This window comes from Streptomonospora alba (assembly GCF_000826685.1).
In the GTDB taxonomy this organism is placed as follows: Bacteria; Actinomycetota; Actinomycetes; order Streptosporangiales; family Streptosporangiaceae; genus Streptomonospora; species Streptomonospora alba.
On sequence record NZ_JROO01000013.1, the window covers coordinates 1 to 57,671 of the forward strand.

At 73.3% G+C, this 57,671-nt stretch carries 44 protein-coding genes and 1 other RNA gene (1 of these 45 running past the window's edge); 18 read left to right on the forward strand and 27 right to left on the reverse strand.

What is annotated here, in order from left to right; translation table 11 throughout:
• Positions 1–13: 13 nt before the first annotated feature.
• Positions 14–694: a sirohydrochlorin chelatase gene (locus tag LP52_RS07855; protein WP_040272043.1), complete on the reverse strand. Its 681-nt coding sequence runs from the start codon at positions 692–694 to the stop codon at positions 14–16.
• Between the two features lie 985 nt (positions 695–1,679).
• On the opposite strand from LP52_RS07855, the gene LP52_RS07860 reads away from it, so the two are divergent.
• The 3 genes from LP52_RS07860 (at position 1,680) to LP52_RS07870 (ending at position 4,353) form a co-directional block, all read left to right on the forward strand.
• Positions 1,680–2,486, forward strand: coding sequence for a nucleotidyltransferase domain-containing protein (locus LP52_RS07860; protein WP_040272045.1), 807 nt, complete (start codon positions 1,680–1,682; stop codon positions 2,484–2,486).
• An 84-nt stretch (positions 2,487–2,570) separates the two neighbouring features.
• A complete protein-coding gene (gene def, locus LP52_RS07865) occupies positions 2,571–3,125 on the forward strand; it encodes a peptide deformylase (RefSeq protein ID WP_040272047.1) in 555 nt (184 codons plus the stop codon).
• Positions 3,126–3,357: 232 nt separating this feature from the next.
• Positions 3,358–4,353, forward strand: coding sequence for a coiled-coil domain-containing protein (locus tag LP52_RS07870; protein ID WP_040272048.1), 996 nt, complete (start codon positions 3,358–3,360; stop codon positions 4,351–4,353).
• 75 nt (positions 4,354–4,428) lie between these two features.
• Here the strand turns inward: LP52_RS07870 and LP52_RS07875 are convergent, their stop codons facing one another.
• The 3 genes from LP52_RS07875 to LP52_RS07885 all read right to left on the reverse strand — a co-directional run bounded on the left by LP52_RS07875 (position 4,429) and on the right by LP52_RS07885 (position 7,447).
• Positions 4,429–5,694: an MFS transporter gene (locus LP52_RS07875; RefSeq protein ID WP_238580784.1), complete on the reverse strand. Its 1,266-nt coding sequence runs from the start codon at positions 5,692–5,694 to the stop codon at positions 4,429–4,431.
• Positions 5,695–5,777: 83 nt separating this feature from the next.
• Complete coding sequence (locus LP52_RS07880; RefSeq protein ID WP_052809585.1) at positions 5,778–6,593, reverse strand: alpha/beta hydrolase; 816 nt, start codon at positions 6,591–6,593, stop codon at positions 5,778–5,780.
• Positions 6,594–6,682: 89 nt separating this feature from the next.
• On the reverse strand, positions 6,683–7,447 hold the full coding sequence (locus tag LP52_RS07885) for a CPBP family glutamic-type intramembrane protease (protein WP_238580785.1): 765 nt from the start codon (positions 7,445–7,447) through the stop codon (positions 6,683–6,685).
• A 335-nt stretch (positions 7,448–7,782) separates the two neighbouring features.
• Between LP52_RS07885 and LP52_RS07890 the strand changes: the two genes are divergently transcribed.
• Complete coding sequence (locus LP52_RS07890; protein WP_040272054.1) at positions 7,783–9,945, forward strand: elongation factor G-like protein EF-G2; 2,163 nt, start codon at positions 7,783–7,785, stop codon at positions 9,943–9,945.
• Between the two features lie 125 nt (positions 9,946–10,070).
• On the opposite strand, the gene LP52_RS07895 is transcribed toward LP52_RS07890, so the two are convergent.
• The 3 genes from LP52_RS07895 to LP52_RS28730 all read right to left on the reverse strand — a co-directional run bounded on the left by LP52_RS07895 (position 10,071) and on the right by LP52_RS28730 (position 14,290).
• Positions 10,071–11,009, reverse strand: a complete 939-nt coding sequence (locus tag LP52_RS07895; protein ID WP_040272056.1) for a threonine ammonia-lyase — start codon at positions 11,007–11,009, stop codon at positions 10,071–10,073.
• Between the two features lie 111 nt (positions 11,010–11,120).
• Positions 11,121–11,921: a M48 family metallopeptidase gene (locus tag LP52_RS07900; RefSeq protein ID WP_084723018.1), complete on the reverse strand. Its 801-nt coding sequence runs from the start codon at positions 11,919–11,921 to the stop codon at positions 11,121–11,123.
• Positions 11,922–12,022: 101 nt separating this feature from the next.
• Positions 12,023–14,290, reverse strand: coding sequence for an amidohydrolase (locus tag LP52_RS28730; protein ID WP_084723007.1), 2,268 nt, complete (start codon positions 14,288–14,290; stop codon positions 12,023–12,025).
• A 494-nt stretch (positions 14,291–14,784) separates the two neighbouring features.
• Here LP52_RS28730 and LP52_RS07910 point away from each other — a divergent pair, with 494 nt between their 5' ends.
• Positions 14,785–15,891, forward strand: a complete 1,107-nt coding sequence (locus LP52_RS07910) for an acyltransferase family protein (protein ID WP_238580786.1) — start codon at positions 14,785–14,787, stop codon at positions 15,889–15,891.
• Positions 15,892–15,969: 78 nt separating this feature from the next.
• On the opposite strand, the gene LP52_RS07915 is transcribed toward LP52_RS07910, so the two are convergent.
• Positions 15,970–16,977 (reverse strand): CDP-alcohol phosphatidyltransferase family protein, encoded by a 1,008-nt coding sequence (locus tag LP52_RS07915; protein ID WP_040272057.1) that lies wholly within the window; start codon positions 16,975–16,977, stop codon positions 15,970–15,972.
• A complete protein-coding gene (locus tag LP52_RS27195) occupies positions 16,974–17,141 on the reverse strand; it encodes a hypothetical protein (protein ID WP_157036259.1) in 168 nt (55 codons plus the stop codon). Before LP52_RS27195 ends, LP52_RS07915 begins: the two co-directional genes overlap by 4 nt.
• A 90-nt stretch (positions 17,142–17,231) precedes the next feature.
• Between LP52_RS27195 and LP52_RS07920 the strand changes: the two genes are divergently transcribed.
• Together LP52_RS07920 and LP52_RS07925 are read left to right on the forward strand one after the other, a co-directional pair.
• The gene (locus LP52_RS07920) at positions 17,232–18,671 is read left to right on the forward strand and encodes a GuaB1 family IMP dehydrogenase-related protein (RefSeq protein WP_040272059.1); all 1,440 of its coding nucleotides are present in this window, start codon (positions 17,232–17,234) and stop codon (positions 18,669–18,671) included.
• 406 nt (positions 18,672–19,077) lie between these two features.
• A complete protein-coding gene (locus LP52_RS07925; protein WP_040272061.1) occupies positions 19,078–19,476 on the forward strand; it encodes a DUF3592 domain-containing protein in 399 nt (132 codons plus the stop codon).
• 157 nt (positions 19,477–19,633) lie between these two features.
• Here the strand turns inward: LP52_RS07925 and LP52_RS07930 are convergent, their stop codons facing one another.
• A complete protein-coding gene (locus tag LP52_RS07930) occupies positions 19,634–20,776 on the reverse strand; it encodes a VanZ family protein (RefSeq protein ID WP_052809587.1) in 1,143 nt (380 codons plus the stop codon).
• A 555-nt stretch (positions 20,777–21,331) separates the two neighbouring features.
• Between LP52_RS07930 and LP52_RS07935 the strand changes: the two genes are divergently transcribed.
• The 4 genes from LP52_RS07935 to LP52_RS07950 are packed head-to-tail and all read left to right on the forward strand — an operon-like array spanning position 21,332 to position 25,371.
• Positions 21,332–23,977 (forward strand): sensor histidine kinase, encoded by a 2,646-nt coding sequence (locus LP52_RS07935; protein ID WP_052809588.1) that lies wholly within the window; start codon positions 21,332–21,334, stop codon positions 23,975–23,977.
• 2 nt (positions 23,978–23,979) lie between these two features.
• Complete coding sequence (locus tag LP52_RS07940) at positions 23,980–24,417, forward strand: roadblock/LC7 domain-containing protein (RefSeq protein WP_238580787.1); 438 nt, start codon at positions 23,980–23,982, stop codon at positions 24,415–24,417.
• Positions 24,418–24,428: 11 nt separating this feature from the next.
• Positions 24,429–24,803 (forward strand): DUF742 domain-containing protein, encoded by a 375-nt coding sequence (locus tag LP52_RS07945; RefSeq protein WP_040272065.1) that lies wholly within the window; start codon positions 24,429–24,431, stop codon positions 24,801–24,803.
• Complete coding sequence (locus tag LP52_RS07950; protein WP_040272067.1) at positions 24,784–25,371, forward strand: GTP-binding protein; 588 nt, start codon at positions 24,784–24,786, stop codon at positions 25,369–25,371. Before LP52_RS07945 ends, LP52_RS07950 begins: the two co-directional genes overlap by 20 nt.
• Positions 25,372–25,414: 43 nt before the next feature.
• Here LP52_RS07950 and LP52_RS07955 read toward each other — a convergent pair whose 3' ends face one another.
• The 5 genes from LP52_RS07955 to LP52_RS07975 form a co-directional block, all read right to left on the reverse strand.
• Positions 25,415–26,185, reverse strand: a complete 771-nt coding sequence (locus LP52_RS07955; RefSeq protein WP_040272068.1) for a decaprenylphospho-beta-D-erythro-pentofuranosid-2-ulose 2-reductase — start codon at positions 26,183–26,185, stop codon at positions 25,415–25,417.
• A 65-nt stretch (positions 26,186–26,250) separates the two neighbouring features.
• Positions 26,251–26,847, reverse strand: a complete 597-nt coding sequence (locus LP52_RS07960) for a DUF1707 SHOCT-like domain-containing protein (RefSeq protein WP_040272070.1) — start codon at positions 26,845–26,847, stop codon at positions 26,251–26,253.
• A 48-nt stretch (positions 26,848–26,895) separates the two neighbouring features.
• Positions 26,896–28,278 (reverse strand): FAD-binding oxidoreductase, encoded by a 1,383-nt coding sequence (locus LP52_RS07965; RefSeq protein ID WP_040272072.1) that lies wholly within the window; start codon positions 28,276–28,278, stop codon positions 26,896–26,898.
• Positions 28,279–28,347: 69 nt separating this feature from the next.
• Complete coding sequence (locus LP52_RS07970; RefSeq protein ID WP_084723008.1) at positions 28,348–29,331, reverse strand: decaprenyl-phosphate phosphoribosyltransferase; 984 nt, start codon at positions 29,329–29,331, stop codon at positions 28,348–28,350.
• A gap of 18 nt (positions 29,332–29,349) precedes the next feature.
• On the reverse strand, positions 29,350–30,276 hold the full coding sequence (locus LP52_RS07975; protein ID WP_040272073.1) for a DUF3068 domain-containing protein: 927 nt from the start codon (positions 30,274–30,276) through the stop codon (positions 29,350–29,352).
• A gap of 283 nt (positions 30,277–30,559) precedes the next feature.
• On the opposite strand from LP52_RS07975, the gene LP52_RS07980 reads away from it, so the two are divergent.
• Positions 30,560–31,945, forward strand: a complete 1,386-nt coding sequence (locus LP52_RS07980) for an acyltransferase family protein (protein ID WP_394298191.1) — start codon at positions 30,560–30,562, stop codon at positions 31,943–31,945.
• A gap of 20 nt (positions 31,946–31,965) precedes the next feature.
• Here the strand turns inward: LP52_RS07980 and LP52_RS07985 are convergent, their stop codons facing one another.
• Entirely contained in the window at positions 31,966–33,963 is a 1,998-nt protein-coding gene (locus LP52_RS07985; RefSeq protein ID WP_238580788.1) for a hypothetical protein, read from the reverse strand.
• 170 nt (positions 33,964–34,133) lie between these two features.
• On the opposite strand from LP52_RS07985, the gene LP52_RS07990 reads away from it, so the two are divergent.
• Positions 34,134–34,880, forward strand: coding sequence for a class I SAM-dependent methyltransferase (locus LP52_RS07990; protein WP_040272075.1), 747 nt, complete (start codon positions 34,134–34,136; stop codon positions 34,878–34,880).
• The gene (locus LP52_RS07995; protein WP_052809589.1) at positions 34,877–35,668 is read left to right on the forward strand and encodes a class I SAM-dependent methyltransferase; all 792 of its coding nucleotides are present in this window, start codon (positions 34,877–34,879) and stop codon (positions 35,666–35,668) included. The genes LP52_RS07990 and LP52_RS07995 overlap by 4 nt, the downstream gene beginning before the upstream one ends.
• 11 nt (positions 35,669–35,679) lie before the next feature.
• Here LP52_RS07995 and LP52_RS08000 read toward each other — a convergent pair whose 3' ends face one another.
• The 7 genes from LP52_RS08000 to LP52_RS08025 form a co-directional block, all read right to left on the reverse strand.
• On the reverse strand, positions 35,680–36,099 hold the full coding sequence (locus tag LP52_RS08000; RefSeq protein ID WP_040272077.1) for a PPOX class F420-dependent oxidoreductase: 420 nt from the start codon (positions 36,097–36,099) through the stop codon (positions 35,680–35,682).
• Between the two features lie 85 nt (positions 36,100–36,184).
• Entirely contained in the window at positions 36,185–37,240 is a 1,056-nt protein-coding gene (locus LP52_RS08005) for a DUF3068 domain-containing protein (protein ID WP_084723009.1), read from the reverse strand.
• A complete protein-coding gene (locus LP52_RS08010) occupies positions 37,237–41,853 on the reverse strand; it encodes an alpha-(1->3)-arabinofuranosyltransferase (RefSeq protein ID WP_052809590.1) in 4,617 nt (1,538 codons plus the stop codon). The genes LP52_RS08005 and LP52_RS08010 overlap by 4 nt, the downstream gene beginning before the upstream one ends.
• Positions 41,850–43,277, reverse strand: a complete 1,428-nt coding sequence (locus LP52_RS08015; RefSeq protein ID WP_084723010.1) for a glycosyltransferase family 4 protein — start codon at positions 43,275–43,277, stop codon at positions 41,850–41,852. The genes LP52_RS08010 and LP52_RS08015 overlap by 4 nt, the downstream gene beginning before the upstream one ends.
• A 258-nt stretch (positions 43,278–43,535) precedes the next feature.
• Positions 43,536–43,676 (reverse strand): DUF2613 family protein, encoded by a 141-nt coding sequence (locus LP52_RS27200; RefSeq protein WP_157036260.1) that lies wholly within the window; start codon positions 43,674–43,676, stop codon positions 43,536–43,538.
• Positions 43,673–45,748 carry a hypothetical protein gene (locus LP52_RS08020; protein ID WP_052809591.1) on the reverse strand — a complete coding sequence of 692 codons (2,076 nt, stop codon included), beginning with the start codon at positions 45,746–45,748 and terminating at the stop codon, positions 43,673–43,675. Before LP52_RS08020 ends, LP52_RS27200 begins: the two co-directional genes overlap by 4 nt.
• 61 nt (positions 45,749–45,809) lie before the next feature.
• Positions 45,810–47,804, reverse strand: coding sequence for a GDSL-type esterase/lipase family protein (locus LP52_RS08025; RefSeq protein ID WP_238580789.1), 1,995 nt, complete (start codon positions 47,802–47,804; stop codon positions 45,810–45,812).
• A gap of 603 nt (positions 47,805–48,407) precedes the next feature.
• On the opposite strand from LP52_RS08025, the gene LP52_RS08030 reads away from it, so the two are divergent.
• Positions 48,408–49,313, forward strand: a complete 906-nt coding sequence (locus tag LP52_RS08030; protein ID WP_040272079.1) for a hypothetical protein — start codon at positions 48,408–48,410, stop codon at positions 49,311–49,313.
• A 169-nt stretch (positions 49,314–49,482) separates the two neighbouring features.
• On the opposite strand, the gene LP52_RS08035 is transcribed toward LP52_RS08030, so the two are convergent.
• On the reverse strand, positions 49,483–50,046 hold the full coding sequence (locus tag LP52_RS08035) for an NADPH-dependent FMN reductase (protein ID WP_040272081.1): 564 nt from the start codon (positions 50,044–50,046) through the stop codon (positions 49,483–49,485).
• Between the two features lie 287 nt (positions 50,047–50,333).
• Positions 50,334–50,549, reverse strand: coding sequence for a putative leader peptide (locus LP52_RS28845; RefSeq protein WP_338011627.1), 216 nt, complete (start codon positions 50,547–50,549; stop codon positions 50,334–50,336).
• Between the two features lie 53 nt (positions 50,550–50,602).
• Here LP52_RS28845 and nagA point away from each other — a divergent pair, with 53 nt between their 5' ends.
• The 3 genes from nagA (at position 50,603) to LP52_RS08055 (ending at position 54,651) form a co-directional block, all read left to right on the forward strand.
• On the forward strand, positions 50,603–51,757 hold the full coding sequence (nagA, locus tag LP52_RS08045; protein WP_040272085.1) for an N-acetylglucosamine-6-phosphate deacetylase: 1,155 nt from the start codon (positions 50,603–50,605) through the stop codon (positions 51,755–51,757).
• 196 nt (positions 51,758–51,953) lie between these two features.
• Positions 51,954–54,179, forward strand: a complete 2,226-nt coding sequence (locus LP52_RS08050; RefSeq protein WP_052809592.1) for a glycosyltransferase family 2 protein — start codon at positions 51,954–51,956, stop codon at positions 54,177–54,179.
• Between the two features lie 154 nt (positions 54,180–54,333).
• Entirely contained in the window at positions 54,334–54,651 is a 318-nt protein-coding gene (locus LP52_RS08055) for a hypothetical protein (RefSeq protein WP_040272179.1), read from the forward strand.
• A 226-nt stretch (positions 54,652–54,877) separates the two neighbouring features.
• Here the strand turns inward: LP52_RS08055 and ssrA are convergent.
• Positions 54,878–55,248, reverse strand: a transfer-messenger RNA (tmRNA) gene (ssrA, locus tag LP52_RS26360).
• Between the two features lie 490 nt (positions 55,249–55,738).
• On the reverse strand, positions 55,739–57,671 hold the 3' portion of the coding sequence (locus LP52_RS08060; RefSeq protein WP_040272086.1) for a penicillin-binding transpeptidase domain-containing protein. 92 nt of this gene lie beyond the right edge of the window; 1,933 of the gene's 2,025 nt are visible here — the last part of the coding sequence; the start codon falls outside the window, past its right edge; the stop codon is at positions 55,739–55,741.

Sequence of the window (57,671 nt, forward strand, 5' to 3'; positions counted from 1 at the left end):
GCGGGCGGTGGGCTCACGCAGCAAGGCGCGCCTTGGCGGCACGGTGCTGGGCGAGCAGGCTGTCGACGACGATCTCCGAGGGCCACAGCGGGGCGGTGACCGAGGCCGCGCCCATCTCGTGCAGCCGGTCGTAGTCGCGCCCCTCGACCAGCCGCCAGGCGGCGACGGCGACGTTGTCGCGCCCGTTGCGCCGGAGCCGTTCGACGGCGTCGCCGACCGAAGGAGCCCACGAGTTCAGATAGCCCACCTGCACCGGCGATCCGAGGCGGCGGCTGAGCATCCGGGCGACGTCGGCGACGACCTGGCGCTCGTCCTGTCCGGTGCTGCCGTCCGCCGCGAGTACCACCCCGTCGCGGGAGTCCCATCCGGTGTCCACGAGTCGGCCCGCGAGGTCGCCCACGATCGAGGGGACGGCCCCCAGCGGCGGGGTGGGGCAGGCGTCGAAGCGGCCGTCGAGGTCGATACCGGAGAACGTGCGGGAACTGGCGAGGTCGCCGCCGGCGACGAAGGCGGGAACGACCACCATCGGGCCCTCGACCGAGTCGACGGCCCGGTGGACCTCGCTGCCGGAGCCGAACGCGGGAACGACAGGGGCCTCGCCCCGCTGGGCGACGGCATCGGCCAAGCCGTGCAGAGCCTCCTGTCGGCCGGCGTCCCGGGAATCGTCCGCGACGAGCACCATGGTCGGCACCATATCCATCTCCTTGAAATCGCCGAGAACGCCGATCCTGGCCACGAGCCTAGGAAGCGGCGGTTTCGCCCGAATGACCGCGTGTTACGCAGGCGAAAACTGAGTACGGGAACGCGGATGAACTGTTGAATAGGGGGTGGAGTTCGAGAACAGGGCTCCTTGCATCGACGATTCGCCGCGGGCGGGGCGCTCCGCGGTCGACCCTCGTATACGCTCGCACAACAGGAGATGTTAACCGTTCGTGAACCGCTTTTCCATAGACGGCGCAGTCGCGCGGGTCACTTTCAGGAGGCGCACCGAGGCGACTGGATCGGTGTGGAATTGCCGCAGCCCGCTGACCACGGAGCCCGCACTTCTCTGCAGAAGTCGGGCGAGGGGAATTGCAGGTGGCACGGCAAAGCCGACTTGGCGGCATACCGTACACCCATTGACCGCGCGGACACCTTTTCGCGTTGATGCAAATGCAAATGCAAACAATCAGCCACCTGGCCGGGAATCCGGGCGGATTCCCGGTCGCACCGCCGATGGGAGCGAGTGGCGGCCGCACGGACGCGGAAAGGCGGAGGAGGCGCCCCCGTCGGGCGGCGACCGAGGAGAATGTGCCGGGCGCAGGGCGCGGACGCCTTCCGAGGCGGAGCGGCGGCCCGCGGGCGAGGACGCGGCCGCGGGTGATTAGCACGGATCGCCCGGGTATACAAGGGAGGTAGCACCACCGTGCGCCCTAGCCCGCGCACCACCGTGGTCAGGGAGGCTGGGTGCGGATCCGGTGGGATGACTTGCCAGGAGCCCACGGGCCTCTCAGACTATGGAATCAGGGACGCGACCTGGTCATATGCTTCGGTCGGACCATGCGCGGCCCCGCAGGGCGGCCGCAGGGCGGCGGCCGGATCCGGTCAGCGGCGACCGTCCGGCACGCGGGCCCCGCAACCGCTCACGTGTGACCGACGGCGACGCCTCTGATCGAGTACGACCACGACTGGAGACCACAATGGCGATCCACCCGCGCGTGCAGACCCTGGCCCAGGTCTTTCTGCGCAACGTGGACAGCGAGGCGCCGGGGCTGGTCCAAGGCCTGTACCTGACCGGCTCGGTGGCGCTCGGCGACTTCCGGCCGCACGCCAGCGACGTCGACTTCGTCGTCGTCACCGCGCGCCGCGCCACCGACGCCGACACCGAAGCGCTGCGCCGCTCCCATGCGCGCACCCGCGCCGAGATCTCCCGGCCCGAATTCAACGGCATCCACGTCACCTGGGAGGACCTCACCGGCGACCCCGCCGACTGCGGCCCCGTGGCCTCGGTGCTGGGCGGCCGGTTCAAGCCGCGCGCCGCCACCGACGTCAATCCCGTGACCTGGCACGTGCTCTCCGAGCGCGGCGTCACCATGCGCGGTCCGCTGCCCGTCGAGTTGGACGTGTGGGACAACCCGGCCAGCCTGCGCGCCTGGTCCTTCGGCAATCTCGACGAGCAGTGGCGGCGCTGGCGGGCCAAGGCCGGGCGCCTCGTCAGCCCGCGCGGCCTGGCGGCGCTGGGGTCGCTGGCCCCGTCGTGGAGCGTCCTCAGCGTCAGCCGGCTGCACTTCACCCTGCGCACCGGCGAGATCACCTCCAAGTCGGCGGCGGGCATGTACTCCCTGCACGCCTTCCCGGAATGCTGGCAGCGCATCGTCAACGAATGCCTGCGCGTGCGGCGCGACACCCGGCTTCCGTCGCTGTACCAGAGCGCGCTGGACCGCCGGCGGGCGGCACTGGACTACATCGAGATGGTCCTGGACGACGCCCTGCCGCATCCGGTCTGAGTCTGAGCCCGCAGGGCGCCCGCGGAGCGGCCGCCCTGCGGGTGAGGCGCGCCGGGGCCTCCGCGTCCGGATAACCTGGAGGCCATGAGCAAGCGCCCCATCGTCCTGTTCGGCGATCCCGTTCTCGTGACCCCCACCTCCCCCGTGACCTCCTTCGGCCGGCAGACCGAGGCGCTGGTCCGCGATCTGCTCGACACCGTCGACGAGCCCGGACACGCCGGTGTCGCCGCCACCCAGATCGGGTCGGGGCTGCGGGCGTTCAGCTACAACGTCGACGAGCGGATCGGCTACGTCATCAACCCCGAGATCGCCGAGTTGTCCGAGGAGGTCCAGGAGGACGAGGAAGGCTGCCTGTCGATCCCCGATCTCGCGTTCCCCACCCGCCGGGCGGCACGCGCCGTGGTCACCGGTGTCGACCTGCGCAACGAGCCGGTCACCGTCGAGGGCGAGGGCCTGATGGCGCGCTGCCTGCAGCATGAGACCGATCACCTCGACGGCAAGCTCTACATCGACCGCTTGGACCGCGATACGCGCCGGGAGGCCATGCGCGCCGTGCGGCGCTCGGAGTGGTTCCTGGGCTCGGAACCGGCGCCGCAACCGGCTGCGTCGAAGCTGCCCAGCGGTCTGGGCGGAATCTGACGAACCCGCGGCAGCGCCCCCGGCGGCACTGAGCGCGCCGCCGCGCGAGGGCGGTCCTACCGGCGTGGAGTAAAGGCAGGGTAGGCTCAGCGGCACCCGCTAGTCAGTTGACGACACGATCTCGTATCGTCTGCGTGGCATCGCGCGGACCCCCACCTCCACCCCCACCGCGCGCACCATGCGCCCCGTGTGCCCCATCCGGCCGGTCCGCGACCGACATCAGGTGACTTCTATGCACAAATCATCCCTTCCTCGAAAACGCCGGGCGCTTCTGCTGCCCGGCCTCGCCGCCGCGGCCATCGCGCTGCTCCCGGCGACCTCGTCGTATGCCGACCCCCAGGACGACGAGCCCAGCCTCGACGAACTCAACGAGCGCGCCGACGCCCTCGAGGAGGAGTACGACACCGAGCTGGTGCAGTACGAAGACGCCCAGGAGAACGCCGAGAAGGCGCAGAAGCGGCTCGACAACGTCGAGGACGAGCTCGAGAAGTACCGCAAGAACGTCGCCGACCTGGCGGCGGCCCAGTACATGGGCAGTGGGGTCGACCCCGCCGTCGAGGTGGTGATGAGCAGCGACCCCCAGGACATGCTCGACAACGCGGCGATGGCCGGCCAGGTCTCGGCCAACAACGCCGAGCGGGTCGCCGATCTCGCCGAGATGCGGCAGAAGCGCGAGGACGCCGTCGAGGACGCCGACGCCAAGCTCGAGGACGCCGAGGAGCTCGTCGAGGACCTGGAGTCCCAGCGCGAAAACGTCCTGGACAAGATCGAGAAGTACGAGGAAGAGCAGGTCCCCGAGGCTCCCGAGGAGTCCTCCGGCGGCGGCGGTTCGGGCGACGGCAGCATCCCCTCAAGCGCCATGGGTCCCGGCTGGGACGGCGCGACGCCGCGCATGGCCGCGATCCGCGACGAGATCGTCCGCGAGTTCGGCGCGCCCTACCCGGTGGGCTGCCTGCGTCCCGGCGACTCCGGTGAGCACGGCTCCGGCCGCGCCTGCGACTTCATGATGAGCGCGGGCGGCGCTTCGCCTTCGGCGGGCGACCGGCAGCTCGGCCAGCAGATCGCCGACTACGCCCAAGCCAACGCCGACCGGCTGGGCGTCATGTACATCATCTGGGAGCAGCGCATCTGGCACTCCGCCAACCCCGGCGCCGGCTGGGAGATGATGAACGACCGCGGCAGCATCACGGCCAACCACTACGATCACGTGCACATCTCGTCGTACTAGCAGGCGGCGGGCCCCGGGCGGCTCCCGGGGTCCGCCTCCCCGCCGGGATTGGGTCCCCCCCGGCGGTCGGGGCGGTCAGCGCAGGCGGCGGGCCAGGGTGACGGCGGCCGGGAGGCAGGCGGCCAAGGCCGCCCCCATTGCGGCGAAGGCCACGCCGTAGCCGGCGGCCTGGATGGCGACACCGAGGATCAGGGAGCCCAGCCCCGTGCCGGCGTCGTAGCCGATGTTCCACACCGCGCTGGCCGTGCCGTAGGAGCGGGCGCCGGCACGGCGGAACATGATGACGATCGTGTCGTTCTGCACAGCGCCGAACCCCGCGCCGAACAGGCCGGCGCCGACGACGGCGGCCACCGCCCCCAGGGTGCCGGGACCGGACCAGCCCTCGCCGGCGGGCCACAGCGCCGCGGCGGTGAAGGCCATGCCGGCGACCGCGGCGACGCTTCCGTACACCAGCAGCACCGGGCGCCGATGGCGGTCGGTGAGGCTGCCCGCCGCCCAGCGGCCGCACACCGACATGACGCCGAAGGCCAGCAGTGCGGTGAAGACCACGGTGGAGGCCTCGGACAGCGGGATCGACAGGAACGTGACGATGGCGCTGGAGGCGATGGCCGGTGCCAGCATGGCCAGCAGCGGAACACCCAGCGCCGCGTGGAGCCGCAGTCCGGTGGGCGCGTCCGCCGCCTCGGCGTCGCCGGAGCGGCCCCCCGCCTGCGCCGTGTCGCCGACCGTGCCGTTTCCGGCCAGGAGCCAGATGCCCACCGCCGCCGCGGCACCCAGCACCGGGCCGGCTGCGGCGATCCAGAAGACCGTCGCGAAGCCGAGGTTGAGCGCCGCCCACACCCCGGTCGACAGGAAGAACACGTTGGGCAGGCCGACCGCCAGGCCGTAGTAGCCGGTGGCGCGGCCCAGCTGCTCGGACGGCACCAGTCGTGCCGCCAGCGCCGATCCGGCCACGGTGGCCATGCCGAATCCGATACCGCGCACGGCCGAGACGGCCAGCAGCGGCGCGATGTCGGTCGTCGCCAGCAGCAGCGGCGCCGGCACACCGAGCAGCAGCGCGCCCACCGGGAAGGTCCAGCGGTAACCGCCGTGGTTCAACAGCCAGGGCATGGCGAGCTGAGTCAGGACCGTGGTGAGCATGAAGACCGAGGTGGTGGCCCCGGCGCCCACTTCGCCCGCGCCGCCGCGCGAGGCCCACAGCGGGACGATCGGCAGCAGCAGTACGAAGCCGGCGAACGTCAGTGCGGTCGCCACGATGAGCAGCCGGAACGCCCACCCGTTCAGGCCCAGGTGCGACCGCCGCGCAGCCGTATTCATCCGGACATCCGAGGAATTCTCCATCACTTCTTTTTACCGCAGCCGATACGGCGCGTCGGTCCGCTCTGAGGCTTCGCCCCCGCTCCCGCACGGCCGAGCCGCGGCCCTCAGGAGCCGCTACCCGCGCTCCGGCCTCCTTTCCCTCCCCCGGTCATGCTGCGGTCGATCCACTGCGCCACGCGTTCGGCCCGCTCGGGGGTCATCGCGCGCTCAGCGTGGCCCATGCCCGGTTCGATCCACAGGTCCTTGGGGTCGGGCGCTGCGGCGTGGAGGCTCTCGGCGTGCTCGACGGGGAAGTAGGTGTCGGCGTCGCCGTGCACCACCAGCAGCGGCGCCGCGAGGTCGGAGGCCATCTCGGTGGGGTCGGGCGGGATCGGGTCCCACTGGCTGTCGATGACGCGCACGTTGCGGGCCACACGAAGGAACCACCGGCCGATAGCCCGTTCGACGCCCCAGTGCAGGAGCTGCATCCTCCGGGTGCCGCGGTAGTACCACCTACCGGGTCCGCTGACGGCGGCCACCGCGTCCACGCCGCCGAATCCCGCCGCGTGGCGCACGACAACGGCCGCGCCCATGGAGAACCCGACAGAGGCGATGCGCGTATAACCCAGTCCGCGCAGGTGCGCGCAGACGGCCTCCAGGTCGTGCACCTCCAGGTTGCCGACGGTGCACCTGCCGCCGGATTCCCGGTGGCCGCGGAAGTCGAAGGCCATCACGTCGCCGACCGGAAGCATGCGCTCGGCGATCATCCTCGTGCCGGGGCTGCGCCAGGTTCCGGTGAAGCCGTTGGCGAGCACCACGGCGGTGGTGCGCTCCGCGGCGCCCCGGATCAGGGCGGAGTCGAGTTCGATCCCGTCGGAGGTGGTGAGTCGCCGCCGTTCCGGTGCGGACAGCGGGTCGAAGCGGTCGAGTGCGCCAGTCACCCGACCATCCTGCCCGACGGCCCCGCACCGCGGCAGGGCGGCCTGCGCGAACACGCCGGGGGGTGCGAGCACCACCCGGTCCGTTTCGCCTACAGAGCGCGGGCGCGGTGGCGGCGGCCGCTTCCGCTCAGCAGCAGGGAGCGCAGCTCCAGTACGACGTGCGCGGCGATGGGAATCAGCAGACTGCCGGTGCCCAGATAGACCACCATGAACAGCGCACCGAGCAGTCCCGGCCCGACGAGCCCCCACCACCCCTGGTAGAGGTGGGCCAGCGCGAACAGCAGGCACGCTGCAGCGGCCGCCGCCCACACCGGCAGGCCCAGCGCCACCCCGAACGCCACGAGCAGCCCCCGGTAGAGCAGCTCCTCGCTCACCCCTGCCGTCACCGCGAGCGCGGCGGCGGTCGACCGCTCGCGGGAGCCGCGCGGCGCGAGCACGGTCAGCGCCTGCCCGGGGTCGGCGATCGGCGGCAGCGGCATGTTCCCCGCCGGCGCACCGGCACTCGCCCGCTCGCGGGTCATCAGCCGGAGGATGATCAGCGCCACGGCGAACCCGACCACGGCCGCCAGCAGCGGGAGCCAGGCCACGGGGGCGCGCAGGCCCAGGTGGGCGGGCTCGACGCCGGGAGCAAGCAGAACGATGAGGGCGATCACCACCGCCCAGCCCAGGTGGACGCCGATCGCCAGCCGGTAGAAGCGCAGGAGGGCGCCGGGGTCGCTCTCACGGGTGCGCCGCAGACGCGCGAAGGCGCGCCATCCCAGCAGTGGCTCACCCGCGGCGGCATATGCGACCAGCAGAAACGCCAGGGCGCCGGCGACGAGGCCGAACTGGGGAACGCTCTCGGTCCAAAGCACGGGCACACACTAGGAGATCTCAGCGTCGTTTCCACACATTCCGGACGAGCTCGGGGATCGGCCCTCGTTCCCTCCGACCGCTCGCCGCCCGCACCCGCAGGCGATCGCGCATCCCGACCGCGTTCGCGCGCCGGAACCGACCCCGGCGCACGCCGGAAACGCCTCTTGTGATATCGGCCGCAACGGGTGACGGTAGATGGTGTTCCGTGTCACACATCGGCGCGGATTCGGCGTCCCATCCGCGCGGCCGCCCTCACGGGCACCGGCACCCGAGGCCGGCCGCGTCCCGGGTCGGCGGGCACCGCGGCCCGGACGAGGAAGGAAGGTGGCAGAGCATGGCGGACAAATCCGGTCCAGCGACCACCGGCAGAGCTCCCAGGGCCGACCACCCGGCGCAGATACGCAACGTCGTGCTGGTCGGCCCGTCCGGAGCCGGAAAGACCACCCTGATCGAGGCCCTGCTGCACGCCTCCGGCGCCACATCGCGCATGGGCCGTGTCGAAGAGGGCACCACCGTCAGCGACTACGACGACGTCGAGGTGCGCCAGAAGCGGTCGGTCAACCTGTCCGTGGCACCCGTCGTCTCCGCCGGAGTCAAGGTCAACCTCCTGGACACCCCGGGCTACGCCGACTTCGTCGGCGACCTGCGCGCCGGGCTGCGCGCCGCCGACGCCGCGCTGTTCGTGGTCTCGGCGGTCGACGGCATCGACGGGCGCACCCGCCTGCTGTGGGAGGAGTGCGCCTCCATCGGCATCCCGCGCGCCGTCGCGGTCTCCAAGATCGACCACCACCGCGCCGACGTCGACGGCGTCGTCGAGCAGTGCCGCGCGGCCTTCGGCGAGAACGTGCTGCCCGCCTACGTGCCCGAGTTCGCCGGGGACGGCGAGAAGCGCACGGTACAAGGCCTGATGGGGCTCATCTCCGGCCGCTACCACGACTACTCCGACGGCACCCGTACCGAGGCCGAGCCGCCCCGGGACCTGGCCGAGCTGGCCGAGCCGATGCGCGACGCGCTGATCGAGGGGGTGATCCAGGAGAGCGAGGACGAGACCCTCATGGACCGCTACATGGAGGGCGAGGAACTCGACCCCGCCATGCTGATCACCGACCTGGAGGCCGCCGTCGCCAGGGCGGGTTTCTACCCGGTGCTCGCCGTCTCCGCGCTTCGCGGCGTCGGCGTCGCGGAACTCCTGGAGGAGCTGCCCCGCGCGACGCCCGCGCCCACCGAGCGCCCGGTGCCCGAGGTCACCGCCGCCGCGGGCGGCGGCACCGTCCCGGGGCTCTCGTGCGACCCCGACGGCGCGCTGCTGGCCGAGGTGGTCAAGACGATCAGCGACCCCTATGTGGGACGCGTCAGCCTGGTGCGGGTGTTCAGCGGCACGCTGCGCCCGGACACCGTGGTGCACGTGTGCGGGCAGGGTCTGGCCGAACGCGGGCACGAGGACCACGACGTCGACGAGCGCATCGGCGCGCTGCTGGCTCCCTCGGGCAAGCACAGCGAGCCCGTGGGCGAGATCGTGGCCGGCGACGTGTGCGCCGTCGCCAAGCTCACCCGCGCCGAGACCGGCGACACGCTCTCGGCCAAGGAACGCCCGCTGCGCATGCCGCCGTGGACGTTCCCGGACCCGTTGCTGCCGGTGGCGCTGCGCGCGGCCTCCAAGTCCGACGAGGACAAGCTCGCCCAAGCGATAAGCCGCCTGGCCTCCGAAGACGTCACGCTGCGCGTGGAGGTCAACCCCGAGACCCACCAGCTTGTGCTCTGGTGCATGGGCGAGGCCCACCTCGACCTGGCGCTGGACCGGCTCTCCTCGCGCTACGGGGTGGCGGTGGAGACCGGCGAGCTGCGGGTTCCGCTGCGCGAGACGTTCGCCGAGCCGGCCGAGGGCATGGGACGCAACGTCAAGCAGAGCGGCGGCCACGGCGAATACGGCGTCTGCCACATCCAGGTGGAACCGCTGCCCTCGGGAGCGGGTCTGGAGTTCGTCGACAAGATCGTGGGCGGCGTGGTGCCGCGCCAGTTCATCCCGTCGGTGGAGAAGGGCATCCGCTCGCAGATGGAAAGCGGGGTGCAGTCGGGATACCCGCTGGTCGACATCCGCGTCACGCTCTACGACGGCAAGGCGCATTCGGTGGACTCGTCCGACATGGCGTTCCAGAAGGCCGGGAGGCTCGCGCTGAAGAACGCCGCGGAGAAGTGCCGGCTGTCGATGCTGGAGCCGCTCGACGAGGTGGCGGTGCTGGTCGCCGACGAGTACATGGGTGCGGTGATGAGCGACCTGTCGGCGCGGCGCGGCCGGGTGATCGGCACCGAGCCGATGGCCGACGGACGCACGATGGTCCGCGCCGAGGTGCCGCAGCTGGAGATCATCCGCTACGCGGTCGACCTGCGGTCGCTGTCGCACGGGACCGGCACGTTCACCCGGTCCTACCTGCGCCACGAGCCGCTGCCCGCCCAGCTGGCCGAAAAGTACACACAGGAGATGGCGGGCTCGGCCTGAGCGGTGGCGCCGTCCGCCGACGCGGGCGGTCCGGGCCGACCGGAGAGAGGGCCGGTCCGGACCGCCCGCCGTGGCCGTACATCCGGTGCGGGTCGGCCGCGACCTCGCATGGACGCACCGGCCGACTACAGCGACTTCGCGAACTCGGGCGGGAAGTTGCTGCCGGTCAGCACGGTCCCGACGCGGGCGGCGGCCAGGTCCAGGGAGGCGATCGCCGCGATGCCCGCTGCCGCCGACGGCTCGACGACCAGGCCCAACGTGTCGCGCAGCAATCGCAGCGCGACGTAGAGGTCGCCCTCGTCGACGAGCACCACGTCGTCGACCACGGCGCCCATCCACTCGACGGCCTCGGGGACCGGCACCCGAACGGCCAGCCCGTCGGCGGCCGTCTCCACGTGCTCGGTGGAGACGGCCATGCCCGAGCGCCAGCTGTGCGCCATCGCGGGCGCGCCCGCCGCGCACACTCCGATCACCTTCGTGTGCGGCGAACGCTCCTTGAGCCAGCGGCCCACTCCCGAGATCAGGGCGCCGTTGCCCACGGGAAGCACGACGGCGTCCAGCTCCATCGGAGCCATCTCGACGCCGATGGTGCCCGCGCCCTCGGCGATCTGGGGCTGGCGGCCGTCCTCGACGTAGACGCAGTCCCCGCGGCCGTGCGCGTAGTCCGCGGCCGCCTGCTTGGCGGTGTCGAAGTCGGCGCCGCCGACCTCCACCCGCGCGCCCATCTCGCGCATGCGGGCGATCTTGAGGGGGTTGGCCGTCTCGGCCGCGAAGACGTGCACGGGCAGCCCGCGGCCGCGCGCGGCATAGGCGATTCCCTGCCCGAAGTTGCCCGCAGACGCGCACACGACCGCGCGCCGCTCGGCGGTGTCGTGCAGCAGGAAGTCGCTGCCGCGCCCTTTGAACGACCGGACCGGGTTGAGCGTCTCGATCTTGACCAGAGTCTGGCGTCCCAGCGCACGGGATAAGGAGTCGTCGAAGATCTGAGGCGTATCCCGGAAGACGGGGTCGATCACCCGGGACGCCGCTTCTATCCGCTCAAGGCGGAGGCTGTCGATCGGCATGTTGGCATGGTAAAGGCGCCGGGTTCCGGCCAGGCGGGCGGAGCTCCGGGCGAAGCGCCGTGTTCACGGGCCCGGGCGGGGCCCCTGCCCCCGATCCGGCCGGCGCGCCCCTCACAGCAGCCGGCCGGGCTGGGACCGGTCGATGAGCGCGTGGAACCGCCAGGTGTTGACGGGGTGGCTCGACAGCAGGTTCACCAGCATCACGAACAGCCCCTGGTCGGTGTGGGCCCGCGCAGCGATCGCGCCGAAGTCGACGTCGCGGTAGAGGTACTTGCCGGCGGCGAGCACGCGCAGGCCCTCTTTTCCTTCGGGGCAGAACTCCAAGGCGTGGTTGTCGGCGGTGTACTCCTGGGCCCGGCTCAGCGTGGCGCCGATTCCGGGGATGATGTCGGCGATCGAGATTCCGAACTGCCGCCAGTAGGACACGTGCCCGGCGGCGATGTGGCCGATCTCGTGGCCGATGACGAACCGCAGTGCCTCGGGGTCGGCCAGGCGGCCCCCGACCTCGAACAGGTCGCTGTGTATCGCGACGAAGCGGCGGGAGCCGTGCCCGGATGCGAAGGCGTTGATGTGGCCGTGGCCCGGCACGACGTAGGCGTCGGGCACCTGCGGCAGCTCGAACGCCCGCGCCGCATCGACGACCATCCGATGCGCCTCGGGAAACTGGGCCTCGGAGATCCGCACCCCGTTGACCCGCTGGCGCGCGTACAGCTGCCCGCGTACGAAGAACACAAGCAGGGGGATGGCCAGCACGAACAGCGGCTGCCCGGAGGACTCGCCGTCCAAAGCACGATTGAGCGCCCCCGTGACCGCGAGCGCGGTGACCGCCAGGCACACCAGCAGCGCGGTGTTCTCCTTCGGATGGCGCAACGCACGCGTCCGCCGGGGATCACCCCAGCGCACCAGCAGCATGCGCCGGTGCTGCGGCCACATCGTCCGCTTCTGTGGTGTCAACCCCATGCGACAACGCACCGCCCAGACGCCGACGCCCCTATGTATCCTCGCGCCTTACGTTACAGGCGGTAGGGCGGATCCTGCGGCGCATCGGGGTCCGGGTCACCGGATCGGCCGTGCGGATCGGACCGGTCCGCCTGCTGCGGATCGTAGCCCTCGCCCGGATAGCCGCCGGAAGGGTGCTCGCCGGCAGGCGGATAGCCCTCGCCCGGATAGCCGCCGGAAGGGTGCTCGCCGGCAGGCGGATAGCCCTCGCCGGGGTAGCCGCCGTTCGGATAACCGCCGGACGGAGGGGACTCCGCCGGGTAGCCCTCGCTCGGGTAATCGCCCGAGGGACGGCTCTCCGCCGGGTAGCCCTCGCTCGGGTAGCCGCCGGAGGGATAGCTCGCGGACGGATACGCCCCCGAGGCGTGGTCCTCCGAACCGTAGCCGCCCGGCGGGTAGCCCTCCGGCGGTGGGCCGCCGGAGTCGGGGCCGCCCTCGGTGGAGTAGGGCACCGATCCCGGAGGGGGCGGCGGGGCCGCGACGGGCGGACCCTGCGGCGGCGGGGCCGAGATGGGCGGGCCCTGCGGCGGCGGAGCCGACGGCGGCGGCATCGGCGCGCCCACGCGCGGCGGCTCGGGCGGGCCGTAGTCCGCCGGCGGCGGTGCGCCGTCCCCGTCGTCCAGGTGGCGGTCGATGTCGGTGTAGGCGGCGGACTCGCGCTCGTCGTGGTTCCAGCCTCCGGGCTCCCCGCCTTCGGGCGCGGCGGCGGCCGGCGCGGGCTCGCCCGGGTAGGGCGCGGTGGGCGGAACCGGTCCCGGAGGAGGCGGCGGAGCGTCGCCGACCGGCCCCGGAACGGCGGCGCCGTCGTATCCCTCGGCGACCGCCCCGGGGAATCCGCCTTCGACCGGGCCCCCGACGGCGGGTGCCGGCGGGGCCTCGGCGCGGTGGGCGGGCTCGGCGGTTCGGCCGGACCCGTCATAGGCGCTCATGGACGCCTGCCCGCCGGTGGCCGCGCCGCCGGGTGTCTCGGGCGTGCCCAGGTAGGTCAGCGCGCCCAGCGACAGCGCGGCCAGTCCGGCCCGCAGTGTGGGCTCGCGATCGGGGGCGAAGAACGCCGAGTGGGTGGCGGGCACCGCCATCATCTTCTCGTAGGGGGTCTCACCCGGCGCGGCCTCCCACACGTCGTGCGGCGTGGAGCCCAGGAACCAGTAGACGTAGGGGACCGGCTGCGGGTCGCCGGGCAGCCCGTAGTTGGAGAAGTCCTCGCTGCCGGTGATCGGCTCGGGCAACTCGACCACGCGGTCCTCGCCGAAGTAGGCGCGGTGGGCCGAGACCACCTCGGCCGTGGCGCCGGGGTCGTTGGTCGTCACCCCGGTATCGCGTGCCACGGTGATCTCGGGGTCGCGTTGCGCGCCGGAGGCGGCCGCCTCGGCGCGGACGATCCTGTCGATGGCCCGGTGCAGGCGCTCGGACACGGCCGGGTTCAGCGCGCGGGTGTCGATCTCCAGGTAGGCGTCGTCGGGGATGACGTTGGTCTTGGTGCCGGCCCGAAGCACGCCCACCGTCACCACCGCCATCTCGCTGGGACTGATCTCGCGCGCCACGATCGTCTGCAGCCGGTTGACGATGTTGGCGGCGATCAGCACGGGGTCGACGGTGCTCTCCGGGCGCGCGGCGTGCCCGCCGGAGCCGAACACCCGCACGCGCAGGTTGGTGGTGGCGGCCATGATCGTGCCGGCGCGGTGGGCCACCATGCCCGCGGGTTGGGGGCCCAGGTGCTGGGCGAGGACGATGTCGGGGCGGCCGAAGCGGGTGTAGAGGCCGTCGCGCAGCATGGCCGTGGCGCCGTCGAGGGTCTCCTCGCCGGGCTGGGCCGCGACCATGAGCGTGCCGCGCCATTCCTCACGGGCCTCGGCGAGCAGGTCGGCGGTCCCCACCAGGCACGCCGTGTGGGCGTCGTGACCGCAGGCGTGCATGATCGGCACGTCCTGGCCGTCGTCGTCGCGGCCGCGGGCGGTGCTGGCGTAGGGCAGGCCCGTCCGCTCCTGTACCGGCAGCGCGTCCATGTCGCCCCGCAGCATGACCGTGGGGCCGTCGCCGTTGCGGAGAACGCCCACGACGCCGGTGCCGCCGACGCCGGTCTCGACCTCGAAGCCCGTGCGGGTCAGCCACTCGGCGACGGCTCCCGCCGTGCGGTACTCCTGGTTGGAGAGTTCGGGATTCTTGTGCAGGTCGACGTAGAACCCCTCGACCAGGGGGAAGATCTCGTCGACGAGCCGCATCGCCGCGCCTCCGTGCTCAGCGACACGCTGGGGATCGACCGCGTGCGGCACCGCTTCCACCGCCTTCTCGTGATGATGGACTGGGAGCGATCTCCCATCCGGCCTTGCCACCGGCGTGCGACCGCAGCGCCGATTGTCCCGCCCGCCCATACGAATCTCAAACCTCGCTCGGCGGCGGGCGCCTGCCCCGAGCCTATCCGCGCCGGTGTGCAGGCCCGCGGCCGGCGATGCGTCGGCATCCGGCCCGCGCCGCGCCCGCGCGCCCTGCGCGACCGGCCAAAGGGGCCTTGAACTCCCAGAATTCTCAGCTTACGCACAGCTTACCCCCGAGGAGTGTTACCGTTCCGAGATCGAGGGAGGCCGATGCTTCCTGGGATTGTGACCCATCACATCCGGACGACCACTCCCCGGCCGGATCGTGCGCGCCGGCAGCGGACGTTACGTTCCCAGGATTCTCAGCGTATTCCCAGATTCATGCCGGTGCGCGCCGCCCCGGCCCTCGGGGCGGGTCCGGCCGCGCCGGGAGACCCGCGAAACGGTGACACGGAGACCCTGTGGCCACGACCATCGAACGCCCGCACGACGTCCGCGGAGCAGACGCGCCCGGCCGCGGACGCGACGCGCTGCTGGACAACGCCAAGTTCCTGCTCATCGCACTCGTCGTCGTCGGCCATGCCATCGAGCCGCTCACCGACAGCACTCGCCTGGCCGACGCCCTCTACTACTGGGTCTACCTGTTCCACATGCCGGCGTTCGTGCTGATCAGCGGTTACCTGTCGAAGTCCTTCGACGGGTCCGGACGGCGCATCGACAAGCTGCTCGCCACCGTCGCCGCCCCGTACCTGGTCTTCTGGGGCGTCTACGCGCTGGTGTCGCTGGCGACGGGTCGCGACCTGCCCGCCGGCCCGCTGGAGCCGCTGTGGCTGACCTGGTTTCTGGCGGCGCTGTTCGTGTGGCGGCTCTCGGTTCCGGTGTGGAACCGCATCCGCTGGCCGTTCGCGGTCTCGATCGCGGTCTCGATGCTCGGCGGCGCGGTGAGCACCGGAGACGTGCTCGACGTCTCGCGCATCGTCAGCCTGCTGCCGTTCTTCGTCGGCGGACTCGTGTTGCAGCCCCAGCACCTGGAACTGCTCAAGCAGACCTGGGTGCGGGTATGGAGCGCCGGGGTCGTGCTGGTCACCGCCGCGATGTGCTACCTCTACCTGGAACAGCTCAGCCGCGAGTGGATCTACTGGCGCGAAAGCATCGTCGACCGCGACATGGAATTCCTGCCCGTGGGCATCCCGGGCCGGCTGATGTTCATGCTGCTGGCCTTCGCGCTGACCGCGGCCGTCCTCTCGCTGACCCCGCGCCGCACCACCCACGTGACCCGGCTGGGCGCGCTGACCATGTACGTCTACCTGCTGCACGGCCTGTTCGTGCGCAGCGCCGAGGCGCTGGGCTGGTACGACTTCGCCGGCTCCGCGCTGGACGCCCACCTGGCCCTGGGCGCCACCGTGCTGGGGGCGGTGGGCGTGACCTACCTGCTGTGCACCCCGTGGGTGCGCCGCGCTACGCGCTGGGCGGTGGAGCCGCGCGTCGATCGGGTACTGAGCGATCACCGCCGCGCCGACACCGACGCCGCCCCCGCCGACCGCGTGCCGGAGCCCGCGTCGCGGTAGGCGGGGGCGTCCGCCGCCGCCCGTTCGCGGCTGGAAGACACCCGGACCGGGTGCCCCGCCGCGCTGCAAGTCCGGCGATCAGCCCTCGCGCAGCCGGGCCATCTCCGCGGCGAAGTCGCGGGTGGCCAGCCACAGCTTGTAGACGATGAGGGCCTCGAACGCCGCCAGGGCCGCGCAGGAGAGCACGATCACCGGAACGACCAGGTCGGTGCCCGGCACCAAGAGGGAGGCCAGAGCCGTCAGCGGCGCGACGACGCACACGAACATCTCGAACTCGATGCCGCTGAACAGGTGCGGGCGCACCCGGCTGCGCAGCAGGGTCGAACGCAGCCGGCCGTACCAACCGAACTTGCGGGCGAACCCCTGGTGCACGTCGATCACGCGGGCGCCGGACTCCGCCGAGCGCGCGTGCGCCTGCTCGTGGTCCAGCGCCGGGTTCTCACGCAGCACCTCCTCCACGAACACCACGGGAGCACCCGCGTCGGGGGCGGCGCCGCCGGGGTCCTGCTCGGCGTCGGGCCGGTCCTCGGTCTCGGTGTTCTCCGGGTCCTCCGCGGCCGGCTCGGCGCGTCCCTCGGCGGCGGCGCGCAGCTGGGTGCGCATGGTCTGGCGGGTCTTGCCCACCTGGGAGCCGTTGAGGTAGCGCAGCAGGTCCAGGAAGGTCACCACCGGCGCCAGCAGCAGGAACAGCGCCTCGCCGGTGAGCACCCACTGGCCGATCAGCAGGGCGAGCATGCAGCCGAAGAAGCGGATGCGGTCGAAGACGAAGTCCACCCACGAGCCGAAGACCGAGCCGTTGCCCTTGAGCCGCGCGATCTTGCCGTCCATGCAGTCCAGCACGAAGCTCAGGTGGAACAGCAGAGCGCCGGCGACGAGCCAGGGCCACGTGCCCAGGGCGAAGCACACCGCCGAACCCGCGCCCAGCACTCCCGCTCCGAAAGTGATCTGGTTGGGCGTGATGGAGGTGCGGTTCGCCGTCCACACCACGAGCCGCGCCGCCAGCGGGTCGACGAGGAAGACCGTCCACCAGGCGTCGCGGCGTTTGTACGTGCGCTCGCGGACGTCCGCGAGGGTGAAGCTCGTCATCTCAACTCCTGCAGGGCTTCCCGCCGGCGCTGCGGAACGCGCTCGGCGCGCGGCTTCTCGCGCGGTGTCATCGCGCGGCCGGGCGGGAAGGGAGAGTGGGTCAGCCGCAGAATAATGGCAGACGGGTCCTCACCCGGGCCAATCGGCACGGTGCCGGCGGTCATAATTGTCGAGTAAGGGGGGTTGCGATCGGCCCGGCCGGTTGCGGTCGGAGCCGCGCGCCGCCCCCGCAATGCCCCGACCGAGGTAGAGGCGTGCGTTTTCTCAACGACCAGGTCCCCGCCCACGATCTGACCTACAGCGACGTGTTCATGGTTCCGCGGCACTCGGCCGTGGGGTCGCGGCTGGACGTCGATCTGCGGACCCACGACCGGACGGGAACGACGATTCCCATCGTAGTCGCGAACATGACCGCGGTCGCCGGGCGCCGGATGGCCGAGACCATCGCGCGGCGCGGCGGGATCGCCGTGCTTCCCCAGGACATCCCTCTCGACGTCGTCGCCGAGGTCGTCTCGTGGGTCAAGCGCCGCGACCTGCTCTATGACACCGCCATCACGCTGAGTCCCGAAAGCACGGTCGGCGAGGCGCTGAACCTGCTGCCCAAGCGCGCCCACGACGCCGTGATCGTGGTCGACGGCGAGTGGCGGCCCGTCGGCGTGGTCACCGAGGCCGACTGCGCCGGCGTGGACCGCTTCTCCCAGGTCCACGAGGTCATGTCGCGCGACCTGCTGACCATCCCGGCCGGTACCGACCCCAAGGAGGCCTTCGGGTCGCTGCACGACTTCCGTCACCGGCTGGCGCCTGTCGTCGACGGCCAGGGCGCCCTGGTCGGCGTACTGACACGGACCGGCGCACTGCGGGCCACGCTGTACGACCCCGCGACCGACGACACGGGGCGGTTGCGCGTGGGCGCAGCGGTGGGCGTCAACGGCGACGTGGCCGCCAAGGCCGCCGGGCTGATCGAAGCCGGCGCCGACGTCCTCGTCGTCGACACCGCCCACGGCCATCAGGACAAGATGCTGGCCGCCCTGAAGAAGGTGCGCGCGCTGGATCCGGGCGTGCCGGTGGTGGCGGGCAACGTCGTCTCCGCCGAGGGCACCCGCGATCTGATCGAGGCCGGCGCCGACATCGTGAAGGTGGGCGTGGGCCCGGGCGCGATGTGCACCACCCGGATGATGACCGCTGTAGGCCGCCCGCAGTTCTCCGCGGTGCTGGAGTGCGCCGCGACGGCCCGCGAGCTGGGCGCTTCGGTGTGGGCCGACGGCGGGGTGCGCCACCCGCGCGATGTGGCGCTGGCGCTGGCCGCCGGCGCCTCCAACGTGATGATCGGCTCCTGGTTCGCCGGAACGTACGAGTCCCCCGGCGACGTGGTGCGCGACGCCCACGGGCGGATGTACAAGGAGAGCTTCGGCATGGCCTCGGCGCGCGCGGTGCGGCTGCGGACCTCCGAGGACTCCCCGTTCGAGCGGGCGCGCAAGGCGCTGTTCGAGGAGGGCATCTCCACCGCGCGGATGTACCTGGACGACGAGCGTCCCGGCGTCGAGGACCTCGTCGACGAGATCGTGGCCGGTGTGCGCAGCTCCATGACGTATGCGGGGGCGACCACGCTGGAGGAGTTCCACGAGCGGGCCGCCGTGGGAGTGCAGAGTTCGGCGGGCTACAACGAGGGCAGGCCGGTGTCCACGAGCTGGTAGCCGGCACCTGCGCGAACGCGGGTCGGGGGGCTGGAGCGCGCCCTGCCCAGCCCCCCGGTCACTGCCCGGCCCAAGCGGCATCCCCGTACGCATCCCGCTTGAACCGTGCTCCAGACAGTAGGGGCGCGGCGGGCCGGCGGTCATCGGCCCGCGGAGGTATCCGCCCATCCCCCGGAAGAGGGTGCCGGCGTCCTCCTCTGGTCGTAGCCGCCCTCGCGCATCCCTGCGTCCACGCGCGCAGCCCGGGCGCGTCAGGTGCCGCCGGCGCCGCTGAGCACCGGTATCGCCCGGCGGGCGGGTCCGATACCGTGTCGCCAGCGCCACGGGGGCGGGTCGCGGACCCGTGCACCGACGCGTGCGTTCCTCCGGCGGCGCGGGCCCCGCGGAACTGGGATTGGAACCGACAGTGGTTTACGTCTACCCCCTGCTGCCTATCGCCGCCGGAGCGGCCATGCTCTGGTTCCTCTTCCGCCATGTGCGCTTCTCGGCGTTCCTGGCCGTCTACGGCGAACGGACCGAGGGCGAGGTCGTGGGCTACCGCGAGACCAAGACCTCGGCGGCGATGATCGTCCGCTTCAGCACTGCCGAGGGCCGCGAGGTGCACGCCGCCCATGAGAACACGGGATGGACCGCCTCGCGCAGCGGCGACGTCGTCACCGTCTCCTACGACCCGGGCGACCCCGAGCGCGCCCGCATCGTGGCGGCGCCGTGGCTGAGCAGCTGGGTGCTGGTCATGGTCGGCGTGCTGGGCTTCCTGCTGGTGGTCATCGGGCTGGTACTGGGCTGGCTGGCCTGGCTGGCTTAGGCCGTCGGCCCGCGCAGCCCCGCCCGCCCGCACTCCGCACCGGGAACCTTCGCGACTTCCGCGGCCCCCTCCCCCGGCGTTCCCGAAGGGTCCCCGGGTTCGGATCCGCGCCTCGGCGCGACGCTCCCCTTCGACGGGCGTGCCGGGGCCCCGTGCCTCAGCGCTGGACGGGAACCGCGCCGGCGGGCACCGGCTGCCCGGGGTCCGGGGGCGGTGTGAAACGCACGAGGTCGTCCGGAATCCCGCCGACGGTCGCCGAGCGGGTGGACACGCGGGTGCGGGCGATCACGTCGAACAGTGCGGCTCGGTCTCTGCGCATGAGCGCGTACGAGGCGTGCAGGGCGGCGACCGCGAGCGCCCACCAGGCGGGGCCGATAATCAGCAGCGCGGTCACCGGCGCATACAGCAGCGCGTTGCGCAGTAGGGCCCGCGGGCGCGGCGCGGGGCCCGACCGCTCGGCGGACGCGAGGGCGAGATAGGAGGCGGCCTGGCCCGGGGTGGCCCGGTCGCGGCGCAGCAGCGGCACCGCAGCGCCCCACGCAAGGGTCAGCGCGATCAGGGCGGCGGCGCGCAGCCGCTCCTCGACGTCGCCGACGCCGAGGCCGGCGCCCCAGGCCGTCCGCTGGAGGAAGGGCGCGGCGACCGCAGCGGCTACGCAGGCGCCGTACCAGCACACCGCGACGTCCAGGAGCCGGGCCGAGAGCCGCCGCACGGCGCCGGGCGGCATGAGATCGACGACAGCGCCCGGCCAGGCGCGGGGCAGTCGCCGCTTGGCGGCGGACCCGAGCAGCCAGCCGAGGAGGCCGCCCGCGGCCCCCAGCAGCACGTCGTCGGCGGCGGACACCCGGTAGGAGCAAGGGTAGGCGCCCAGCAGGGCGGTGAACTGCAGCGCCTCGATCCCCGCGGCGATCAGGGCGCACAGCGCGACCGAGGCGAGCGCGCCGCGGCGGTAGCGGTAGGCCAGCAGCAGTCCTACGGGCAGCAGGACTCCCGCGGCCGCGGCGGCGTGCTGCCACGCGCCGGGGCGGCCGAGGGCGCCGAGTGTCTCCAGCGGCGGCCGCCAAGCGACCGCGCCGCCCGTACAGGCCTGGGCGGCGCCGGTCGGCAGCGGATACACCGCGAAGGCCAGCACGCCGATCCCGGCGGCCAGTACGCTCCAGGCGACCCGGCCGGGCAGGCCGGCCATGCGGCCGAAGCGCCGGTGGTGGCGGCGCAGGAATCCCATGACGCCCACGGTCGCGGCGAGCGCGACGGCGAATGCCGCGCTTGAGCCTGCGGCGTCGGCGTATACCCCTCCCATAGCTCCGCAACGCTAGCGGGGCGCCGCGCCCCGGCGCAGCCGAACGCCGGGATCGGCGCCCGGCGGAACCGGTCGTCGCCGAAGTGGCCGCGGTGGGAGGCCGGTCCCGGATCGGGTGACGGCAGAACAACCAACCAGTAAACGGACATTCGACATAAAAAGCCACAAATAACCACAGTTCAGCCTTCCGCCCCAGGGAAACAGCCGGAGGCGGATCGCCGAGCAGGGGGACGGCGCGCTATCGTGTTCGGGCAATTGCCACGTAGCGCTTGCCTGTGCGCAAAGCAGTACTGTGATCGCATTCTGCGTCTTAACGGGGAAGTGGCCCGTGAACCCTGCCTGAGCATGCGGAAGGCCCGAGAACCCCCTCCGTGCTTGGATTCACGGCTCCCTCCAGACGCCGACCAGCGAAGGGCTGCGGACGCCCCGCCCGGCACTCCCGCCGTCCTGCGCGGCTCGCACCGCCGCCCCACCCCCTGATTCGCCACTAGGAGTACCGTGCAGTCAGCGAAGAGTAAGCGGACGACCAGCATTCGCCGGCGTTCGCGTAGGGCGGTGCTGCTGCCGAGTGCCGCCTTCATCGCGCTGTGGCTCGCCATCAGCGGATACCTCAGCTGGGAAGCGTTCGCGGCTTCGGCGCAGGCCCAAGCGGCCGACGAGCTGTCCCGACCCGCAGCCGTCTCGCTGACGGCAGTGATGGACGAGCGCTCGCAGACGGTGGCCTACCTGGAACGCCCCGACGAGACCCGCCAAGAGCTGACGGAAGCGCGGCAGGCTTCCGACGAGCAGACCGGCACGGTCTTCGACCGGTTCGAAAAGTACCGCGACTACGCCTCCGGCTCCATCCAGGACCGCATGGCCGAATTCGAGGCCCAGTACCGCTCCATCGACGACATCCGCGCGAAGGTCGACGAGGGCTCCGCCTCGCGCTCGGAGGTCCTGCAGGACTACAACCGGGTGATGACCGCGGCCGCCGACCTCTTCGACGCGCAGTCCCGCGACAGCGCCGCGCCCGAATCGATCAGCTCGGGCATCGTCGCCACCGACACCTTCCGCGTCGTCGACCTGCTCTCCCGGAGCGACGCCCAGCTGACCCGCAGCTTCACCAACGGCAGGCTCACCCACGACGACAAGCAGGAGTTCACGCGGCTGACGAGCTCCTACCACAGCACGCTGGAAGACGTGCGCGGCTTCCTCAGTCCTGAGCAGCAGCGCGATCTCAACCAGCTGATGAACGGCGACGATTACAAGCGGCTGGTCGAGATGGAGAACCGCATCGTCGACCACGAAGCGCACATCGTCATGGACCCGGTCACGGGCGAGCACAGCCACGACACCAGCGTGCCGATGGAGCAGGAGGAGTGGGAAGCGGCCTACGCGCCGGTCAAGGACAAGCTGACCGAGATCGGCGCCGCGGAGGCCAGCTACTCCGCCACAGTCCAGGCCGAGACCGCGACCCGCTCGCTGATGATCGCCGCCGCGGGCACGGTCGGCGTCGCGCTGATCGGCTTCCTGGCGATCTCCACGGCGGTCGGCACCACCCAGCGGATCGTGAGCAGGCTGGCCCGGCTGCGCGACGAGACCGACCACCGCGCCAACGATCTACTGCCCGACCTGGTCGAACGGCTGCGCCGGAACGAGCCCGTGAACAGCGCCGAGGCGATCCCCCAGCTCACCACCGGCCGCGACGAGATCGGCGACGTCGCCGAGTCCTTCGACAAGGCCCAACGCTTCGCCGTGGACGCCGCCGTGCGCCAGTCCGAGCTGGCCCACGGCATCAACCGGGTGTTCCTCAGCATCGCCCACCGCAGCCAGACCCTGATCCACCGCCAGCTGCGGCTGCTGGACCGCATGGAGCGCGAGCAGGAGGACCCCGAGCAGCTCACCGACCTGTTCAAGCTCGACCACCTGGCCACGCGCTCCCGCCGCAACGCCGAGAACCTGCTCATCCTCGGCGGCGAGACGCCGGGGCGCACCTTCCACAAGCCCATGCCGCTGGTGGACGTGCTGCGGGGCGCCATCTCGGAGTCGGGTGACTACACCCGCGTCGAACGGCACCAGCTCGCCCGAGTGGCGCTGAAGGGCCCGGCGATCGCCGACGTCATCCACCTGGTCGCCGAGCTGGTCGACAACGCCACGACCTTCTCGCCGCCGCAGAGCAAGGTGCGGCTGAGCAGCGAGCAGGTGCCCAACGGTGTGGTCGTCGAGATCGAGGACCGCGGCTTGGGCATGCAGGACGACGAACTGGCCGCCGCCAACGAGATCCTGGCCAACCCGCCCGAGTTCGACGTGATGCGGCTCAACGAGAAGATGCGCCTGGGCCTGTTCGTCGTCTCGCGGCTGGCCAAGCGGCACGAGATCGGCGTGCGGCTGCGCCCCTCCCCCTACGGGGGCGTGCAGGCGATCGTGCTGCTGCCCTCGGTGCTGATCCACGAGGGGTCGCTGCCCGACTCGGCCTTCGAGTCCACAGGGGAGCGGCCGCGTGTGGTGGCCCCCGCGCCGTCCCGCGGGAACGACTCCGCCGCCGGCGGCGCGCAGGGCGACGAGGAGGCCGAGGACGACACGAACGCCGTCCCCGCGGGCGACGTGCTCTCTCCGGAGGCTTCCTCGGAGCCCGCACCGGATCCTTCCGCGGCCGCGCCCGCCGACTCCGAGAGCGCATCCGCCGACGAGGTGGACCGGACCCCCTCCGGCCTGCCCCGCCGCGGCCGGTCCCGCGTCCCCGCGGAGACCACCGCGGTCGGCGGCGACGGCGCCGACGCGCCGACCGGTCCGCTCGGCCCGGAGAGCAACGGCGCAGACCCGTCGGCGGCGCCCGTCGCCGACCCGCCCACCGCTCAGCAGCCCGCCGAGCCGTCCCCCACCGCCGACAACGCCCCCGGCACGCAGCCCGACCCCGAGCCCGCGCCGTCCCCGAACGGAGGCGCGGCCGATCCCGCAGAAGCCGAGCGGGCGACGACCCCGGCACTCGACGCCGACGGGCGCCCCCCGTTGCCCAAGCGCACTCCACAGACGAACCTGGCACCGCAGCTGTACGAAACATCCTCGGCCCCTGGCACAGGCGCCGCTTCGCAGCAGGCGGAGGACGGCGAGGACCGCTCGGCTCGGCTGCGCCACAACATGTCGGCGTTCCAGCAGGGCACCCGCCGCGGACGCCACGAGGGGCAGCAGCGCCAGAACGATACGGATAAGGATTCGTGACCGTGACGAACAACGCCGCAAAGGATCTGAACTGGCTGCTGGACGGGCTCGTCGAACGAGCCGTCGGCGCCAAGTACGCCATCGTGCTCTCCGCCGACGGGCTGCTCATGGGCCGTTCCGAGGAGCTGGGCACCGACGACGCCGAACACCTCTCCGCCGTCGCCTCCGCCTTCCAGAGCCTGGCCCGGGGCACCGGCCGCCAGTTCAACGGGGGCGAGGTGCTGCAGACTGTCGTGGAAATGGAGCACGCATACCTGTTCGTCAGCGGCTCGGGAAGCGGCGCCTGCCTCGCGGTCGTGGCCGAGGAGAGCTCGGATGTGGGCCTCATCGCCTACGAGATGAACGTGCTCGTCGAGCAGGTCGGCCGGTTCCTCGAGGCCTCGCCCCGCGCGGAGGCGGCCGCGGGTCCGGGCGAGCCCACCCCCGGCACCTCCGCCTGAGGAGAGAGGCCATGGCAGAGCACCAGGAACCGGCAAACGACGCCGACGACGCGGACTCGCTGGTCCGGCCCTACGTCATCACCCAGGGGCGGCAGCACTCCGACTCCGTGCAGTTGGACCTGATCAGCGTCGTCATCGCGGCACGGGCCGATGTGGACGAGATGACGCTGGAACCCGAGCAGTTGCGCATCCTCGAACTGTGCCTGCGGCCCCTGTCCGTGGCCGAGGTAGCGGCCCACCTGGACATGCCCGTCGCCGTTGTCAAGGTCCTGCTCGGCGACCTCATCGGCCGGGGCTATGTCCTGGCCCGCGCCCCCTACACCCAGCAGAGCCCGGTACACCGGGACGTACTCCAGGCGGTACTCGATGGCATCCAACGACTCTGATCGATCCGACGACCCGATCCCCTCGGCGATCAAGATCCTCGTCGCGGGCGGTTTCGGCGCCGGCAAGACGACCCTCGTCGGCGCGGTCAGCGAGATCGTCCCGCTGAGCACCGAGGAGGTGATGACCGAGGCCAGTGTGGGCGTCGACGACCTCGCCGGGGTCGAGCGCAAGCAGACCACGACCGTCGCGCTGGACTTCGGCCGTATCACGATCACCGACGAACTCGTGCTCTACCTGTTCGGCACGCCCGGCCAGCAGCGCTTCTGGTTCATGTGGGAGGAACTGGCCCAGGGCGCCCTCGGCGCGGTGGTGCTGGCCGACACCCGGCGGCTGGACAACTGCTTCCCGTCGGTGGACTTCTTCGAGCGCCACGGTGTCCCGTTCGTGGTGGCGGTGAACTGCTTCGAGGACGCCCACTACTACACCGAGCAGGAGGTCACCGAGGCGCTCACGCTGGACGAGCGGGTTCCCGTGCTGCTGTGCGACGCGCGCAGCCGCGCCTCGGCCAAGGAGGTGCTGGAGACCCTCGTCCGGCACGTGGCCGCGACGGCGGCAACCCCCGTCTGACCGATCCGCCGGTGCCCTGCCCGCCCCGCGCGCGCCCGAGCCGTCACCGCGGCAGGCGGCGCCACAGCGGGCGGGGCAGCGCCCGCATGGCCGCGAACACCAGGCGCAGCCGGCGCGGGACCCACACGGTCTCGGCGCCGGTGCGCAGGCCCTCGGCCACGGCGCCGGCGACCTGCTCGGCCGTAGCGGGGAACGGCGCCGCGGGAACGTGGGCCGACATCCGCGTCGGCACGTAGCCGGGCCGAACGATCAGCACCCGCGCGCCGGTGCCGTGCAGCGCGTCGCCCAGCCCTTGGGCGAAGCCGTCCAGGCCCGCTTTGGCGGAGCCGTAGACGAAGTTGGCGCGGCGCACCCGCACTCCGGCGACCGAGGACAGCACCACCAGCGTTCCGTGCCCCTGCTCACGCAGCCGCCGGGCGACGGCCAGGCCGACGGAGACGTGGCCGGTGTAGGTGGCGGCGGCGGCCTCGGCGGCGTACGCCGGGTCGTCCTCGAACGCCTCCTGGTCGCCGAGGACGCCGAACGCGTCGATCACCGCGTCCAGGTCGCCGACCAGCTCCGCGGCCGTGGCGACCACGGCTGTGTGGCTTTCGGGCCGCGCCGCGTCGAAGTCGAGGGGGTGCACGTGCTCGGCGCCCGCCGCGCGCAGCCGCTCGGCGGCGTCGCCGATCGCGGCGGATCCGCCGGCGCCGCGGGCGGCCAGCACCACCCGGCGAGCGCCGTCGCGCACCAGGCGCTCGGCGGCGGCCAGGCCGATCTCGCTGCGCCCGCCCAGCAGCAGCACCGTTCCCACGGCGCCCACAGCGTCGCGCATGACTCCTCCACTCAGCTTGCGCGCGGGCCGGCTCCCCTGCCCGTGTGACCGGCCGGACTGCGGCCCTACCGCTTGCGCCCGCGCCCGTAGCGGATGCGCACGGCGCCGGAGTAGGTCTCGCCGCGCACGACGAAGTGCACGGCGCCGGGCCGCGGCGCGGCCGCGACCTTCGAGTACACGTTGGAGTACTTGGTCCGCAGGTTGTCCACGTTGGCCGTGGCGCCCTCGGGCAGGGTGAGGACGGTGCCGGCCGCGTGCACCGCCAACTCGATCTCCACGACCGGGTGCGGGATGGTCGCCTCGCTCATGTCCAGCCGCACGGCGCCGTAGCGCGAGGAGACGCGCAGCTTGCGGGGCACCGCCCAGTCGCCCCGGCGGCGGAGCGTGGCCATCTCCGTGGTCAGCTCCACCGCCTCGGCCGGACGCCCGTCCGGCGGCACACTGTGCGCCGTCACCGCACCCTCGCCCGGCGCGGGCAGGTCGGCCAGCAAGTCGGCAAGCTCGTCGTTGAAGACGGCCTCGTGGGCGGCCGAATTGCGGCGCTCGAACTCCTCCAGGTCGAGGCGTCCTTCGGCGTAGGCATCACCGAGGTGCTTGGCGACCTGGTCGCGTTCGGCGTCGGAGACGCGCTTGCGCGGAGCGGGGGGCGGTGTCGGCTCCATGGCCCGGATCCTACTCTGCGCCCCGCGGCACTGGCGGGCCGAGGCCGCTCACAGCTCCAGGCGGCGCGCCAGGTCCGATGTGAGCACGCCCTGGGGGTCGACGCGCTCGCGTACCGCGCGCCATTCGCCCAGCCGCGGGTACATCGCGTGCACAGCCGCGGGCCGGGCCCGGCTGTCCTTGGCGAGGTAGATCCGCCCGCCCGCGGCCAGCACCCGCTCGTCCGTCCGCAGCAGGAGTCGCGCCAGGCCCGGCAGGTCGGCCGGCACGTCCAGCGCCAGGGTCCACCCGGGCACGGGGAAGGACAGGGGCGCGGGCGTGCCCGGGCCGAAACGCTTGAGCACGGTGAGGAAGGACGGCGCGCCGGCCGCGGCGAGGCCGGCGACGATGCGGCGCAGCTCGTCCTCGGCGCCGAAGGGCACGGCGAGCTGGTACTGGACGAGCCCGCGCGGCCCGTAGAGCCGGTTCCAATCGCGCACGGCGTCCAGCGGGTGGAAGAAGGACGAGAGCGGCCGGATCGCGCCCCGGCCGCGCCGCGGCGCCCGCGCGTAATAGGCGGCGTTGAACGCGCGCACGCTGAGCGCGTTGAGCAGCCGCGGCGGCGTGCAGGGCGGCGCGGCCGCCACAGTGCGGGGTGCGTAGGCCAGCGGAGCGTGCCTGCGGTCGGAGGGCAGTTCGCCGACGCGGGCGTGGCGGGCGCGGGTGACGACGCCGCGCCCCAGCGCCGCGCCGCCGGCCAGCAGGTCGATCCAGCACACCGAGTAGGGGTAGTCGGTGTCGTGGGCGCTCATCAGCGCCATGGCGGAGTCGAGGTCGGGCACGCGGTCGGTGTCCACGCGCATGGCCGAGGTCTCCACGGGCGCCGCGGAGAACGTCGCCTCCGTGACGATCCCGGTCAGGCCCATTCCCCCCACGGTGGCCCAGAACAGCGCCGGGTCGCGGGCGGGTGAGACCTCGCGGTGCGCTCCGTCGGGGGTGACGATCCGCAGTGAGTGCACGTGGGCGCCGAAGGACGAATCGGCGTGGTGGTTCTTGCCGTGGATGTCGGCTCCGATCGCGCCGCCCACGGTGACGTGGCGGGTGCCGGGCACCACGGGCGGGAAGCGGCCGCGCGGCAGCAGTTCGGCCATCAGCTCGGCCAGGCTCGTGCCGGCGGAGGCGGTGACCACCGCCCGGTCGGCGTCGAGCCGGAACCCCGGCGCAAGGTCGGCGCAGTCCAGCACGGTGCCGCCCGCGCATTGTGCGGCGTCGCCGTAGGAGCGGCCCAGGCCGCGCGCGATCGCGCCGCGCCGCCGGCCGGCGGGCTCCTGGGCGGAGGCGCGCAGCAGCGCCGCGGCCTCCTCGGGAGTGCGCGGGCGCCGCACGGTGGCGGCGGTGGGAGCTGTGCGCCCCCAGCCGGTCAGCAGTGTGCTGCGCCGGGCCGTGGCCGCCATCGCGGTATCCTCTCAGCTCGTTTCCGCACCGCTGCCGACTCGCCCGCTCGCGGCGGGCACCGGTGTACGTCATTCCAGGTATACGCCGAGCCCGACGAGGAGCAGGAGGACGACGCCGCCCACCTGCAGCGGGCGGTCGCGCAGCGCGATCTCCTCGGGCTCCTCGCCCACTCCGCGGTCGACCAGAAGGTGGTACCGCAGCACGAGCAGGATGAAGGGCACGATGCTGGCGCCGTGGATCACCGAGGACACCGTGCCGACGACGTCCTCCAGCGCCCACAGGCAGTAGGTGACGATCATCGCCGCCGAGGCCATGGTGCGCACCTGCGCGAGGTAGCCCAGACTGTAGCCGCCCAGCGTGCCACGGGCACGGGCGGCGCCGGGGGTGCGCCGCAGCTCGGTCTCGCGCTTGCCCGCCACCACCAGCAGCGCGCCCAGGCAGACCACGATCAGGAACCACCGGGTCAGCGGGACGCCGACGGCGGCGCCGCCGGCGACGGCGCGCAGCACGTGGCATCCGGCCACCGCCACCAGGTCCAGCACCGTGATGTTGCGCAGAACCAGCGTGTAGGCACTCGTCAGCACCAGATAGCCGACGAGGACGGCAAGCAGCGCCCAGTTGCCGGTGGGGACGACGGCGGCCGGAGCGGCCAGCAGCAGCACGACTCCCACGCCCGCGGCCAGGTAGGCGGAGAGCCGCCCGGAGGCCACCGGGCGGGCGCGCTTGCGCTCGTGCAGCCGGTCGCGAGCGGCGTCGCGGACGTCGTTGAGCAGGTAGGTGCCGCTGGCGGCCGCGCAGAACAGCACGAAGACGGCGGCGCTCCACGCGAGGGGGCCGGGGTCGTCCAACAGGCCCGCTGTTCCCGGCGCGGCGAAGACCAGCAGGTTCTTCAGCCACTGCTTGGGGCGGGCGGCGCGCAGCAGCGCCCCGGCCGCTCCGAATCGGCGCCCGTCTTCGGGCGCGGCGCCCCGGCCGGGCTCCCGGGTGCGCGGGGGCCCGGCCGGGGCGGTCTCCGATGCCCCGCCGGGGGCGGCGGGGCTCGCGTCGCTCATCCGACGGCCGCCACGGACTCAGTACGCGGTCTTCCGCACGCCGGTGCCGAGCATCATCAGGCCGCCGGCGATGACGAACACCGCGCCGAGGGCCAGGCAGACGAGGGGGATGACGGTGCGCACCAGCGGCAGCATGGTCATGCCCTGCTCGGCGCTGTCGATCTGGGCCTCGATGGTCTCGTCGTCCCAGACCAGGGTGCCGTCGAAGAGCACCAGCTGCTCCTCCCCGTCGACGGAGAAGCCGCGGTGCTGTTCCTCGCTGAGGCCGATCGGCACACCCGTGGTGGGCTCGATCCAGTAGGTGCGGGTGACGCTGTACATCTCGTCGCCGGTGACGTCGCCTTCCTCGTCCTCCATGTCCAGCAGGCTCACCGGCAGGGTGCGCTCGCCGATCTTCTCCGATTCGATGACCTGCTCGAATCTGTAGACGTCGACGCCGTTGTAGGTCTCCTCGCCCTCGAAGGTGATGGGACGGGTGAGCCGGCTGGTGGTGTCGAAGAACCGGTGGTCGCGCTTCTCGGTGAGGAAGGGGAACTTGAAGATCTGTCCGTTCTGCTCGACCTCCTCGTCGTCGACCGAGGCGTCGCAGCAGTCCACGCCCTTACCGTCGTAGCGGTCGTGGCCGGCGCGGCGGTAGGTCGAGGAGATCGCGAAGTCGCGCTCGACGTCCTTGACCCAGGTGAACTGGTCCCACACCGCCGTGTCCTCGTCGCTGGCGGCGACGTCGCCGCGCACCGTCGTGTAGGCCTCCACAGTGGCGCCCTCGATGAGCTCCGTCTCCTCGGCGCTGAAGTAGGTGATGTCCTCGCCGCGGTTGACGGTCTGGTTGTAGTAGTCCAGTGGAGCCTTCATCAGGCTCTCGGCCATCCAGTACCGCAGCATGGGGGCGAGGACCAGCAGGCAGACTCCCAACGCGATGAAGACGACCGCGACAGTTCGGCGCATTTGCCCTCCTGGGCGAAAAACGGGCGGGGGCGGGCGGGGCGGTGGTCCGACATACGGGGGACGCCGCAGCTGGAACCCGGTTCATTTTCGGGTAGAGTACTGCTCCACAGCGGGCAGCGTCACCAAGGCGTGGCTGAATATTTATAACCGGTTCTAGTATGACGGCAAGGGGATACGGCGCCGCACTGCATCCCGTTCATCCGACCGCACAGGCCGCGTCCGCCGACCCCCGGCGCCGGCGTCCCGCTGCGGACCCGAGCACACGACACGGGAGGGTCGGCCAGTGAGCGGTGCATCCGACGGCTCCGCCGTGCCCGCGTCCCACCCCCCGTCCGGTGGCGGCACGGACGGCACCGCACCCCCGGACTTCCCCCGGACCGCGGCGGACCCGCCCGACACTCGGCGGGGGCTGCCCCAGGTCCGCGGGCACATCGAAGGGCTCGACGGCATCCGCGCCATGGCCGCGTTCATGGTGCTCGTCTTCCACGTGGGCATCGAGACCGGCGACGCCCTGGCCCCGGGGCTCTTCGGCGCCCTGCTGGCCGGCGGCGAGATGGCCGTCCCCCTCTTCTTCGCGCTCTCGGGACTGCTGCTCTTCCGCCCCTGGGCGCGCGCCGCGCTCGACGGGACAGCGGTCCCGCCGGCTCGGCCCTACCTGTGGCGGCGGGCGCTGCGGGTCATGCCGGCCTACTGGATCGTGGCTCTGGCGGCCCTGCTGCTGTGGTCGCGCGACCAGCTCGACTCGGTGCGGACCTGGGTCGAGGTCGCGACGCTCACCTTCGTGTTCGACATCGACCCCTGGTGGGTGGGCACCGGCCCGGCCGGCCTCGGGCAGATGTGGAGCCTGTCGGTGGAGGTGTGCTTCTACGTCCTGCTGCCCGTGATCGGGCTGCTGACGGTCCGCGCGGTCGGCCGCGCCGGCGGCGACACCGGGGCCCGCGGCCGCCGGATGCTGGTGTGCCTGGCGGGCCTGACCGCGCTGGGGGTGCTGGCACTGCTGCCGCAGTACTATCCCGAGCCGCGGCCCTACATGTACGCCTGGCTGCCCCGTTGCCTCGGCCTGTTCGCCGTGGGCATGGCCCTGGCCGTGATCAGCGAATGGGCCTGGCGCGAACCCGGCTCCGACGGGCCCGTGCGGCGGCTGTGCCGCACGCTCTCGCGCAACGCGACACTGTGCTGGGCGCTGGCCGGCTGCTTCTACCTCATCGCCGCCACCCCGGCCGCGGGAGCCCGGTTCGTCGGCGCCGTCGACCTGTGGCTGTCGCTGGTGAGCATGGCGGTGTCGATGGCGTTCTCGTTCTTCGTCATCGCGCCTGTGGCGCTGCGCCCCGAACGCCCCGGCGGCCCGCCTCCGGCCCGGGCCGGGGACGGCGCGTGGCTGGAGGCCTTCCTGGCCCATCGGGTCATGCGCTACCTGGGCCGCATCTCCTATGGGATCTTCCTGTGGCAGTTCGTCGTGCTCTACCTGTGGCGCGACTTCACCGGCGTGGACATGTTCACCGGCTCGTTCTGGATGGACCTGACCGCGGTGGCCCTGGGCACCGTGCTGCTGGCCGACCTCACCCACCGCTTCGTCGAGCGGCCCGTCGCACGCTGGTACCGCGCCACCGACAAGCGGCGCCGAACCCGCACCCGCCCGGACGCCGCGCGCCGCCTTCCGATCAACTGAGGGCGTCCGCCGGACCGGCCCTAACCGCCGTCGTCACCCTCGTCGCCGTCGCCGTCGTCGCCCTGCTCCTGCTGCCAGGGGTCCCCGTCGGTGATCGGCTGCAACTCGCCGAAGGTCACCCACTCCATGCACAGCTCGTCGGCGTTGGTGTGCACGGTGACCTCGGCACCGGCGCCGTCCACCGGCAGGTACCACATACCGCCGTCGGGAGCGGCGGGCATGCGGGTGGTCACCCAGGCGTCGCCCAGCACGGCGCCCAGTTCGGTCTCCTCCTCGGAGTTGTAGGCGACCGTCAGCACCTGCGTCGGTCCGCCCATCGCCTCCACCGGCCAGCGCACCTGGCCCTCGACCGTCGCCGCGCACTCCTCGTCCTCAGGCGGCCCGAAGAACGCGCTGCCCTCGACCGGTTCGGCGGGCACCAGGAACCCGGCGTCGTTGAACACCAGGGCCGAGCCGGCCGGCTCCGGGTTGCGGATGCGCTCCTCGACGCCCGGGTCGGCAAGCGGGCTGAGCAGGTGGGAGGTCAGCCGCCGCGGGCCGTTCCACGGAAGCACGATGTCCTGGGGCACCGGCCTCGGGTAGATCCCCGCCTCGGCCGGAACCTCGCTCACCGACCGGCGCACCGTGTCCAGATACCAGCGGACGCGGTCGCCGTGGAGGGTGTCGGCGAAGGCGTAGGTCGAGAACGCGCCCGCGGCCGTCATCGCCGCGGTGGCGGTGACGGCCGCCGCGCGCGCCGCCCTCAGGGGTGGACGCCGGCGCCGCTCGGTGTCCTCCTCGTTGCGCACCGGCAGGTAGGCCAGGGCGAGGCAGAGCGCGAAGACCAGTGCGGCGTCGGCCACGTAGCGGGGGTCGAAGCCCACCATGGGCTCGTAGCGCCCGCGGGCGACGATCGTAGGCACGGCGTCGACGAGCAGCAGGTAGCCGACCAGCAGCGCCCAGGCGCGCCAGGAGCGGCGGCGCACCAGCAGGCTCGCCAGCACGATCAGCAGCAGCCCGGCCCACGCCGCGGCCACCGCGGCCGCCGGCGGGTTCAGCAGCCCGCCGCTCGCGGTGACCGGCGTCCACTCGCCCGGCCCGCCGACCGCACCCACCGGGAAGGTCTCGCCCAGCATGCGCCGCAGCATGCCGCCGGCGACGCCGAGTTCGGGCAGTCCGGCGCCCTCCCCTCCGGCGGTCTCCTGCCGGGACAGGTACAGCAGGCCGTAGCCCACCGAGAGCGCCCCCATGCCCACCCAGAAGGGAAGGTCGCGGTCCACCGTGCGCCAGAGCACCCCCGGTAGGCGCCCGGGCACCAGGAACAGCACCGCCACGGCCAGCAGCAGCACCGGCAGGAACACGGCCTTGACCGAGAACGCCATGCCCAGCAGCACAGCCCCGGCCGCCAGCCACCCATAGCGGTCCTCGCCCGTGCGCAGGTACCGCACGGTCCACAGCAGGGACAGGGCGATCGCCAACTGGAAGGGCACCGCGTTCAGCGCCGCCGACCACCAGGCCAGGACCGGGATGGTCAGCGGAGCCGCGGCGTAGACGGCCAGCGGGGCGATGAGGGCCCACCGCCGCCCCAAGAGCTCCCACAGCAGGGCGAACACGGCGGTGGTGGCACCGGCCTGCAGGACGATCATGATTCCCGAGGCGGCGGCCCAGTTGTAGGGCGCGACACCGGCCAGGATGTAGGCCAGCAGCTTGGCCCCCGGCATCAGGTGGCCCTTGTGCAGGTCGGTGAGATAGGCGAGCGTCAGGTCGGTGGCGGCGGCGTCGCCGAAGAACAGGAAGTCGTCCTCGATGAAGTAGGCCGACCGCAGCACGTGGATCTTCAGCGCGATGGAGGCGACTATGAGCGCCGCGCCCGCAAGCACGACGGGGTCGCGCATCGCTCGGCCCGCCAGGGCGGCGGCGCGGGCCGCAGAACGCCGAGGCTCCTCGTGGGCCTCGCCTCGGGCAGCCGTCGCCTCGGGTGCGGGCTCGCGCCCGGCGGGTGCGGAGGAGGCGGCTGCGGGGGGATCGGCGTCGTTCATGGCGCTCCAATTTGCCATACGTGTCCGGTTGACGCCCCCCGCTGAGGGGGTGTCAGAATACAACACGTTCCACCTTGACCGGCGATCGTCGCCAGGCGCCCGCCAGAGCAGCGAAAAGAAACGAGAACCAGGTTCACTCCGGTTCTCCGGCAGCGCCGAGGAGTGGCACCGTGGGACTCGACGAGGTACGCGCGGACTGGACCCGCCTGGGTTCGGTCGAACCGCTGTGGGCGGTGTGCGTCGATCCGGACAAGCGCGGCGGGCGGTGGGACGACGACGAGTTCCTCTCCTCGGGCGCCGCGGAGATCGACGGCGCTCTGCGCCACCTGGAGGAGCTGGGCCTGCGCCCCGGCCGGGAGCGCGCGCTGGACTTCGGGTGCGGCGCCGGGCGGCTCTCCAACGCTCTGGCCGCCCATTTCTCGGCCGTCGTGGGCGTGGACATCGCCGAGCCGATGCTGGCCCAGGCGCGCCGCCTCGACCGCAGCGGCGGGCGGATCGACTTCCGGCTCAACGACGGCCCGGACCTGGCCGCGTTCGGCGACGACTCCTTCGACCTGGTCTATACCGACCTCGTGCTGCAGCACCTGCCGCCCGACCTGGCCGAGGGCTATCTGCGCGAGTTCGTGCGCGTCCTGCGGCCGGGCGGGGCGATGGTGATCGGCGTCCCCGACCGGGAGCGGGCCACGTTCAAGGGGCTGGTCTTCCGGTTCGCGCCGTGGCCGCTGATCCGGCTGGCCCAGCGGCATCTGCTGGGCTACCCGGCGCCGATGCGCATGCACCCGCTGCCCCGCGCCAGATTGGCCGCCGTGCTGGCCGAGGGCGGCGCCCGCATCGCCGACTCCGTCGAGTACTGGGGCGGCGACCACTGGCGCCATCTGCGCCACTACGCACGGCTGCCCGGCCGGGAGGCGCGGTGAGCGAGGGGACCCCGCAGAAGGGCTCCGGCGCCGCGGCCGTGCCGTTCCGGGCCACGCTCGCGCGCTCGGTCGCGCTCTTCGCGGCGTTTCGCGCGGAGCAGACCGCGCCCGACCGCTTCTACGGCACGCTCGCCCGCGACACCGTCGCGCAACTGCGGTCCTACACCCCGCTGGAAGGGGCGGTGGTGGCCGACGTCGGCGGCGGCCCCGGTTACTTCTCCGACGAGCTGCGCGCGGCCGGCGCCCGCTGCGTGTGCGTCGACCCCGATCCCGCGGAGCTGCGGCTGCGCGACGGCCGGGTGCCGGACACCGCCGTACTGGGCAGTGCTCTGCGACTGCCGGTGCGCACCGGATCGGTGGACGTGTGCTTCTCCTCCAACGTTTTGGAGCACGTGCCCGACCCGGCCGCGATGGCCGCGGAGATGGTACGGGCGACCCGGCCCGGCGGCCTGGTCTACCTCTCCTACACCCTGTGGCTGTCCCCGTGGGGCGGCCACGAGACCTCTCCCTGGCACTACCTGGGCGGACGCTACGCCGCCGAGCGGTTCGCCCGCCGCACCGGGCGGCGGCCAAAGAACGACTTCGGCCGCACCATGTTCGCGGTCTCGGCGGCGGAGATGCTCCGCTGGGCGCGTGCCCGCTCCGACGTCGAGGCGGTCGACGTGCTGCCCCGCTACCTGCCGCGCTGGATGAAGCCCGTGGTGCGTGTTCCGCTGCTGCGCGAGATCGTCACCTGGAACCTGCTGCTGGTCCTGCGCAAGCGCCCCGCCGCCCCGTCCGCCGGGTAGCTCCGCATTCCTCAGGCGGGCCGTCCGTGCAGCTCGGGGGCGCCGGGGTCCACGTGCCAGCTGATGATGCGGCGCGGATGGATGCGGATCACCTCGCGGCTGAAAGCGCCGGGGGCGATGGGCGGGTCGGTGTCGGTGCGGAGTTCGGCGCGGCCGCGGATCTCCACTCCCCTGCCCCATCCGGGCGCGATGGCGCCGGGACCTTCGGGCTCCAGGTCGTCGACCAGGAAGGACACCTCCGTCTCCGGGCGCTCCTGGATGTTGCGGTACTTGCGGGTGGCCGACAGCGTGATCCCGCCGATGTCGACGGTGCCGTCGGCGTTGAGCACGAAGCCCACCGGCCGGGTCTGCGGGCCGCGGGAGCCGGTGGTCGACAGCCGTCCGATGTGCTGGGCGTCCAGATAGGCGCGCTCGTGTTCGCTGAAGGGCATGTGAACGGCTCCTCGCTGCTCTCGGGCACCCCGCCCGGGGCGGGATCTGATACCCGCGAACCTAGAGCCTCAACCAAGCTTGAGGTCAATTCCGCTGCGCGCCCGTGGCCGCCGCGGTCGCGCGGCGGTCGCGCAGTTCCCCGGCGAGAGCGAACACCGACAGTGCGCCGCCCGCGGCGCCCAAACCGATCGGGAGCCAGGACCGCACCGCCTGCAGCAGCGTGCGCTGCTGGTCGGCCAGACGGACCTCGCCCGCGACCAGTTCTTCGGCCATCCGCAGGTCGGCGTCGAGCAGCAGGCGCTCGCCGTCGCCGGTCTCCGGGCGCAGCGTCTCCCGGCGCACCTCGCGGGCGTCGACGACCCGGCCGGTGACCGGCTCGACCCACAAGGTCCGCTCCAGCTCAAGCCAGCGGTTGGCCTGGACGGTGCCGGGGCGGTCCCTGCCCAGGACCCGCGCCGGCACGGGCCGGGCCGAGTCGGGGACCTGGGTCGTGTCGACGGTCTGCACGTAGCGGCGCACGAACAGCCCGCCGACGGTGTCGGCGCCGTCGAAGACCATGGGCGGCGCCGCGCGGATGTCGGCGTCGTAGAAGGGGTACTCCTCCCAGGTGCCGCCGGCGGGCCAGTGCAGCACCAGTCCGGCCTGGCGCACCGCCTTGTCGCCGTCGACGTGCTCGCCGCAGCAGTTGACCGCGGTGCCGGTCTCACGGTCGACGACGACGCGGCGCTCACTGTGGGCCAGCGGCGTGTCGCGGGAGGAGACCGAGGTGGACATCCGCCATGTGGTCCAGTCGGCGTCGCCCGGTGCGAAGGTGCCGCTGACCTCGGTGCGCCTCTCGACCGGGACGTCGCGCACCACCTTCCACGTGCCGGTGTCGAGATAGGCGGCCGAGTCGTCGGTCAGCCGCATGATCAGCTCGGTCCGGGCCGGGATCTTCTCCAGTTCGTCGGCGACATAGGAGCGCAGCATCAGCGCGAGGGTGAGCAGGAACGCCGCCGCGGCCAGGGCGATCAGGCGCGCGTTGCGGGCCAGTGCCGCCGAGGCCGTCCGCCTCCCGAGCCGACGCGAGCCGCCGGCACCCCCTTCCGCGGCGCCCGCGGCGGCGCCGGTGCCGGTTTCGGTGTCGGTGCGGGCGGTCACGTGCGCACCTCCTCGACCGGATCCCGGTCCCCGTCGGCCGTCCGGGCGCCGGCGGGCTCCGGCAGCGCCTCCCTGCCGCCGTCAGCACCGGCCGGCGCGGTTGCGGCCGCCTGTGCGGGCGGGAGCGCGGCCGCGGGCGTGCGCGTGGGGCCGATGAGCTCGCCCAGCGCGAGCACCAGCCGCGCCAGCGCGGGCAGGCACAGCGTCTGGGGCGCCCATTCCCGCAGCGGCCCGCTGAGCAGGTCGCTGACCTCGTGGAAGGGCATCTGGTGCGCCATGTAGGTGCCGATGCCCAGGCAGGCGCCGGCGGCGGCCAGGCAGGCCACCACCGGCCACGGCCCCGCCAGGATCCGCAGCGTCCTGCCGCCCAGCGCCGGACGCCCGGGCCTGGCGTGGCGCAGCCCGCGCGACGGAGACCGCCCCAGCCACCACACCAGCAGCAGCGCTCCGCCCACGGCCGCGGCTCCGGCGACGCCGCCGATCCACAGGCCGTACAGCACCCCAAGCGGCACCAGGACGGGGCGCGGTATACGACCGGGTTCCGCTGCCGGCAGCGCAGCGGAGCGGTCGGGGGGCGCGGGCTCGGCGGCCGGCGCGGCAGCGGTGCCCGCGCCCTCGCGCCGGGCCCTGCGGCGGGTGCGGAGCGGCGTGCGGTCGGAAGCGGGCCGCCGGAGCGCCAGCACCGCTACGACCAGGGCGAAGGCGGCGCCCACCGCCAGCGCCGCGTGGTAGGCGCCGTCGGGTGTGTAGCGCAGGGTGACCTGCCCGGCGGTACCCCCCGGAAGCCGCCACGCCTGCTTCCAGCCGTCCAGGCGCACCGGCTCCAGGGGTGCGTCGCGCCCCTCGACGGAGGCCTCCCAGCCCTCGTTGAAGTTCTCGTTGACGACGAGGAAGCTGTCCTCCTCGACGTCGACGGTGAACCGGCGCTCGCTGTCGCCCCATCCCGACATCGCGGACACGCCTGCCATGTCCACCTCGTCCGGCGGGGCGCCGTCCTGGCCGCCGCCGGACCCGTGCGCGTCCTGCCCGCCGGTCCCGGCGCCGGGGACGGCGGAGTCGGGCCCCCCGAGCACGGCCGAGCGCACCTGGTACTGGTTGCCGGGCTCGACCAGGAGCCGGTTCCCGCCCTCCCGGACCGGCACCCCGGAGCAGCTCTCGTAGCGCAGCGCCTTGCCCGCGACCTGATCCGCCAGGGTGCCCGAGGTGATGCGGGTCTCCACCCGCTCGCCGTTGACCCGCAGCACAGGACCGAGACCGCACAGGGTGGAGGCGTCGCCGCCCTCGACGGCGGGCAGCGGCTCGACGTCGGGCACCGCGATACGGCGCACCTCCAGCGGCTGGGCCTCCGGCGGCTCGAAGGTGATGCGCAGATGGTCGGAGGTGACCGGTTCGAAGCCGAGGGAGCCGCTGCCGTCGAGCCACCCGCTGCGTACGGTGCCTCCCGCCTCGACGGTCACCCCGACCGGGCGGGCCACCGAGTCGGGATGCGCGAAGTCCACCCGCAGCCCGCCGATCTCGGTGCGCTCGCCTAGCTCGACGTCGACCCAGGGCGCGTCCTCGTCGGGGTCGGGGTACCACACTGTCGCGTCGTCACCGTCGAAAGCGTTGCGGCCCATGGCGGCGGGGTGGTCCACCGAGGTGGAGGACGAGGTCACCTTGGGGTGGCCGCCCGCGCGGTTGGCGGCGTTCTCCACGTCCTGGGGATCGGTCACCACCGCCTGCCCGGTGACGGTGTGCTCTCCGGCGGCCGCCGGTCCGGCCACCTGGAAGGTGCGGTCGAAGGTGTAGGCGTCCTCGCCCTGGACCGCCAGGTCGGGATCGCACACCCAGACCTGCGAGCCCTCCATGCAGCCGGGGACGGTGCCGGTGGAGCCGGTGAAGAGGAACGTGCCGGCGCCTTCGACGCCGGGCACCTGCAGCGTGCGCTCGGCCTGCAGGCCCGGAACCGTCACGCTGGTGATCCCCACCCGGGTGCCGAACCGGTACTCAGGTTCCCAGGCCAGTTCGTCGACGCGGATGCGCAGCGTGGAGGTCTTGCCGGAGGGGGCGGCGAACTCCTGCGGGTCCTCGGTGGCGGCGACCGGCGCGGTGGTGCGCTCGTCGTCGGTGATCAGGCTGATGCGGGCGGGCGGCGGCTCGCCCGGGATCTGTTCGAAGGCGATGGACAGTTCCCCGACCTCGCGCGGCTCGTCGAACTCGATCTCCAGCCACTGGCCCACCGCGCCGGCGAACGCGCTGGAGCGCCAGGAGGTGTCGAGGGCGTCGTCGAGGGCGGCGAAGGGCATCCGGCCGGGGTCGCGCGCATCCGGCAGGGCGTCGGCGCCTGCCTCGGAGGAGGAGGCGGTGACGTCGGCGAGGCCCTTGTAGCGGGCGGCGGTGGTATAGCCGTTCCAGGCGGGGGCGGCGATGTCGGGGGCGGGCGCGTCGCGCCGCTCGTCGGCGGGGGTGAGGGTGTTGCTCGCATTGCGGCGGACGTCGGAGTAGACGACTTCGCGGCGGCGGGCGGTGTCGGTCACCACGGTGTTCTCGGGGGCGATGTCCTCGGCCCCGGGGTCGTCGCCGACGATCGCCGGGCGGTCGCCGGTGATCATGCCCTGTTCGGCGAGGTCCACCAGGGCTTCGGGACCGCCGGTGACCCGCACCGCCGCGTCGGCGGGCACGGTGCCCGCACGGGGCGCGGCGCCGTCGACGGTGTAGACGTCCAGCGCCCGGTAGGGCTGGTCGTGCCAGGCGGAGGCCTGCTGGGGGTCGGTGTCGCCGACCGTGGGCCCGAAGGAGACGGCGCGGGAGATCCCGGGCGAGTCGGCCAGCGCATCGTGCACCCGGGCCGGCCAGCCGCCGTTGAGGTCCCCGCGTTCCAGGTCGTTGCGCACCAGCAGATGGGTGACGCCCATCCGGGCCAGAGCGGCGGTGAGACCGGCCGAGCCGCGCCCGGAGGAGATGCGCTGGTCGAGCTCCTGGTTCAGGCGCGAGACACCGGCCGAGCCCCACGGGATGATCTGGTGGTTGGTCCAGGCGGACTCCATCAGCGGCTGCATCGGCTCGTCCATCGGCCGGCCCCACTGGTACTCGCCGCGCGCGGAGCCGGGGACGGCCATGGTCATGCCCGAGCGGCTGTGGGAGTCCAGCCAGCCGGCCGCCTCGTACCAGTAGCCGGGAATGCGCTCGAACCCGCCGGGGGTGGCGATGCCTACGGTGGCCACGGGGGTCAGTGTCGCGGCCACCGCCAAGGCGCAGGCGGCGGCCGTGGCGCGGTAGAGGGTGCCGGGTGCGGGGGTGCTGTCGGGCGCCGCGTGGTCGGGCGGGCGCCCCTCGCCGGCCCGCGCGACGGCGGCCCGGCGGGCGCGGCGGTCCGCGGCGTCGCGGGCGACGACGACGGGCAGCTGGGCCAGGCCCAGCACGACGGGAAGCCGGATGAGCGCGTCGAACTTGTGGATGTTGCGGAAGGGGCTCAGGGGACCGTTCAGCAGGTCGCGCATCGTCTCGGCCAGCGGGCCGGTCAGCGTCCCGGTGTAGCCGGCGACGACGATCGCGGTGCCGGCGAGCAGCGAGGTGATCAGGAACAGCCGTTCGGGCATGCCCCGGTTGATCAGCCCGGCCAGGCCCAGACCGGCCACCAGGGCCGTGACCGCGACCATCGCCGGCCCGGTGGACAGCTCCGCCCCGGCCGGCAGCGCCGGCTGGCCGGCCACGGGCACGTAGCCCATCCAGTTGTCCGCACCGCGCAGGGCGTTGGTCAGCGTCGTGATCTGGGTGGTGGTGGCCGCATCCTCGGTGTAGGGCATGAACGAGAACACGTAGCGGCCCATGAGCAGCAGCGGGACCAGCCACCAGAACGAAACCAGGAACAGCGCTGTGAGCCACCAGGTCAGCAGCCGCCGCTTGCGCGGCCCGGGCGCGCGGGTGAGCAGGTAGATCAGCGGCACCACGAGGACGGCGAGCTCGGATGCGGCGTTGGTGCCGCCGCAGAACAGGAAGGCCAGGGCCGACAGCATCGCCGAGCGCATGGGCGGGCGGCCGCGGCGCGTGCCGTGCACCAGTGGCAGCATGATCCACGGCAGCAGCATCATCGGCTGCAGTTCCGCGGAGTTGTAGGACAGCAGCGTGAGGACCCGGGGCGCCAGGGCGTAGGCGGCGCCCGCGAGGATGCGGGTGTGCAGGGTGCCGATGCCCAGCGCCTCGGCGAGTTTGACCATGCCCACGAAGGCCGCGCACAGCAGCACCGACATCCATACGCGCTGGACGAGCCACTCGGGCATGTCCAGACCGATGAGCAGCGCGTGGAAGGGCCCGTTGGGGAAGAAGTAGCCGTAGGCCTGGTTCTGCAGCTGGCCGAAGTAGGCGGGGTCCCACAGGTGGAGGGCGCGCTCCAGAAAGCCCAGAGGGTTGACGACCAGGTCGATCTTGGTGTCGCCGACGATCTTCGCCGGGTCGAGGCTCAGCGCGGTTCCGCACAGCAGCAGGCAGACGCCCAGCAGCTTGAGGCGGCGCACCAGCGCGGCGTCCTCGGGCGGCGACCCTCCGCGGCGGGCGGCTCCAGCAGCGCCGGGGGCCTCCGGCGCATCGGCCGATCCTGCACCGCGTCCCTCGCCCCCGGCTCGGGGACCGGTCACCGCGCCGCCTTGGCCGCACGTGCCGGAGGGGTCTCACCGGGCTCGGCGGCGGCGCCGCCCAGACGTACGCGCAATCCGCCGCGGGGGGCGCAGCGCCCGACCACGGGGGGTCCGGATCGGTCGGCCCGCCCGGTGTCCGCGGGTTGGCCGACGGTCTCACCGGTGATGAGCCGGGCCATGTCCGCCCCGCTGCGCTCCCAGGTGAAGCGCGAGGCCCATGCGCGGCAGGCTCGGCGTATCCGGGCGGCGCGGACGGGATCGCTCAGCTCCCGCAGGGCCGCGGCGACGACGTCGCTCAACTCCTGCCCCTCGTGTACCAGCCAGCCGGTCTCGCCGTGGCGCACCGAGTCGCGGAGGCCGTCGACGTCGAAGGCGACGGTGGGCACGCCCAGCCCCGCCGCCTCGATCACGGTCAGCCCCCAGCCCTCGAACTCCGAGGCGGTGACGTGCAGCAGCGAGCCCGCGAGCACCGCGTTCTTGCGCGCCTCTGGCAGGAATCCGTGCAGGCGGACGTGGTCGTGCAGCCCGTCGCGCTCGATCTGCTCGGCCAGCGTGGCGCTCTCCGGGCCGCGTCCGACCACGTGCACCCGCAGCTGGGGATAGTCCTCGCGCAGGTCCCGGGCGATGTCCACGATGCGCGAGACACGCTTTTGCACCACGAGCCGACCCAGGCTGACCAGGGCGGGCGATCCCGTCTCGGTCTCGTTGAGGAACCGGTCGGGCGCGACCGGCTGGCGGGGCGGGCTGCCGTTGTGGATGACGGTGATCGGAGCGCGCCAGCGCAGCTTCCCGCGCATGGCGCGGCGGGAGGACTCCGAGACCGTGACGGTGGGGCAGTTGCGGTAGACGCGGCTGGCCACGGCGCTTTCGACGAACCGGCCGAACCAGGCCAGAGGGCGGCTGAAGTAGGCGTTGAACTGGACGTCGTGGACGTGGTGCACAACGCTGATCACCCGGGTGCGGCGCGGCAGCACCAGCCGGGAGAAGAACGGGATGCCGTTCATGCAGTCCAGCGCGGCGTGGAACTCGCGGCGCCACAGCAGCAGCCACAGCACGACCAGCGGATAGACGGTGAACTTGCCGCCCATACGGCGGATGACGATGCCGTCGCGGGTCTCCACGCGGGCCTGGCCGGGATCACGGCTGGTCAGAAACGTGACCACAGCACCGCGCTCGGCGAGGTGGCGGCTGATGCGCCAGGCGTACTCCTCGGCTCCGCCGGCCGCGGCCTGCCAGGGGTCGCGCCAGTTGATCATGACGGTGCGCAGACCGTCGAGGCGCGGCCCGGCGTCCGTGCGCGCGGCGGCGGGCCCGTCGCCCTCCTCGGGGCGCTCCGCCTCGGCTGCGGGCGGCGGTGCGGTGCGCCCGCCCTCGCGGCCGGGGTCGGGGAACTCCGGGAAAAGGGGTATCTGCTGGAACGCCACATGCTCTCCTGTTCCGCCCGTTCCGCCTGGTCATCCGGCGATCGGATGCCCGACGACGGGTGCGGCGCCCGAGCTGGGGAACCTGAAGCGGCGCACGGCGGGGGGTGGGATCGGTGCGGACCGCGCAGAGTGGTGCGCGGGCGTCCGTCCGCGCGGGGATGCCTGCGCCCGCGGCGCCGGATCCGGGTCCGCCCGCCCGGGCGGCCCGGCCTACCGGCCTGGGTCAAGGGCGCGGCCGGGTGTGGGGGGACGGTCGGCTCAGCGGTCGCCGTAGTTGTAGAGCGACTGGTTCACCGGCTCCGCCGACGACGAGGTCTCGGTGGCGACGGTCGTACCGACGAACGCGAGTCCGCCCGCCAGTGCCGCACCGATGACGCAGGCGGCGACGATTCTGATCACGTGGGGTTCTCCTTCCGCGATACCGCGCCCCGGGGCGGTCCGGTACGCATGGAAACGAGACTAGAACCTGATCCACCCAAGGACCAGATAATTGTCCCAACTGTAACGAACCATGCCGTTCCTTCCAAGCCCGTCAGTTCGTCATTCGGCGGATCAACATGCCGATCCGGGACCTCCAACAGCAGCAGTCGCGCACCGTCGTGCACGGCGGCGGGCCCGGTACCGTCCGATGAGAACCTGTTATCGCCCGCGAGCGGCCCGAGTGCCGCCGCCGCGTCCGCGCCCGACAGCGGTTCGGCTGCTCGGCGTTCCAGGAGGATGTAGCGGATTCCGAGTTCGCCGAGCGACGCGGTGTAGCGGCGGATTCCGAGATCTGCGGCGTGCAGCCGGCCGACCCGGTCGGCGAGCGGGTCCTCGCCCTCAGCGAGGCGCACTCGGGTGCCGTCACCGACCCGCAGGTCGTCGTTCCAGACGGCGCGGCGGTCGAACAGCTTGGTCGCGGGATCGAGTACGACGAGGTCGCGTCCGTCCGCCCGCCAGTCGAGACCGCGGTAGGCGCTCCAGGGCAGGACCAGCACCCGGCCCAAGCGCGGGTCCTCGTCGACGAGGCGCTGGACGCGGCGCCACTCGTCGGGGTAGTCGACGGGGTCGAGCCGACCGGCCGCGCCCCACAGCAGGCCGGGTAGCAGAGCGATCGGGGCCAGCGCGAGCAGGGCGCCCAGCAGGGCGCCGACACGCTCGCCCGCCGACGCGGCGGGCCGCTCGGAGCGCCGGCCTCGGCCGGTCCGCAGGCCGCGCGACCGTGATGGCGCGGCGGCACGGTCGGACCGCGCCGGGGTGCGGGGCCGCCCTCGGCTTCCCGTGTCGCCGTGCCCTTCTCCGTCGCGGCCGCCCGGGGGCGTCACCGCATCGGCGCCGCCGACTCGCGCCTCCGAGTCGGCCGCCGCGCGGCAGGCCCACAGCGCCGCCGCGCCGACGCCCGCCGCCTGCAGCAGCGCCAGGGGGGCCACGTAGAGCTGGCCGTCGCGCAGCGGGCCGAACCCCGCCCACAGGCCGATCAGCCCGCTCAGCACCTCGCGTCCCGGCTCTGTGGTGCCCGCCAGGGCGACGCCCAGGCCGGCAGCGGAGGCGGCCGAGAGCCCGGCGCCGAAACCGGGTGCCCCGCCGCGGCGTACCAGCCACACCCAGCCCGCCACCCCGGCCGCCGACAGCGTCAGCCGGCAGGCCGCAAGGACCGGCAGGCCGTACCACTGGGGAACGGCGTGGGCGTTCCAGATCCCGCCCAGTGACAGCAGCGAGCCCACGGCGCCGAAGGGCGTGTCGGCGCGCGCGGCGAACAGCTCGACTGCCGCGGGGTCGGTGCGCGCTCCGCTGCCCAGCGCCGGTACCAGCCACGGCAGTGACAGCGCCGCGACAACCCCGGCGAGCACGGCGCCGGCGCGCAGCGCTCGGCCGGCGCCCCGCGCGCCGAGCACCGCCGCGGGCAGTCCCGCCAGCGCCGACAGCACCATCGCGGAGAATCCGCCCGCCGCCGCGGGCAGCAGCGCAGGCACCAGCCGGGCCGCGTCGCGCACCCCCGCCGGGCGCGCAGCCGCGGCCACCCGGCCTACCGCCGGCACCAGCCACGGCAGGCCCGCGTAGCCCAGCAGCATCGCCCACTGCCCCAGCAGGAGCCGCTCGGCGATGAACGGGTTCCACACGTAGAAGGCGGCCGCGGCGGCGCGCGCCGCCGTACTCCCGGCCGGCCCCGCCCAGCCGCCGGGCAGCAGCCGCCCGGCGCCCGCACCGGCGAGGGTGAACACCGCCATCAGCAGCAGCGCCTGCGCGGCGTCTCCGGGAAGCACGGTGCCCAGCGCACCCAGCACCGCGTCGCTGGGCACCGCCCGCGGAAAACCCCCGCCGCCGCCCAGGGTGACCTGCGACAGCGGCGGTTCGGGCACGGCCGCCATGTCGTAGCTCAGCATGAAACCGGGACCCAGGCCCGGTCCCAGAGCAAGCACACCGGCCCCGGCGCCCACGGCCCAGGGCAGCAGGCGCTCGGCGCGGGCGGCGTTCAGCCGCGGCACCGCCACCGCGGCGCTCCTCCCCCCGATGCACAGCCGGCACGGCGCATGCGGGCGGGCGCGGGGCGGGTCACGGCGCGCCGCCGCTCACCGGATCGGAGTAGCCGCCGCTCACGAAGTCGCGGTGCGCGCGGACGGCGAGCTCCCAGCCGCCCGAGCCGCCGGCGATCGACCAGTTCGTCCCGTCGTTGATCACCGCGGCGCTGCTCCACCCCTCGCCCTCGCCGGGGCCCTTGCCGTCGCGCGGCTCGCATGTGGGAGACGAGGACTCACCTGAGGGCTCCCCCGCGTCGGCGCCCGCGTCCGGGGACGGCGACGCGGCGGTGCCCCCGCCGCCGGTCGTCGGCGACGGCTCGGGCAGGCGGCAGCGCAGCGGGCGGCGCCACACCTCGTAATGGGTCGCCGAGGGGACCTCCGCCCAGCTGAGCCGTCCGCCGCCGGAGCCGACGCGGACCCGCTCCGGCGCCGGCGGCGGGTCGTCGTCGTAGACGACCTCGACCGGGTCCGAGCGCATGCCGCCCTCGTCGCCCTTGAACGGCTGGACGACGAACTCGTAGGTCGCCCCGGCCAGCAGGCTGTCGACCACCACCGAGGGCCGCTCGCCCGCTCCCGAGACCGCGACCTCCACGGGAAGGCGCACCTGGTCGTCGCCGTCGGGCCGCAGGCGCTGCTGGAGCACCTCGTATCGAGTGGCACCCGGCACCCGGTCCCAGCTCAGCCGCACGCCGCCGTCGGCCTGCTCGGCGCCGACCTCGGGCGCCGAGCGCGGCCCCGTGCGCACATCGGGCAGCGGACGCGGGAAGGGCTCACCCAGGCGCAGGTCGTCGGCGAGGGCGTCGGCGAACGCCGCGGCGATCTTCACCTCGCCGAGGGAGCCGGGGTGCGTGCCGTCCCAGGTGTCCTGGGCCGGCGCGAAGTCGGCCGCGGTGCGGGCCACGACGATCGGCGAGCGGTCGCCGCTCATCTCGGCGGCCAGGTCGGGCAGCGCCGCGTTGAACCGGGCTATGCGGGTGTTGAGCTCCTCGTCGGAGCCGCTGCCCCACACCGGGGTGACCTCGCCCAGCACCACGCGGACACCGCCTTTGGCGACGCGGGCGGCGGTGACGGCGTCGCGCACGGCCGTCAGCGCGTCCTCCACCGAACGGCCGCGGGCGAAGTCGTTCACGCCTGCCATGAACAGCAGGTAGTGGGGGTCGTGCTCGGCGACCTGCGCGCCGATGTCCTCGGCGAGCTCGGCCGCCGTGGCGCCCCACCGGCCCGCGTGGTCGGTGTCGAAGTCGGCGTCGGCGTAGCTGGTGGCCCCCTGGTCTCCGGTGACGGGGTCGAGCAGGAAGTCGTAGGGGCCCACGAAGTCGACGTCGAGTTCCGAGCGGCCGTTCAGGTGCCGCCAGAGGCGGTAGCGCCAGGTGAAGTCGCCGCTGCTGCCCTGGGCGAGGGAGTCGCCGGCGATCATGATCCGGGAGGTTCCCTCGGGCGGGGCCGCGGCGGTGGAGAGGCCCGGATCGGAGTCGCCCGGGGCGTCCTCGGAGCCGCCGGTGCGGAAGGTGCCCAGCACGCTCTGGATCAGCAGCAGCGTGACGAACATGGCGGCGACGGTGACGCCGAACAGGCCCAGCGGGGTGGGCTTGAACCGCGGCGCGGAGCCGTCGGCGCCGGTGCGCAGCACGCGCTGCACCAGGCGCCGCCTGCGCCCTGCAGGAGCCTCGGCCTCGCCGGGGGCGGTGGGCGAAGGGGACTCGTCGGCGGCCGACCGACCGCCGGTTCCTTCGGCAGCGGCCTCGCGCTCCGTATCGGAGCCGGGCGCCGCACCGGTGCCGGCTCCGGCTGCGGAGCCCCGCGGCTCGTCGGCGCCGCTGTCATGGGCGTGGGCACCGGTCGACTCGGTGCCGCCCGCCCCCGCGGCCGTTGCCGGAGTCTCCGCGGCCGCACCGGCGGCTTCGGCTCCCGCGCCCTCGCTGTCACGGGCGGTGCGGTCGCGCAGCCGGCGGGGGGCGAGGCGGGCGAGGCGGCGGGCTAGCCGCCCGAGCCGGGTGGCGCGGCCGGGGGGATCGTGCTCGCTGGCCACGCTGCGATCACCCCCGTGGGACGCGCACGGTCGGCGTCGCCCCCAAGGGACCGGTGGGCCGCGCGGCCGGGGTGTGGGGTGGCACTGGACTGTCCTCCGTGGCTGACGTCGGGTGGTCTGCAGCGGCGCGCCGCTGTCGGTGGTCCTCGCTTCGCGGCGGGGGCGCCGGTTCGGCGGCCGCACCCCACGATTGAACTCCACGGGACCGCGCCCCCGCATGCCGGGTCCGCCCGCCTGTGGACGACCGGCCGTAGCGCTCGGGGCCGGGGTCGTGGCGTCCGTCCCAGTAGAACATGTAGCAGCCCGGGACGACACAGGTAGCCGATCGGCACCGCAGCGGAGCGCGCCCGTAGCGGAGCCCGCCGACCTGCGAACTCGCAGCGGGTTGGGGACGTCCGCACCGCCGCCCCGCCCGCGCACGGGCCGGGGTCCGCCCGGCCGAGCGCCGCAGGTGGCGGCAGAACTTGTTATATACGCACGGTCAACTAGGATCGGGCGGCACGTGCCCCCGCGGCCGCGCGGACCTGCACCGAGCGTCCGGCACCTTCCCCGAATCCGCTCGCGTCCGGCCGTGCGCGGCCGCCGTCCGGAAAGGCGGCGCCTGTGACAGGTCTGATCGCCGCGCTGATCTCCGCCGCGGTCTACTCTCTCGGCCTGACCGTCGAGCAGCGGGCACTGCACCGCTCCCCCGGCATCAGCGTGCACCGGCCGCTGCATCTGGCCCGCGTCCTGTTGGGCAATCCGCGCTGGGTGGGCGGTTGTGCGCTGGCGGCCGCGGGCAGTGTCGGACTGATCGTCTCGCTGGGGCTGGCTCCGGTCTCAGTGGTCCAGCCCGCCTTCGCGGGCGGGATCTCGACCATGCTGCTGATCATGGCCCTGGTCCTGGGAGAGCCGATCACCCGCGGCGAGCGGCTGGCCTTGGCGCTGATGCCCGTCGCGCTGCTGCTGCTCAGCCTCTCGCTGGGGGCGGGCGGAACCACCGGCACCACGCCGCACCTCCCGCTTCTGCTCGGGGTCACCGCGGTGACCGTCCTGGGCTGCGTCCTGGCCATGGCCGCGGCCGGGCGCGCCGGGCGCTACGTGTCGGCGGCCGCGATGGGCGCCGCCGCCGGGCTGGCCCAGGGAACGGCGGGGCTGCAGGGCAAGGCGGTGGGCGGTCTGCTCGCCGACAACGGCTTGGTCGCGGCGGTGCCCGCCGTGCTCGCGTCCCCCTTCCCCTACCTCTACGCCGTGGGGTGGGCGGTGGGCATCGTGCTGTTCCAGACGTCGATGCAGCGTTCCCGCGCCGCGGTCACCGCGCCCGTCGCCAACGTGACGGGCAACGTCTTCATGGTGGTCGCGGGCACTGTGGTCTTCGCCGAGGACCTGCCCGACGACCCCCGCCGACTCGCCCTGCGCCTCGCCGGTTTCGCGCTGACCCTGGTCGTCGTGGTCCTGATCCGCGGCAACGTGGCCCGCGCCGAAGCCGATACCGCCCGCACCCGCGCCGCCCGCGAGGGCGCACGCTGACGCGGGGCTTGCGGCCCGTCGCCGCCGCTGCGATCGGCGCCGCCGCCGGCCGGCGTGTGATGTGCGCAGCGTCGGCCCCGACACGCTTCCCCGGGAACCGCCCGCGACGGCCGCTCAGGTGCCGAGGACCTCCGCTACGGCGCCCCCTGGCCGGCGCACCGCACCCGGATCACACGCGCACGGAAAGCGCCTCGCCGAGCGCCGGTGCCGCGACCTCGGCCCAGGCGTCGACGACGCCGCGCGGCTCGGCGAGCTCGCGGCGGCTCACCAGCAGGCCCGGCTCGACGACCCACGCTCCCAGGTCGGCCAGCAGCACCCGCAGGTCGTCCTCGATCGTGCGCCCGTTGCGCAGGTCGTCGACGACGGCCATCGGCACGGCCACCCCGTGGCCCAGACCCAATTCCGGCAGGCGGTCCAGGAAGACCTTGAGCAGACCGGTGTAGCTGCCGTGGGCTTGAGGCGAGGCCACCAGCAGCACGTCGCTGCGACGGACGGTTTCCAGCGCCTCGACGACGTCGCGACCGGGGCGTGCGGCCAGCAGCGCGGGGCCGAGGTCGGCGAGGTCGACGACGTCGGTCCTGTCGAATCCGGTGCGGGTGCCGGATCCGCCCTGCGTGCCGCCCGAGGCGAGCGGGCCGACGAGGCGGGACAGGGCGGCTGAGGCGTGCGCGGCCGCGGCGCGGATCTCCGATCGCGGCTGGGGGTCGGCGACGACAACGGTGAATCGGGACATGCTCGAACTCCTGGTGCGTGCGGCTGGTCTGACCGTGTGCGGGCGTGAAGACCGACGGCACCGTCGGGTCGCGGCCGGTGGCGGTGGTGGCGGCCGATCGCGGCAGGCGGCGCCCGCGGAGCGGCGCCGATCCGCGGGGACCGGCGCGTCGGAACGCCGGTGCGCGGCGCGCCGGGGTCGGCGACGGCGGTGTCAGGCGGTGGCCGCGCTTGCGAGGGCGGCGGGCGGCGCGGCGCCGACCGTTCGGCGCCGGATCGGGCGGGGAGGAGGAGGGCTCCCGGCCCGCGCTACCTGCGACAGAGTGCGCTGGCCTGCCGGCGCAGGTCGACGTGCAAGCGCTGGACGAGCAGCTCACCGGCGGACATGGTCACCATGATGCTGGGGGTCCCGGCTATCGTCAATGCTGGGCGGATGTGACCGCCCGCCCTCTGCCGCGCCGGTATCGGCGGCGCTCCCGGCCGACGGCCCCCGTTCCGCGGGGCCGTGCGGGGCGCGATCGACATTCCCGCCGGAGGAGGGCGACCAGGGTGTTATCGGGCACAGGAGGACGCACGACATGGGCCAAGGGCCGACCGGGACGACGCTGACGAACGCACGGCTGCTCACCCCGAACGGGGTGCGGGTCGGCTGGCTGCGGGCGGAGAACCAGCGCATCACGGCTCTAGGCACGGGCGAGCCGCCCGAAAGCGACACCGAGACCGTCGACGCCGAGGGGAGATGGGTGCTGCCCGGCGCGGTCGACATCCACATCCACGGCGGCGCGGGCGCGGCCTTCACCGACGCCGACCCCGAGCAGGCGATGCGCATCGTGGAGTTCAACCGCTCGCGCGGGGTCACGACGCTGGTCGGCGGGCTGGTGACGGCCGCGCCCGACGACACCCTCGCGCAGGTCGCGGCGCTCGCCGAGGTCGCCGACGCGGGCGGCATCGCCGGCGTGTACCTGGAGGGGCCCTACATCGCGCCGAGCAAGTGCGGTGCGCACGACCCGGCCCTGCTGCGCGAACCCGACCTCGCCGAGTTCGCCCGGATGCTCAAGGCCGGACGCGGCCATGTGCGGATGATCACCGTGGCGCCCGAGCTGCCCGGGGCGCTGGAGCTGATCCGCGCAGCCGTCTCCGAGGGGGTCGTCGCCGCCGTCGGCCACACCGAGGCGACCTACGACGAGGCGCGGGCGGCCTTCGACGCGGGAGCGACGGTGGCCACGCACGTCTACAACCAGATGCGCCCGCTGCACCACCGCGAACCCGGCCCGATCGCGGCGGCGCTGAACGACGAGCGCGTCACCGTCGAGCTGATCAACGACGGCGTGCACGTCCACCCGGGTGCGGCGCGGCTGGTGTTCGACAACGCCGGCAGCCACAGGGTGGCGCTGATCACCGATGCGATGTCGGCCACCGGGCTGGGCGACGGCGAATACACGCTGGGCAGTCTGCGGGTGCGCGTCGAGGACGGCCGCGCCCGCATCGCCGAGACCGGGCAGATCGCCAGCAGCACGATCGTGCTCCCCGACGCGGTCCGCCGGGCGGTACACACGATGGGCGTCTCGCTGGAGGCGGCGGCGCACGCCGCCACCGCGGTCCCGGCGCGGGCGCTGGACCTGCCCGGCGTGGGGTCGCTGACCGCGGGTGCCAAGGCCGACCTGCTGCTGCTGGACGAGGAGCTGTCGGTGGCGGCCGTCATGCACCACGGTTCCTGGATCCGCCGGCCCTGACACCGCGCCGGAGGGCGGGGCGATCGCCCGGCCCGGCCTCTCCCCGGAACGGCTCGGTCGCCGAACCTGGCCACCAGGTGGAGGTGGATCCGTGCGTTGGGCTGCGTCGGGCAGCCCGCAGCGATACCCATGTGGCGTGGAGCGGGGCGGCGGGTAGCCGTCCCCGGTACCGCTCCGCACGCATGGGGGAGATTCGATGGACATCGCCGTATCGGTGGTCGTGCCGGCACACAACAGCTCGAAGGGGGTTCGCCACGGGCTCGACTCGCTGCGCCGCCAGACGCTTGCGCGCGAGCGCTTCGAGGTGGTCTACGTCGACGACGGCTCCACCGACGGCACCGGCGAACTGCTCGACGCCGAGGTCTCCGGCGAACCCAACTTCTCCGTCGTGCACATCGACAACTCCGGCTGGCCGGGCCGTCCGCGCAACGTCGGCCTCCACCATGCCCGCGGTCGCTACGTACTGTTCATGGACGACGACGACCGGCTCGGCCCGGAAGCGCTCGCCCGCCTCTACCACCGGGCCTCCCAGGACCGGGCCGACATCGTGTTCGGCCGCATGGCCGGGGTGGGCCGGACCGCCCCGCGCGAGATCTTCCAGCAGCCCATGTCCAACGGCTCGCTGCGCACGGATCCGCTGCTGCTGAGCAGCCTGACGGTCCACAAGATGTTCCGGCGCGGCTTCCTCCTGGACAACGGGCTCGCGTTCCCCGAGGGACGGGTCCGCCTGGAGGACCACATGTTCATGCTGCGCGCCTACCTGGCCACCGACCGGGTCTCCGTCGTGCACGACTACACCTGCTACTACTGGGTGCGCGCCACGGGCTTCGGCAACATCTCCTATGCCGCCAAGGAGCCCACCGAGTTCCTGGGCAGCATCGAGCGGATCTTCGACATCATCGACAGCGAGGTCGAGCCCGGCCCGTTCCGCGACCGGCTTATCGCCCACTGGCTGCGCTCCAAACTGCTGGGCCTGTTCCAGGGCCGCAGGTTCCTGCGCCAAGACCTCGAACGTGTCGCCCGGATGCACCGGCAGGCCGCCGACCTCGTGCGCCGGCGCGTCCCCGACTCGGCCCTGGACCGCCTCAACGCGTTCGCGCGGCTGCGGGCGGCCGCGCTCACCGCGGGCGGCCCGGCGGCGCTGAAGGGCGTGGCCGAATTCGAGGAGGACGTCGCCCACCGCACCCGCGTCACCGGCTTCCGCTGGGAGGGCTCCGTGCTCGCCGTGGCAACCGACACCGCGCTGGAGCGCCGCTCGACGGGCACCCCCTTGGAGTTCGTGCGCGAGGGCGCCGCGGTCTACTGGGATCTGCCCGCGGAGCTGCTGGAGAACCCCCGGATCAAGGAGGCCGCCGAGGTCAGCGAGGTGCTGCCGGCGACCGCCTACCGCGCCTTCGGCACCCGAAACGGCGACCCGGCCGTGGTCCGACTGCCACTGGACTCCGAGCCCGGCGAGGAGCCCGCCGAGGCACCGGGCCGCGTCCGGCTGCGGCTGACCGGCACAGTACGCGTCGACGCTGCCGGCGGCGACCACGGGCGCCCCCTCGACGGGACCTGGAAGTTCAGCACCCGCGTGGTCGTCGGCGGCATCGGCAGCGACTGCACGCTGGGGCCGGACCGCGCGCACAGCACTGAGCGCACCCGCACGCCCGCGTTCGTCGGTTCCCGGGACGCGGCGCGCTTCGCCAACCCCTACTTCAACGCCGAGGGCCTGCTCACCCTGTCCACGACCGGCAGTTGGCGCCCACTGCGGCGTGCCCTGCGAACAGGGCTGCCCGCCGAGGTCTCACGCACTGCGGAAGGGCTGCGCGTGGAGATCCCGCTCGCGATGCAGGCGGCGGCGCCGGGAGCGCTCACACTCACCTGCACCGACGAGGGCCGGGCGCCGATCAGCACCACTGCACGCGTCTGCGCACCGCCGCGCCCACCCGAGGGCGGCGACCTGCCGACCGCTGTGCTGGCGGGAACCCTGCCGAAGCCTGCCAGGCGCGGTGTGCTGCACCTCGGCGTGGGCGAGGGCGACGCGCACACGCCCCTCGGACTGGACCTGTACTGGACCCCGCTGGGCTGGCGCGTCGGCCGCGCCGAGGGCCGGCTGGCGCAGCGCTGCGCTCGGGCGTGCACGCGGCGAGCCCGGCGTGCCGCCCGGCGGATGCCCCGGCCCGTACGCCGGGCGTACACGGGGGCCAAGTACGCGCTGCGGCCGGGGAGCGCCGCGCGCCGAAGCGCGCGGCAGGCCACCGCACCGCGGCGCGACGGCGCGGCCGTAGGCGGCACCGAGCCGGTCCAGGCCGCTGGTGCTGCGCGGACCGCCCCGGGTCCGGCGGCTCGGCGCAGCGGCGGCGGCGAGCGGCCGGGCGCCGCGCCGGTAGGCCGCGAAGCGGGCGGCGAACCCGCGCGGGGCGACAAGGAGCGCAGGTAAGCGGATACCGGGTGAGTGCAGGCGCCCGGACACGGGGGACGCGGGCGGCCCGGTACGAGCGGTCGGCGTGTCATGGGCACGCTACGACGTTTCGTGGACACTCGGAGTCACAATGGCGGTGACAGTGCGTCCGGCACGAGTGAAGGAGGCCGCCGTGGTCGACCGTCCTGCTAGCAGCAACTTCCGGCCCTCGCCCGCGCCTGTGCCGAACTCCTCCGGACGCGCCCAGCTCTCCCGCCTGGCCACGGCCGTGACGCGCTACGGCGTGTGGGCACGCGTCATCGACGACGCGGCACCCTATCTGCGGGTCAGCAACCCGGAATCGGAGTCCGCGGTCGAGGACGTCTTCTGCGAGTCCCGCTCCCACGACCACGCCTTCATCGCGTCCTTCGGCGTCCATCTGGGCAGCAGCGACAGCCTCGACCTCACGGCCCGCAACGTCGCCTGGCTCGTCGGCGCCACACCCGACTGACACCACCGCGCATGAACAGAGCCTCCGGCCCGTGCGGGTCGGAGGCTCTGTTCATGCCGGGGGTCCGGGGGTCGCCCCCCGGATACAACTGCGGCCCGCCGGGAAGACGACCGGAGGCCGTCGACCACAGCGGGCCGCACCATCGGGGGTCCGGGGGTCGCCCCCCGGATACAACTGCGGCCCGCCGGGAAGACGACCGGAGGTCGTCGACCACAGCGGGCCGCGCTCGTGGAGGTGGCGGGAATCGAACCCGCGTCCTTCGATGACGAGCCAGGGCTTCTCCGAGCACAGTTCGCGTTGGCGTTCTACTCGGCTCCAGCGCTCCCGCGAACGAGTCGCTGACGAGCCCAGCCACGTGAATGTCCCGCTCAGACCCCGTGGCCTGGTCTAAGCGGTAAGTCCTCTAGACGATGCCGGACACTGGGCCGAGGACGAGCCCAGGCCGACAGAGTCGCTATCGCTTAAGCGGCGAGAGCGAGCTCAGTGCGCTTGGAATTGGCACTTGTGTTTATTGCGAGGCAGGATTTACGAGGTTACGTCGCAACCCTCGGCTCGCTTCCCCTGACACGGCGATCGAAGTCGAAACCGATCACCCCCGCTGTGGAGTTTTCAACGGGCCGGAGCCCGCGTACGGGAACGCCTGAGGCGTCCCCTGCGATCCAACGCTACCGGTAGAACACACCGGGGTCCAAGCTCATTCCCGTGATCGCAGCCGATTCGCGATCTTTGTCGGTGCCGGCCCCGGTCGGTTCGCCGGGGCGCGAGCCGGCACCGCCCGGCGGGCCGGGCACAAAAGAATCCCTCGCGGGCGCGGACGGGAACCATCGACGCTGCCCGCGAGGGCGGCCGGCAGGGTCGGGCCGGCCTTTCCTTTTCGGCAGGGCCTCCCCCGAGACGAGGTCCTGCTCCTTGGACTGGGCGCCGCAACCCCCTTTGCGGTCCCAGTCACCCGTGAAGACGCTCATCGCCCCCGGTGGGGTTGCCCCTGCACCGGATATTTTGCTCGCTTCGGACAACTCACCGCAGCCTGGAGCGAATCAGCCCGGGTCCGATCCTCCGCCTGCGCGGAGGCGCCCGGGAGCCCGGGCTACTCGCCTTGCTCTGTGGGCACGCCGCCCGCCTCGGGCGGGGTGGCGCTCGGCGTGCCGCCGGCCTGGCCGGACTGGTCGCCTTCGCCGGTGTCGCCGGACTGCGTGCCCTGCTCCCCCAGCTCCTCGACGTAGCCGTAGGGGAGTTGCTGCAGGAACGCGCCCGTGGCGTTCACCGCGTACTGCTCCCAGAGCTGGATGGAAGGGTGCACCTCGGCCACCAGCGCGAAAGCGAGGTCGCCCTGGTAGCCCACGAACCACTGGACCGACGTCTCGTCGCCGCGCACCTGCTGTGTGGTGTTGGCGACCTGGCCGTGGACCGGTTCGGTGCCCACGTCGGCGTTGACGGCGCTGACCTCCACGGCCGAGCGCATCATCTCCCGGACGTGCTCGACGGATTCGGGGTCGAGCCGGTTGCTCGACCCGTTGGCCACGTCGGCGGCCTCGTCATCGGATACCAGCCGTGGCGGGTGCCAGGTGCCGTCCCTGACGGCACCGGCCGCAAGCGCCATCGACAGCGGCGTCACCTGCACCTGGTCGGACCCGGCCATGGCCGCAGCGGACTCACCCGGCGACTCGGGCGTGTTGAAGCCCCCACTGGATGCGGGCACCGAGAGCCGCCAGTCGCCGCCGATACCGAAGTCCCGCGCGGCCGAAGTGATCGCCTCGGCGCCGACCTTCTTGCTCATCTGCGCGAAGGCGGTCGTGCAGGAGTAGCTGAAGTTGGTGGCCAGATCGGGCATGCCCGACAGGCCGGTGTTGTTGGGCGTCGTGAATGTGCGTCCGCCCACCGAGGTCTGGTTGTCGCAGGCCATGGTGTCGTCCGGAGAGTAGGCTCCCCCCTGCAGCGCGGCCGTGTAGGAGACGATGCTGAACGCTCCGCCGGGCCGGTACTCGGTTGTGAAGGCGCCGTCGTCGTCGTTTCCGCCGGTGCCCACCGAGGCGAGGATCTCACCGGTGCCGGCATCCAGCGCGACCAAATAGCCCCGCTCGGGCAGGGTCTCCAGGGCGGCCTCACCGGCCTCCTGCACGCGCACGTCCAGGCTCGTCCCCAGCGACCCGCTCTCCAGGCCCGGCCACGAGTGGAGCACGCCGGTCTCCTCGCCCGAGCCGTCGAGGGTGACGACCTTGGTGGTGGCCGTACCGGCCAGGCGCTGCTGGAAGACGTTCTGCAGGCCCGTCAGCCCCACGGTGTCGCCGGCCTGGTAGGTGCCCGCGACACGCGAGGAGACGTTGTGCTCGGCGGTGCCCGCGACCTCGCCCACGATCGGGGCCGCGACGCGCGGCTTGAGCCGCATGTCCAGGCGCTGGGTTCCCACCCCGGGGATCGACGTGGCCCTGTTGCGCAGCTTGTCGCCGACCTCGCCGACGCGCATCAGCACCAGCGGCTGGAACTCCTCGGGCGGCGCGGAACGGACGCGGTCCAGCAGAGGACCGTCGTCCTCGTTCACCAGCTCGGCGAGCTCGGCCACCCCGCGGTCCATGTCCTCCATGTCGGCGGGTACCACGCCGAACGCGGTCACCTCGGTGGTGCCCACGAGCGGTTCCCCGTTGCGATCGAGGATCTCGCCGCGATCGGGGACGTCGTAGCTGACGGCGATGCGCTCGCTCTCGCCGAGGTCGGGGTGGATGACCGAGGGCCCCCACTGGATGACCCAGCCGCGGGGCCCATCCTTCAGCGGTATGGACCCGGTGTACTTCCACACCGGGTCGCCGATGCCCAGGTCGGCCTGCGCCTCGAACTCGGCGTCGGCGGAGTCGCCGTCCTGGCTGATGCCGCCCAGCGAGAAGCGCAACCCGGCCAGGTCGAGCTGGCGGCGGGTGTCCTCGAGCGCGCCGGCGACCTTCTCGGTGTCGCCGTCGGTGTAGGCGGCGGCCGCTGAATAGTCGCCGGCCTGCCACTTCAGCAGGAAGTTGCGCACCGCCACCTCG

Coding starts and splice junctions, on each gene's coding strand:
- LP52_RS07855 (WP_040272043.1), bottom strand. CDS start 694: ATGGTGCCGACCATGGTGCTCGTCGCGGACGATTCCCGGGACGCCGGC.
- LP52_RS07860 (WP_040272045.1), top strand. CDS start 1,680: ATGGCGATCCACCCGCGCGTGCAGACCCTGGCCCAGGTCTTTCTGCGC.
- def (WP_040272047.1), top strand. CDS start 2,571: ATGAGCAAGCGCCCCATCGTCCTGTTCGGCGATCCCGTTCTCGTGACC.
- LP52_RS07870 (WP_040272048.1), top strand. CDS start 3,358: ATGCACAAATCATCCCTTCCTCGAAAACGCCGGGCGCTTCTGCTGCCC.
- LP52_RS07875 (WP_238580784.1), bottom strand. CDS start 5,694: ATGGAGAATTCCTCGGATGTCCGGATGAATACGGCTGCGCGGCGGTCG.
- LP52_RS07890 (WP_040272054.1), top strand. CDS start 7,783: ATGGCGGACAAATCCGGTCCAGCGACCACCGGCAGAGCTCCCAGGGCC.
- LP52_RS07895 (WP_040272056.1), bottom strand. CDS start 11,009: ATGCCGATCGACAGCCTCCGCCTTGAGCGGATAGAAGCGGCGTCCCGG.
- LP52_RS07900 (WP_084723018.1), bottom strand. CDS start 11,921: ATGCTGCTGGTGCGCTGGGGTGATCCCCGGCGGACGCGTGCGTTGCGC.
- LP52_RS07915 (WP_040272057.1), bottom strand. CDS start 16,977: ATGACGAGCTTCACCCTCGCGGACGTCCGCGAGCGCACGTACAAACGC.
- LP52_RS27195 (WP_157036259.1), bottom strand. CDS start 17,141: ATGACCGCCGGCACCGTGCCGATTGGCCCGGGTGAGGACCCGTCTGCC.
- LP52_RS07930 (WP_052809587.1), bottom strand. CDS start 20,776: ATGGGAGGGGTATACGCCGACGCCGCAGGCTCAAGCGCGGCATTCGCC.
- LP52_RS07945 (WP_040272065.1), top strand. CDS start 24,429: ATGGCAGAGCACCAGGAACCGGCAAACGACGCCGACGACGCGGACTCG.
- LP52_RS07950 (WP_040272067.1), top strand. CDS start 24,784: ATGGCATCCAACGACTCTGATCGATCCGACGACCCGATCCCCTCGGCG.
- LP52_RS07955 (WP_040272068.1), bottom strand. CDS start 26,185: ATGCGCGACGCTGTGGGCGCCGTGGGAACGGTGCTGCTGCTGGGCGGG.
- LP52_RS07960 (WP_040272070.1), bottom strand. CDS start 26,847: ATGGAGCCGACACCGCCCCCCGCTCCGCGCAAGCGCGTCTCCGACGCC.
- LP52_RS07965 (WP_040272072.1), bottom strand. CDS start 28,278: ATGGCGGCCACGGCCCGGCGCAGCACACTGCTGACCGGCTGGGGGCGC.
- LP52_RS07970 (WP_084723008.1), bottom strand. CDS start 29,331: ATGAGCGACGCGAGCCCCGCCGCCCCCGGCGGGGCATCGGAGACCGCC.
- LP52_RS07975 (WP_040272073.1), bottom strand. CDS start 30,276: ATGCGCCGAACTGTCGCGGTCGTCTTCATCGCGTTGGGAGTCTGCCTG.
- LP52_RS07985 (WP_238580788.1), bottom strand. CDS start 33,963: ATGAACGACGCCGATCCCCCCGCAGCCGCCTCCTCCGCACCCGCCGGG.
- LP52_RS08000 (WP_040272077.1), bottom strand. CDS start 36,099: ATGCCCTTCAGCGAACACGAGCGCGCCTATCTGGACGCCCAGCACATC.
- LP52_RS08035 (WP_040272081.1), bottom strand. CDS start 50,046: ATGTCCCGATTCACCGTTGTCGTCGCCGACCCCCAGCCGCGATCGGAG.
- LP52_RS28845 (WP_338011627.1), bottom strand. CDS start 50,549: ATGTCGATCGCGCCCCGCACGGCCCCGCGGAACGGGGGCCGTCGGCCG.
- nagA (WP_040272085.1), top strand. CDS start 50,603: ATGGGCCAAGGGCCGACCGGGACGACGCTGACGAACGCACGGCTGCTC.
- LP52_RS08050 (WP_052809592.1), top strand. CDS start 51,954: ATGGACATCGCCGTATCGGTGGTCGTGCCGGCACACAACAGCTCGAAG.